The 45,694-nt window shown below is 48.2% G+C and carries 38 protein-coding genes and 1 pseudogene; 22 read left to right on the plus strand and 17 right to left on the minus strand.

The window, feature by feature from the left end; genetic code table 11:
- The 4 genes and pseudogenes from B3Z75_RS11870 to B3Z75_RS11885 all read right to left on the minus strand — a co-directional run.
- Positions 1 to 362: pseudogene (locus B3Z75_RS11870) on the minus strand (TonB-dependent receptor); the annotation flags it as partial.
- A 162-nt stretch (positions 363 to 524) separates the two neighbouring features.
- On the minus strand, positions 525 to 1,058 hold the full coding sequence (locus B3Z75_RS11875) for an RsmD family RNA methyltransferase (protein ID WP_294071863.1): 534 nt from the start codon (positions 1,056 to 1,058) through the stop codon (positions 525 to 527).
- Entirely contained in the window at positions 1,049 to 1,864 is an 816-nt protein-coding gene (locus B3Z75_RS11880; protein ID WP_294071866.1) for a DUF3822 family protein, read from the minus strand. Before B3Z75_RS11880 ends, B3Z75_RS11875 begins: the two co-directional genes overlap by 10 nt.
- Positions 1,865 to 1,886: 22 nt before the next feature.
- A complete protein-coding gene (locus tag B3Z75_RS11885) occupies positions 1,887 to 2,591 on the minus strand; it encodes a hypothetical protein (protein WP_294071869.1) in 705 nt (234 codons plus the stop codon).
- A 113-nt stretch (positions 2,592 to 2,704) separates the two neighbouring features.
- Here B3Z75_RS11885 and B3Z75_RS11890 point away from each other — a divergent pair, with 113 nt between their 5' ends.
- The 5 genes from B3Z75_RS11890 to B3Z75_RS11910 all read left to right on the plus strand — a co-directional run bounded on the left by B3Z75_RS11890 (position 2,705) and on the right by B3Z75_RS11910 (position 7,382).
- The gene (locus B3Z75_RS11890) at positions 2,705 to 4,132 is read left to right on the plus strand and encodes an ATP-dependent DNA helicase (RefSeq protein ID WP_294071872.1); all 1,428 of its coding nucleotides are present in this window, start codon (positions 2,705 to 2,707) and stop codon (positions 4,130 to 4,132) included.
- Positions 4,133 to 4,210: 78 nt separating this feature from the next.
- Complete coding sequence (locus B3Z75_RS11895; protein ID WP_294071875.1) at positions 4,211 to 4,927, plus strand: hypothetical protein; 717 nt, start codon at positions 4,211 to 4,213, stop codon at positions 4,925 to 4,927.
- Between the two features lie 14 nt (positions 4,928 to 4,941).
- Complete coding sequence (gene rsmI, locus B3Z75_RS11900; protein ID WP_294071976.1) at positions 4,942 to 5,616, plus strand: 16S rRNA (cytidine(1402)-2'-O)-methyltransferase; 675 nt, start codon at positions 4,942 to 4,944, stop codon at positions 5,614 to 5,616.
- A 148-nt stretch (positions 5,617 to 5,764) separates the two neighbouring features.
- Positions 5,765 to 6,619: a hypothetical protein gene (locus tag B3Z75_RS11905; RefSeq protein WP_294071878.1), complete on the plus strand. Its 855-nt coding sequence runs from the start codon at positions 5,765 to 5,767 to the stop codon at positions 6,617 to 6,619.
- A 70-nt stretch (positions 6,620 to 6,689) separates the two neighbouring features.
- A complete protein-coding gene (locus tag B3Z75_RS11910; RefSeq protein ID WP_294071881.1) occupies positions 6,690 to 7,382 on the plus strand; it encodes a YjjG family noncanonical pyrimidine nucleotidase in 693 nt (230 codons plus the stop codon).
- A 3-nt stretch (positions 7,383 to 7,385) separates the two neighbouring features.
- On the opposite strand, the gene B3Z75_RS11915 is transcribed toward B3Z75_RS11910, so the two are convergent.
- Positions 7,386 to 8,645: an arginine deiminase family protein gene (locus tag B3Z75_RS11915; RefSeq protein ID WP_294071884.1), complete on the minus strand. Its 1,260-nt coding sequence runs from the start codon at positions 8,643 to 8,645 to the stop codon at positions 7,386 to 7,388.
- Positions 8,646 to 8,849: 204 nt separating this feature from the next.
- Between B3Z75_RS11915 and B3Z75_RS11920 the strand changes: the two genes are divergently transcribed.
- From B3Z75_RS11920 to B3Z75_RS11930, 3 genes are all read left to right on the plus strand, one after another.
- Positions 8,850 to 9,857, plus strand: coding sequence for a LacI family DNA-binding transcriptional regulator (locus B3Z75_RS11920; RefSeq protein ID WP_294071887.1), 1,008 nt, complete (start codon positions 8,850 to 8,852; stop codon positions 9,855 to 9,857).
- A gap of 206 nt (positions 9,858 to 10,063) precedes the next feature.
- Positions 10,064 to 11,590 (plus strand): MFS transporter, encoded by a 1,527-nt coding sequence (locus tag B3Z75_RS11925; protein WP_294071890.1) that lies wholly within the window; start codon positions 10,064 to 10,066, stop codon positions 11,588 to 11,590.
- Positions 11,591 to 11,603: 13 nt separating this feature from the next.
- Positions 11,604 to 12,953 carry an alpha-amylase family glycosyl hydrolase gene (locus tag B3Z75_RS11930; protein ID WP_294071893.1) on the plus strand — a complete coding sequence of 450 codons (1,350 nt, stop codon included), beginning with the start codon at positions 11,604 to 11,606 and terminating at the stop codon, positions 12,951 to 12,953.
- Here the strand turns inward: B3Z75_RS11930 and B3Z75_RS11935 are convergent.
- The 10 genes from B3Z75_RS11935 to B3Z75_RS11980 form a co-directional block, all read right to left on the minus strand.
- On the minus strand, positions 12,944 to 13,447 hold the full coding sequence (locus B3Z75_RS11935) for a flavodoxin (protein ID WP_294071896.1): 504 nt from the start codon (positions 13,445 to 13,447) through the stop codon (positions 12,944 to 12,946). The two genes, B3Z75_RS11930 and B3Z75_RS11935, sit on opposite strands and share 10 nt — an antisense overlap.
- Before the next feature lie 153 nt (positions 13,448 to 13,600).
- The gene (locus B3Z75_RS11940; protein ID WP_294071899.1) at positions 13,601 to 15,946 is read right to left on the minus strand and encodes an alpha-amylase family glycosyl hydrolase; all 2,346 of its coding nucleotides are present in this window, start codon (positions 15,944 to 15,946) and stop codon (positions 13,601 to 13,603) included.
- 54 nt (positions 15,947 to 16,000) lie between these two features.
- On the minus strand, positions 16,001 to 17,833 hold the full coding sequence (locus B3Z75_RS11945) for a glycoside hydrolase family 13 protein (RefSeq protein ID WP_294071902.1): 1,833 nt from the start codon (positions 17,831 to 17,833) through the stop codon (positions 16,001 to 16,003).
- A gap of 75 nt (positions 17,834 to 17,908) precedes the next feature.
- Positions 17,909 to 18,145 carry a hypothetical protein gene (locus B3Z75_RS11950; protein ID WP_294071905.1) on the minus strand — a complete coding sequence of 79 codons (237 nt, stop codon included), beginning with the start codon at positions 18,143 to 18,145 and terminating at the stop codon, positions 17,909 to 17,911.
- Positions 18,146 to 18,213: 68 nt separating this feature from the next.
- Positions 18,214 to 19,650, minus strand: coding sequence for a SusF/SusE family outer membrane protein (locus B3Z75_RS11955; protein WP_294071908.1), 1,437 nt, complete (start codon positions 19,648 to 19,650; stop codon positions 18,214 to 18,216).
- 62 nt (positions 19,651 to 19,712) lie between these two features.
- Positions 19,713 to 20,855 (minus strand): SusF/SusE family outer membrane protein, encoded by a 1,143-nt coding sequence (locus B3Z75_RS11960; RefSeq protein ID WP_294071911.1) that lies wholly within the window; start codon positions 20,853 to 20,855, stop codon positions 19,713 to 19,715.
- Between the two features lie 14 nt (positions 20,856 to 20,869).
- A complete protein-coding gene (locus B3Z75_RS11965; RefSeq protein WP_294071914.1) occupies positions 20,870 to 22,516 on the minus strand; it encodes a RagB/SusD family nutrient uptake outer membrane protein in 1,647 nt (548 codons plus the stop codon).
- 12 nt (positions 22,517 to 22,528) lie between these two features.
- A complete protein-coding gene (locus B3Z75_RS11970) occupies positions 22,529 to 25,549 on the minus strand; it encodes a SusC/RagA family TonB-linked outer membrane protein (RefSeq protein WP_294071917.1) in 3,021 nt (1,006 codons plus the stop codon).
- Positions 25,550 to 25,928: 379 nt separating this feature from the next.
- A complete protein-coding gene (locus B3Z75_RS11975; protein ID WP_294071921.1) occupies positions 25,929 to 26,954 on the minus strand; it encodes a GNAT family N-acetyltransferase in 1,026 nt (341 codons plus the stop codon).
- A 24-nt stretch (positions 26,955 to 26,978) separates the two neighbouring features.
- A complete protein-coding gene (locus B3Z75_RS11980) occupies positions 26,979 to 27,803 on the minus strand; it encodes a 1-acyl-sn-glycerol-3-phosphate acyltransferase (protein WP_294071924.1) in 825 nt (274 codons plus the stop codon).
- Positions 27,804 to 28,076: 273 nt separating this feature from the next.
- On the opposite strand from B3Z75_RS11980, the gene B3Z75_RS11985 reads away from it, so the two are divergent.
- The 14 genes from B3Z75_RS11985 to B3Z75_RS12050 all read left to right on the plus strand — a co-directional run bounded on the left by B3Z75_RS11985 (position 28,077) and on the right by B3Z75_RS12050 (position 44,144).
- Positions 28,077 to 28,529 (plus strand): division/cell wall cluster transcriptional repressor MraZ, encoded by a 453-nt coding sequence (locus B3Z75_RS11985; RefSeq protein WP_294071927.1) that lies wholly within the window; start codon positions 28,077 to 28,079, stop codon positions 28,527 to 28,529.
- 11 nt (positions 28,530 to 28,540) lie between these two features.
- Complete coding sequence (gene rsmH, locus B3Z75_RS11990) at positions 28,541 to 29,461, plus strand: 16S rRNA (cytosine(1402)-N(4))-methyltransferase RsmH (protein ID WP_294071930.1); 921 nt, start codon at positions 28,541 to 28,543, stop codon at positions 29,459 to 29,461.
- Between the two features lie 60 nt (positions 29,462 to 29,521).
- Positions 29,522 to 29,866, plus strand: coding sequence for an FtsL-like putative cell division protein (locus tag B3Z75_RS11995; protein ID WP_294071933.1), 345 nt, complete (start codon positions 29,522 to 29,524; stop codon positions 29,864 to 29,866).
- Positions 29,867 to 29,914: 48 nt separating this feature from the next.
- The gene (locus B3Z75_RS12000) at positions 29,915 to 32,116 is read left to right on the plus strand and encodes a penicillin-binding protein (protein ID WP_294071936.1); all 2,202 of its coding nucleotides are present in this window, start codon (positions 29,915 to 29,917) and stop codon (positions 32,114 to 32,116) included.
- A gap of 3 nt (positions 32,117 to 32,119) precedes the next feature.
- Complete coding sequence (locus B3Z75_RS12005; protein ID WP_294071938.1) at positions 32,120 to 33,586, plus strand: UDP-N-acetylmuramoyl-L-alanyl-D-glutamate--2,6-diaminopimelate ligase; 1,467 nt, start codon at positions 32,120 to 32,122, stop codon at positions 33,584 to 33,586.
- A 24-nt stretch (positions 33,587 to 33,610) separates the two neighbouring features.
- The gene (gene mraY / locus B3Z75_RS12010; RefSeq protein ID WP_294071941.1) at positions 33,611 to 34,870 is read left to right on the plus strand and encodes a phospho-N-acetylmuramoyl-pentapeptide-transferase; all 1,260 of its coding nucleotides are present in this window, start codon (positions 33,611 to 33,613) and stop codon (positions 34,868 to 34,870) included.
- Between the two features lie 26 nt (positions 34,871 to 34,896).
- Positions 34,897 to 36,237 carry a UDP-N-acetylmuramoyl-L-alanine--D-glutamate ligase gene (gene murD, locus B3Z75_RS12015; protein ID WP_294071944.1) on the plus strand — a complete coding sequence of 447 codons (1,341 nt, stop codon included), beginning with the start codon at positions 34,897 to 34,899 and terminating at the stop codon, positions 36,235 to 36,237.
- A gap of 10 nt (positions 36,238 to 36,247) precedes the next feature.
- Positions 36,248 to 37,612, plus strand: coding sequence for an FtsW/RodA/SpoVE family cell cycle protein (locus B3Z75_RS12020; protein WP_294071947.1), 1,365 nt, complete (start codon positions 36,248 to 36,250; stop codon positions 37,610 to 37,612).
- Positions 37,609 to 38,709, plus strand: a complete 1,101-nt coding sequence (gene murG, locus B3Z75_RS12025; protein WP_294071950.1) for an undecaprenyldiphospho-muramoylpentapeptide beta-N-acetylglucosaminyltransferase — start codon at positions 37,609 to 37,611, stop codon at positions 38,707 to 38,709. The genes B3Z75_RS12020 and murG overlap by 4 nt, the downstream gene beginning before the upstream one ends.
- Complete coding sequence (gene murC, locus B3Z75_RS12030) at positions 38,706 to 40,085, plus strand: UDP-N-acetylmuramate--L-alanine ligase (RefSeq protein WP_294071953.1); 1,380 nt, start codon at positions 38,706 to 38,708, stop codon at positions 40,083 to 40,085. The genes murG and murC overlap by 4 nt, the downstream gene beginning before the upstream one ends.
- Before the next feature lie 71 nt (positions 40,086 to 40,156).
- Positions 40,157 to 40,888 carry a cell division protein FtsQ/DivIB gene (locus B3Z75_RS12035; protein WP_294071956.1) on the plus strand — a complete coding sequence of 244 codons (732 nt, stop codon included), beginning with the start codon at positions 40,157 to 40,159 and terminating at the stop codon, positions 40,886 to 40,888.
- A 105-nt stretch (positions 40,889 to 40,993) separates the two neighbouring features.
- Entirely contained in the window at positions 40,994 to 42,322 is a 1,329-nt protein-coding gene (ftsA, locus tag B3Z75_RS12040) for a cell division protein FtsA (protein ID WP_294071959.1), read from the plus strand.
- Positions 42,323 to 42,342: 20 nt separating this feature from the next.
- Complete coding sequence (gene ftsZ / locus B3Z75_RS12045) at positions 42,343 to 43,635, plus strand: cell division protein FtsZ (protein ID WP_294071962.1); 1,293 nt, start codon at positions 42,343 to 42,345, stop codon at positions 43,633 to 43,635.
- A gap of 59 nt (positions 43,636 to 43,694) precedes the next feature.
- The gene (locus B3Z75_RS12050; RefSeq protein WP_294071965.1) at positions 43,695 to 44,144 is read left to right on the plus strand and encodes a GatB/YqeY domain-containing protein; all 450 of its coding nucleotides are present in this window, start codon (positions 43,695 to 43,697) and stop codon (positions 44,142 to 44,144) included.
- Positions 44,145 to 44,154: 10 nt separating this feature from the next.
- On the opposite strand, the gene B3Z75_RS12055 is transcribed toward B3Z75_RS12050, so the two are convergent.
- Complete coding sequence (locus tag B3Z75_RS12055; protein ID WP_294071968.1) at positions 44,155 to 44,862, minus strand: hypothetical protein; 708 nt, start codon at positions 44,860 to 44,862, stop codon at positions 44,155 to 44,157.
- Between the two features lie 210 nt (positions 44,863 to 45,072).
- Positions 45,073 to 45,694 (minus strand): hypothetical protein (locus B3Z75_RS12060; RefSeq protein ID WP_294071970.1); only part of this gene is annotated, 622 nt, incomplete at its 5' end.

A 45,694-nucleotide genomic window follows, 5' to 3' on the forward strand; every position in this document is an offset into this window, starting at 1 on the left:
TGCAGGATGTCCACGCCTGCTACATAGTTCAAAAGATCTTCAATACTACGGACGGGAGCCCGCTCAATCTCCTGTTTGGAAATAACCGCTACCTGCTTGGCCACCAGGCTTAATGGCAGATTCACCTTTGAGGCAGTAACCACTACTTCGTCCAGCTCTGTTGGAGGAATGGTGTCAAGCGATGATTCGGCGGCTATTCGTTCAGCCGGTTCTGCAGAAGCCGCATGGGCGCTCATCAACGTGCAGCCCGACAGTACACCGATGGTGACGGCCTTGTGGATGCTGTTGAAGACGCTGTACGACTTTCGGGCGAATCGTTTGAAACGAAATGCCTTCGTCGTGTTTAATTGTTTTTTAATCATATTTTGTTAGTTGTTTAAAAATGCGCAGCAAAAATAAGATAAATTTTTGCAGAAAGAAAATCGAGGATTGGTGACTCGGGCTGCCTTTTTCTGCCAGTTGGCAAATATAACTTAGCCGCAACGTTGAACATTGTTCCACATAGCGGCTTTGGCAGCAGTAGATTACACTGTGAAAAATGAAAAATGAACGCTTCCGTATGCGCGTTCTTCCTCGAAATAAGGAAGCTGTGAAAAGTTGAATTTTCTGGAATGTTCCAGCACAAACAGACCGTCTGGCTTCAGTAGTTTTCTTTCAAAGATAACTGCCGGCAATAAATCGATACCCGTAAGGTCGTAGGGAGGGTCGGCAAAAATAAAACCAAAAGGTTGTTTCAGTGATTGTAGATATTTGAAGGCATCAGCCCTGACCGGAAAAAGCTCCTTTGCGCCCAGCTTTTCCTGCGCATGGCAGATAAAGTTAAAATGATTTTGATTCTGCTCCACACTTACCACGTAGGGGCATCCTCTGGAGACCAGCTCCAGTGCAATGCTTCCGGTACCGGAAAAAAGATCGAGCGCTGTGGTTTCTTCCCAGTCTATCCTGTTGTTCAGGATATTGAAAAGGTTCTCCTTCGCAAAGTCGGTTGTTGGTCTCGCTTTTAGATTGGGTGGGACCTGAATTCTTCTTGACTTATATTTTCCGCTGACTATACGCATAGGGTAGCAAGGATATCGGTGGGGAGTGTTTTTTTCTGAACTTCTGTCAACAAGACTTTTGGCTGCAAGGGCATGTACTCCACTCGGCGGATCAGTTTTTTTAAGATGTCTGTCACTGCTTTTTGTGCGTCAACCTCTCCCGACAGGCAGAGTCTGTCTGTTGTCTGACTGAACTCCAGCTTCTCCCATATACTCGCAATATAGTAGGTGGTGTCGTGTGGGTCCAGGCAAGCGAATGTGTTGGCCGATAAAAGCTTGTCGCCAGTGAAGCAGATGATGCTGGCGTGGTTATCGTGAAAATCGGCAAAGCACGTCTTCTCATTCCCGGCTTTCTGATCCGTTTCAAACAACTGCAGAAGTGGCGTAATATGGTGATGAAAAGAGGGATTCCATAAATTACGCAGCAAAAATGCATGTACCTCTGCCTGCATAGCAAACAGAACATGATAGGATCCCTTTGAAGAGGCCTCACTTAGTACGATACCCAGAGGATCATGAAAGTTGAAATGAAACAGTTCCTCCCTTTTTTTCTGGTCGTAATAAGGATCCGGCACGAGGGTGTAATGGGATGAAACGGTTGTTACAGTGGTTTTGTGAAACACATGACTGAAAAAACCGAGATCAAAGATCACCTTTTTAATATTATCGGCATACGATAGCTTATTTCCCAGAGATGTTTCCTGAAAGTGGAAGACGGAGGGGTCAGCCGGAGAAAAGATGTAAAAAGAAAATCCATCCGGCGTTAGCCGAATGGATAAATTATATTCGTCGGAATGCGCTAAGTCAATATTTTCCGGTAAAAACATACTGCGTTGGCTCGTGAGCTGGTTACTCCCAGTTTCCGGCGTTGTTATTGGCTACTTCGAGTGAACCCACCTGCATACCGGGATATTTTTTCCCGGGACGGTCGAGCACTTCCTGGATCTTCTGATTCAGCAGCTTCTGGTCGAGGTCCCCCAAATAAACGGAGTATGGGGCTTTTGCTTCAAACACCTGGATAGGATATCCGGAGGCTGTAATCAAAGAGTCCGTACCCATCTCAAATTCCGCCCCTTGTCCAAACGGTACATACTTCAGCGAATCCACGCTGAAACGTGTGCGGTTGGGATACAACACTTCAACGGCAGGGGAATATATGGAGTCTCTCACAAGCTGGGGCGCATTTTTTGCACTATCCCACAGGCCGGCAGCCTTGATGGCCGCTTCGTTGCCGGCGTGAATAATCTGCATGGCTTTTTCTTCTGTCATTCCTGCTTCAAGTTGAGCCTCAGTGAGGTCGCCCGATTTTACAAGTGTGGCAATCTTGCCATCTTTCACAAAATTGATGAGTGTGTCGAAACTGGCTGTGTATGCACCAGTCTGGGCACGCAAAGCAACCTGGGCAGTGCGGATGTCAACCAGTCGCTGAATAACGGCCTTATCGCGTTTTGCAACTTCCGTGTTGAAATCAATAGGCCCCTGGATACTTCTCCAGCTGATGTACGCTAAAAGAACAATGGCTAGTGCTAAAAGCACCCTCATTACAACTTTCATGGACTTTTCTTTTTAATTTATACTGTTTTGATTTTGATTTCCTGATTTTAGAGTACAAATTTAGAAAAAGAATGATAATTGTGCTACTTTTACGGCAAAATTTACCAAAAAAAATGATAAATCGGTTCTTTATAGAGAAAATCAGCGGATATTTCCCCCATAGTTTTACAAACGATCAACAGAAAGCTCTGGAAAAGATTGCCGATTTTCTTTTTTCAGAAACCGGCGATCAGATCTTCCTGCTGACAGGGTATGCCGGAACGGGTAAGTCATCGTTAATTGGCAGCCTGGTCAGGACCATGGCCGAATTCAGGCAAAAAACTGTCCTGCTGGCACCCACGGGACGTGCCGCAAAGGTTTTTTCAGCCTATGCAGCACAACAAGCGTTTACGATCCATAAGAAGATATACCGACAGCAAAAGTTTGCGGAAGGGACGCCTCACTTCTCGCTGAGTGAAAACCTGCATAAGCATACCCTCTTTATTGTCGATGAAGCCTCGATGATAAACAACGAGTCGGCAGACTACTCCTTGTTTGGTACAGGGCGGTTGCTTGACGATCTGATTGAATATGTTTATTCCGGTGAAGGATGCAGAATGTTGCTGATTGGTGATAACGCACAGTTGCCGCCGGTAAAGCAGGAGAACAGCCCGGCACTCGACAAGGATGTACTGCTCTCCTATTCCCTTCAGGTGAGCGATGCTACCCTCACGGAGATTGTGAGGCAGACGGAGGAGTCGGGTATTTTGCACAATGCCACCGTCTTAAGAAATGCACTTCGATTTAATAACACAGAAGATTATCCCAAGCTGATTGTAAGCGGTTTTGCCGACGTAAAGCGGATCACCGGCTTGGAGCTGATCGACGAAATTGGGGATGCCTACCGCAAGGACGGAATAGAGGAGACCATCGTTATTTCCCGCTCCAACAAACGGGTGAACGCCTACAATAACGGAATCCGCAACAGGGTGCTTTACCGGGAAGAGGAACTCTCCACGGGCGACATTCTGATGATTACCAAAAACAACTATTTTTGGGTGGAGAATTTCGAGCATCTCGATTTTTTAGCAAACGGGGAGTTTGTGGAGGTGGTGCGTGTGAAAGGAGAGGAGGAGATGTATGGCTTCCGTTTTTGCAACGTGGTGTTGCATCACCGTGATTATGACATTGAATTTGAGGCTAAAATCAATATGGACGTATTGCATACCGAGGTGCCAGGCCTTACCCGTTCGCAGAACGATCTTTTGTTTACCAGCATAATGGAAGATTATGGCGAGATTTCTCAAAAGCGGTTACGATATAAAAAAGTAAAAGAAAATCCCTATTTTAACGCATTGCAGGTTAAATACGGGTATGCCGTCACCTGTCACAAGGCACAGGGGGGGGAGTGGAAAAATGTATTCCTCGATCTGGGTTATGTGCAGCAATCGTATATGGGCGAAAACTTCTACCGCTGGCTCTACACATCCATTACCCGCAGTTCGGGCCGACTCTGGCTTGTAAATTTACCCGACGATTTTGTGGAGCTTCCCAAAATATGATTACTTTTGCAATGATGAAGCATGTGCATGCCTTCTTAAGGCAGTGTCAGTTTATAACTTCTCGATAAAGCATATAGGATGTCGGAAAAAAGAAATGATTACCTCAGACGGTTGCTGCACGAACTTCGTTCGTTGGAGGAGCGACTGGTGTCTGTTCAGAACAACGATGAATTGCCTTTCTCCTTTTTTAGTGAGTCCTTCAATAAAACTCAGGAAATCTCGCGCTTGCTACACGAGCTCGAATTGCTGCAGATAGAGGAGATGAAGCAACAGATGAAGCGTTTGATCCAGTTCCTGTCAGAGTCGGAACAGAGGAACAACCCTGTGCAGGAAAGTGAAATATCCAATGAGCAGCCGATTTCTGAAAGCGCCTTGTCCCCATCCAAAGAAACAGCTTTCCAGACTGCGGGAAACCGCTATGCAGAGGGTGTGGTGCTGCCTGAATATAAAAATCCCCGTTCACACGAAACAATGTTGCCTCCCAAACAAACAGCTACAGTTTCGCCGCAATCGGACAAGGATTCGAAGCCGGTCATCCCTTCCTTGAACGACAAAATCAGGGTGTCGCCAACGGTGCTTGACCTGAGGCGGAGCATCAGCCTGAACGATCGTTTTTTGTTCCAAAGAGAACTGTTTCATAATAACAGAGAGGAGATGAATCAAATGATGATTCGTTTAAATGCTTTTGATGACTTTGACCAGGTTGAAACCTATTTGAGAGAGCATAGCGGTTGGGATTTTGATGATCCGGTCGTGGAGGACTTTCTGAAGGTTATTCAAAAAGGGTTTGCATAACCATGCAAAAGCAAATGGAAACAGGAAAACTATATGTGGTCCCCACGCCGGTGGGCAATCTGGAGGATATTACGTTGAGGGCGATCAACCTGTTGAAGGAGTGCGACCTGGTGTTGGCGGAAGATACCCGTACGAGCGGGTTTCTGTTAAAACACTTCGGAATAGAGACACGTATGCAGTCGCACCATAAATTTAACGAACACCATACCACCGCTGAAATGGTTGAGCGCATGAAAGCAGGGAATAAGATCGCACTTATTTCCGATGCCGGTACGCCCGCCATTTCCGATCCGGGCTTTTTACTTGTGAGAGCCTGTATCCAGGAGGGTGTGGCTGTGGAGTGTCTTCCCGGGGCGACAGCCTTTGTCCCCGCCCTGGTTGAGTCAGGATTGCCCAATGACCGTTTTTGCTTTGAGGGGTTTCTGCCCCAGAAAAAGGGCAGACAGACAAGACTGAAACAACTTGCTGAGGAAAACCGTACCATGATCTTCTACGAATCTCCCTATCGCGTGCTGAAAACATTGACACAACTTGCGGAACATTTGGGAGGCAGCCGGGAGGCATCGGTGTCGAGAGAGATTTCAAAAATTTACGCGGAAACCGTGAGGGGAACGCTGCAAGAGCTGATCGACCATTTTACCCAACAAGCACCCCGGGGGGAATTTGTGATTGTCGTGTCCGGGAAATGAAAGATCAACATCAAACTATTTTACAGATATAATTGTTTAATAAAAAGGTAAAAAGAAATTTTGAAACAACACGGTCATCTTTGCACATAAACGGTTGATCAGGGGTTGTTCTTTACACAATTGACGTAAATGACTAATATATTATCGTATGAAAAAATTATGGGTATTTATGCTTATCATGGGACTGATTGTTTCATGTACAAACGTAAAGGAATCGAAAGAATATAAGGAGCTTCAGGCCCAGCGCGATTCCCTGCTTATGCAGTCTGCCGGAACCCAGCAGGAGGCAGCTGATATGATGGCGGTGATTAGTGAAGTGGAAGCGAACTTTGCAAAGATCAGAGAGGCGGAAAATTATATTTCCACCCAGTCTGCAAAAAGCGGTGAAATGAGTCAGGATACCAAAGATCGCGTAACCGAAAATTTCAGAATGATCCAGGAGATTCTGCAACGCAACAAGGAGCAATTGGCCGAGCTGAATAAGAAGCAGAGCAGCAGCAACAAAGAAATTGCCTCGCTCAAGAACACCATCTCAAGGCTCAACAACGAGATGAATGAGAGTGCTACCCGTCTGGCCGAGTTGCAAAACCAACTCTCCCTGAAAGATGAGCAGATTGCGCAGCTTTCGCAAGATGTAACTTCTTTGGCAATGGAGGCTGAACAACAATCTGCAACCATCCGGGAACAGGATAAGACACTGCACACTGCCTACTATGTTTTTGGTACCGGCAATGAGTTGAAAGATCAGAAGATTCTTTCCGGTGGTTTCCTGCAACAGACACGGGTATTGAAGAATACTTTCAACAAGGATTATTTTCTCCAGATTGATATTCGTGAGGTAACACAGATACCGTTGTATGCTCCTAAAGCGAAGTTGTGGTCGACCCATCCCGAAGGGACCTATGAATTTGTAAAAGGAAGTGATGGTAATCTTGTGTTTACGATCACCGATACACAGCGTTTCTGGAGCCTGACCAAGTATCTCATCATCGAAGTAAATTAACCAATCCGGTAAACTTGAATTATTGATCGCGGAGTGAACTAAACAATCACTCCGTGATTGTTTATAGAAAATGGGCTATAAGAATCTTTTTATTGATTTGGATGATACCCTCTGGGACATCCACCTCAACGGCAAAGAGTGTTTGGAAGAGATTTACCGCGACTATGGCTACGCGGCATATTACCCCCGCTTTTTGGATTACTACAATGTGTATGTGCCCGTAAATCAGCGTCTGTGGGCAATGTACCGACATGGAGAGATCCGGAAGGAGGAGCTGATTGTGGAGCGGTTCCTGGCACCGGTGCGGGCTTTCGGGATAAACGACCCGGACTACGCAAAAAAACTAAGTGACGACTTCCTGGACCGTACAACCCGCAAGACGCGGCTCATTGACGGGACTATTGAACTTCTCGAATACCTGAAGCCCCGTTACCGCATGCACATACTTTCCAACGGATTTCGGGAGGTACAGTATAAAAAGATTGAAAATTCAGGCCTGAAACCTTATTTCGACAAGATCATCCTTTCCGAGGATGCCGGGATTAACAAGCCCCATCCCGACATGTTTACCTATGCACTCAAGAACACCAATTCACGACGAAGCCAAACGGTCATGATTGGCGATAGCTGGGATGCCGACATGGTGGGGGCATACCAGAGCCGCATTGCACAAATTTGGTTTAATCCCGCAGACGAAGCACCCGATGGCTTTGAACCAACCCATACGGTGCGAACATTGGCGGAAATAAAAGATATCTTGTAGTGTTTATTCTCTGCGTAAAGGCATCGTCATACATCGCGGACCGCCACCACCACGGGGCAATTCAGACCCCTCAATGGTGATCACACACTTTCTGGCAGAGTGGATGTCGAATTGATTACGGATTACTTCGTTTGCCGTTACTACTTCAAAACCGTTTTTGCTGAGTTCTTCTAATGTGTGGATATTGCGGGCATACGAGAGTATTTTTCCCGGAGCCAGGGCCAAAAAGTTGGCGCCGCTGTGCCATTGTTCCCGCTCCTGATCCCAATCGTCGGACTTCCCTCCGCAGATTATCGGCTCCAGATCGATGCCCAGTTTTCGCAGCAGACTCAGAATGCCGCTTGCGGCTGAGATTTTGGTCACCTTCCCGTCATCAATCTGCATGTGTACCGTCTGATAGGGTGAGCTGCTCATTATGAGTGGCTTGTAGACCATGGCTTTGTTTGTGTCGAGCATCGTGAAAACCATATCGAGGTGGATGAATGATTCGGGCGACTCAGGCAGCTGCTGCACAACAACGTGTTTCCTTCCCGAACCTGTTTTGCAGAACTCCTGCACGATCAGATCAATGCCTTGTGTACTTGTTCTTGTCCCGTTTCCAATGAGCAGGACGTCGTCCCGTATCACCAGTATATCCCCTCCCTCCACTTTCACAAGCGGATTGTCCGGTGAAAGGTGGTATGCGTTTATCGGGTGTGTCTGGAAAAAAAGATCGCTCCGAAAAATGGCATCCATGATCAGCGATTCCCGCAGGCGCACGCTATTGGCCATTTTACATACCAGCGCATTCTTTCCGATAATAGCCGAGGAGTCGCGCGTGAAATAAAAGTTGTAAAGTGGTTTTAACGCATAGTATTCCTCGCGCAGAAAATCGGTCAGCGTACTCACCCGGAGGGGCAGTCCCTCAATTAGAATTTTTGTGAGGACGGGAGCGGGCTGTTCCATCAGAAAATCAATATACCCTGTAACCTGTTCGGTCTCACAGATATTCCTGACAAGACTTTCCTTCAACTCGTCCACTTCCAGTAAACGGGCGAGCAGATCCGATACCTCGTATACCTGTGATGTCTTTTGTAGCACACCCCGTAGCTGGTCGTACTCTTTACGGGCAATGGACAAGTTTAGAATATCATTATACAATGCCCGTTGCGCATTGCGTGGAGTCATGTTTTCCACTTCGGGGCCGGGATAATGAATCAGCACCGCTTCCAGTTTCCCCGTTTCGGACTGAATATTTAAGGTGCATTTCTGATTTTGTGTCATTTTTAATATTGTTTTGCAACAAAATTAGAATATTTAAGATGATTTGCCAACATCGGGGGTGGAAACATCCTTTTTTTTACTATTTTTGAGAAACCGATGTTTTATAATGAACTCATCGAGCAACATTATTTTGGTAATGTGACATAATACAGGTAACAACTGATACATCTAACACACAAATGAAATTGGAGGGCATTGAATAGAATGGGGCAAATTACCTTAAAAGATATCGCAAAGGCACTCAACTTATCACCATCTACCGTGTCGCGTGCAATGAAAAATCATCCGGCTATCAGTTCTGATACCAGAAAGTTGGTGCAGGATTATGCAGAAGCACACAAATATAAACCCAATACCCTTGCCATGCAGTTGCGTACCAACCGCAACAACACGATCGGAGTAATCGTACCGGAAATAGTACACTATTTTTTTTCAACCGTGCTGGCCGGTATCCAGCAGGAGGCCGAGAGCGAAGGATATAACTTGTTGTTTTGTCATTCAAACGAAGATTACGGGCGTGAAGTGAGGAGTGTGGAAACGCTGCTCGACGCACGTGTATGTGGTATTTTGGCATCCCAGTCAAAAACGACCGAAAGGTTCGAGCATTTTCAGGAAATCATTGACAGCAAAGTACATCTGGTGTTCTTTGACCGTATATGCACCGGCATCAATACCGACAAGGTTGTGGTGGATGATTATGCCGGTGCATTCAATGCCGTGGAACATCTCATTCAAACAGAATGCAAACGGATTGCCTTTCTGGGATCAACACCCACCATGCCCATCGCCAACAATCGGCGCATGGGCTACGAAGATGCATTGCGAAAGTACAAACTGCCTCTTGATAAAAATTTAAGCAGGATTTGCGATACGATTGATTTGGCAAGAGAGATTGTGCCGGAATTGTTGCAACTCGATTTGCCTCCCGATGCTTTCTTTTGCATCAACGATGAGGTTGCGGCATACTGCATGCAGATGGTAAAGTCGGCCGGGTACAGGATCCCGGACGATATCTCTGTCTGTGGTTTTACCAACAGCTATATCACGGAGGTGACCGATCCAACACTAACCACAGTGGATCAGCATGGTTTCGAGATGGGGAAGGTTGCAGCGAGGCTGCTCATTAACCGTATTGAAGGGAAGGAAACAAAGCAGGGCGTAGTGAGCCGGTTAATCAAAACCGAGCTTGTGCTGAAGGGATCTAGCCGGTAGACATCGTACCCGGCAAAGCCCTGCTATGCGATTAGCGTGAGAGACAAATGCATACGTTTGCATAAAAAATGCGTACTTTGTGGCGCATGGCGGCGATGACGATTCAAGAAGGATTGTATATTTGCCTGACAGATATGAACCGGTACCCATTTATCGCATATCCTTGCAAATTATTTCAGACTTAGATCATAGATAATCTTTTCGACATGAAAAAGAGACGACTTTCTTTTTGGGAGATCTGGAACATGAGTTTCGGATTTTTGGGTATTCAGTTTGGCTTTGCCTTGCAGAACGCCAATGTGAGCCGCATATTTGAGACACTTGGCGCGCGTGTGGAAGACATTCCTGTGCTGTGGATCGCCGCTCCCATTACCGGTTTGATCGTGCAGCCCATTATTGGCCATCTGAGTGATAAGACCTGGAGCCGTTTTGGACGGCGAAGACCCTATTTCATGATCGGAGCTCTCTTTACCACGCTGGCACTATTCTTTATGCCAAATTCTCCCTCGTTATGGATTGCAGCCGGGATGCTGTGGATCATGGATGCCTCCATCAATATCTCCATGGAACCTTTCAGGGCTTTTGTGGGAGATAACCTTCCCTCGGAGCAGCGGACGATGGGCTTTGCGATGCAAAGCTTCTTCATCGGAACGGGCGCCGTAGTGGCATCGGCTCTTCCTTATATTCTTACAAATTGGTTTGGCGTGTCCAATACGGCACCCGAGGGAATGATTCCGCTTTCGGTAAAGTTGTCGTTTTACATAGGGGCTGTCGTTCTTTTTCTTTCGGTGCTGTATACTGTGTTGACAACCAGGGAATATGCTCCGGAAGAACTGGCCGCATTTGAGGCAGAGAGAGAAAAAACAACCGGCATAAAGACGGTGCCCAAAGCGCCTGTAACCGCTTCGCAGTTTTTGAAGAAGGGGTTGATCTGGACCTTCATCGGAATGGTTGTCAATCTGTTGATTATGGCTACTCCGCTGGGCAGGCAAAACGGACAGCTCTATATCGTTGGAGGTCTATTACTGGCTTTTGGATTGATTCTGCTTCTTTCGTCGGCTATTACAAAGAAATCGTCCGGGTCAAACGGAATGGTAGGCATCATGAACGACTTGCTGCATATGCCAAAAACAATGGGACAGCTTGCCGTTGTGCAGTTTTTCTCCTGGCTCTCTTTTTATGCGATGTGGATTTATACAACCCCGGCCATTACACAACATGTGTATGGCACCACCGACTCTGCTTCGGCCCTCTATAATCAGGGAGCCAACTGGGTAGGGGTGTTGTTTGCCGTGTATAACGGGGTGTCCGCGTTGAGTGCTTTTTTGTTGCCGGTACTTGCAAGACAGATTGGCCGCAAGGCAACCCATGCCATTGCTTTGACCCTGGGAGGGGTCTCCTTTATCTCTCTCTTTTTTATCCAGGATCCCAATATCCTGCTCATCCCGATGATCGGTGTGGGATTTGCCTGGGGGAGTATCCTGTCCATGCCTTACGCCATCCTTACCGGTTCGCTGCCTGCCGAAAAGATGGGGACCTACATGGGAATTTTTAATTTCTTTATCGTTATTCCGCAAATCCTGGCAGCCAGCATCCTCGGCTTTATCACCAGCGAGATTTTCCACGGCCGGGTAATCCTCACGTTGGTGTTGGCAGGTTGTTCCCTGATTCTGGGTGCACTGAGCGTCTTCTGGGTAGAGGATCACGATGATGTATACCGTTTAAAAAAATAATAAATTCAGTCGTATGAAATACTTTTTATTTCCCGCATTGGCCTTGTTGATATCCTGTGGCCATCAGTCTGCCCGGCAAAAGGATGAAGGCGCCGTGAAAAGCATGCATCCTCAATGGGCTTACAATGCCGTGATCTACGAAGTGAATACCCGACAGTATACACCGGAAGGTACTTTTAATGCTTTCTCGGAACATTTGCCCCGTTTAAAGGAGTTGGGTGTGGATATTCTTTGGTTTATGCCGATACAGCCCATTGGTGAAAAAGATCGGAAAGGCACCCTGGGAAGCTACTATTCCATCAAAGACTATACCGGGGTGAATGATGAATTTGGCACAATGGAAGATTTCAAATCGGTGGTGAAGCGGGCGCAGGACCTGGATATGAAAGTGATTCTCGACTGGGTAGCCAACCATACCTCACGCGATGCGGTATGGGTGGAGGCTCATCCCGAATGGTATGTCCGGGACAGCCTGGGCGAGTTGAATGTGATGTACGACTGGACTGATATTGCCCAGCTGGATTACAAACAGCCGGAGATGCGTGAGGCAATGATAAAGTCAATGATGTTCTGGATTCGCGAAGCCGGAATCGACGGGTTTCGATGTGATGTGGCCGGTGAGATACCAACTGATTTCTGGGTGGCAGCCAGAGATTCCCTCACTGCCCTGATGCCGGATATCTTTCTTCTTGCAGAGGCGGAGAAGCCGGAGCTGAACGAGTCGGCCTTCGATGCTTACTATGCCTGGGACTTTCATCACAAGATGAATATGGTGGCGCAGGGGAAAGAGAATGTAGATTCACTGCGGGCATCTCTGCAACGAATGAGCAAACGCTTTTCTTCACACGCCATACCCATGTTTTTTACCTCGAATCACGACGAAAACTCCTGGAACGGAACTGAATTCGAGCGAATGGGCGATGCTGCCCGCGCGTTTGCCGTACTCACATACATGTTGCCGGGAATGCCGCTGATATACAGCGGCCAGGAGGTGGGCCTGAACCGGCGGCTGGCTTTTTTTGAAAAAGATCTGATTGATTGGAGTGATCCGCAAGGATTCGGCAACTTCTACAGGGAGCTGAACTCATTCAAAAAGAAACAAACGGCATTGCAGGCCCCGGAAAGAGATGACCAAATGACGGAAATAGTGAATGATCATTCCGGTAGTGTCTGGTCGTTTAAACGAAAGAACCAGGAAAGTGAAGTCGTCTGTCTCTTCAATTTCAGCAAAGAAGCAGTCAGGGTGACTTTCGACGAGATTATCCCCGGGGAATCAACTCATGCTTTTCCCGACTCATCGGAAGTAACCAGATCAAAAGTGTGGGAAATGAATCCCTGGGAGTACAGGATTTTTTATAAATGAGGCTTTAGTATCTCCACCCATGCGGCGATGCGTTCATCGGTCAGTTCCGGTTCCGTATCGTCGTCGAGTGGAAGGCCCACAAACCGGCCGTCCACCAGCGCCCTGGAATATTCGAAGTCGTACCCATCGGGAGAAACCTGTCCGATAATGGTAGCCCCTTTCCTGGAGACGATCTCATAGAGGATACCCATGGCATCGACAAATGAGCTGGGGTAAATGGAAGCGTCGCCCATGCCGAAGAGAGCGACTGTTTTGCCCGAGAGATCCAGTTTTTCCAGCTTCGGGAAGAAATCATTCCAGTCGTCCTGAAGATCCTGGACCCCCCAGGTGGAGACGCCCAGGATAAGCACTTCGTTTGAAAGGAAAGGCTCTTCGTCCCCATTGTAAATATCGGATAACGAGGGGTTATAATCTGTCAGCCGGGCAGCAATCTTCTCGGCTGCATTTTTGGTATGCTCGGTACTCGACCCGTAAATGATTGCGATTGATTTCATTTTGTTGTTTGTCGTTACTGTGATTAAAACTCTAAACACCGGAAAGATGGAATATGTTTATGCTGTATGCTTTTTCTCATAAAAAATAAGAGGAAATGGCCGACAGGACACATCCTCTTATACCTTTACAAAAAGAGTAACCGGCAGAGATTTTCAGGGTGCAAAAGATGAAAAGATCCGGAAGCTGTTGGCCGGTACGCTGATGGGCATGGTCAGTGTGTGAACCGTGGTCTTCTCCGCGGGATTGAGATAGTTGTACCAGTCGCCCAGTTTCGGGAAGGTAGTTGTTGCATCGATGAGTGTATTGGTGAAGTTGCCCACTACAACAATTTGCTTGCTGTTTCCAAAAGATGAGAGTGTAAGGAATCTACCCTGCTCCCAGAAAGTAGGTGTTACCTTCCAGTTGAGCGTGGCGGTGGGTGTAAACAGTTCAGGATGATCACGCCGCAGATTGATGAGTGCTGTGTAGGTGGCGTGAAGTTCTTTGCGCTCTGGCACCTCAAGATAGTTCCACCTCACCGGTTTGCGCCCTGTACGGCCGTTTTCATCGATGGAGACATCGTACCCCAGCTCGCCAAACTGCCATACCATCTTAGGTCCCGGTACGGTGAAAAAGAAGGAGGCGTTGACACCCAGCTGCGACATCCGCGCATCGAGGCTTGTCTTCAGAATGCCGTTTCCGTACTGAATCTGTTTATAGGCAGCCCGTTCTTCGTCGTGGCTCTCCATATAGCTGACCAGGCTGTTTGCGGGTCGTGACGAGGTGGAGTAGTATACCCAACGGAAATCAGTTTTTTCCTTCCATCCCATGGCAGCTTCCATATAAGTTTCATTGTTGTTGCGCCATACCATCATTCCTTCGTTGGAGAGCTCGGTCTCCTCCCTGTCGTCGCAAAAGTGTTCCAGAATTACGTATGCATCCGACTCTGCTGATTTGATGGTATTGTTGTACTCTTTCAGAATGGCAATTCGCGCTGCGTCGTAATTGGAGGCAGTGGTTTCGGTTGATTGTTTTTGGGTGAACCCCTTGGTGAGGTCGAACCGGAAGCCGTCGATCCTGTACTCCTGCAGCAGGAACTGCAGGTTGCGCTTCACGAAGCTGCGTACAAGATCCGACTCATGGTTGAAGTCGTGAAAAACACTGTAGGGGTGTGGTGCGGTGACATTAAAATAAGGATTATTCGCCGCAGTGCGGTTGTTCGCTGCATCCCACCACATTCTGGCAAAGGGGTTGGCTCCGGTGGCGTGGTTATAGACCACGTCGAGGATCACCGCGATGCCTTGTTTGTGGCACTCGTCGATAAATTCCTTGTACATCCGGTCGGTGCCGTAGGCTTTGTCCATCGCAAAGAAGAAGGCAGGATTGTAGCCCCAACTGTCGTTCCCGTCGAACTCCTGCACCGGCATCAGCTCAATGGCATTCACGCCGAGCGACTGAAGGTAGTCCAGCTTCTCCATCGCCCCGTTGAGGTCACCGCTCTGTGTGAAGTCGCGCAGCAGCAGCTCATAGATCACCAAATTGTCGCGCGACGGTTTCGTGAAGTCGGTTACCTGCCAGTTGTATTGTTCCTCCGCTATTTTAAACACCGATATAATTCCAATGGCACCGGCCGGGTAAGTTTTCAGATTGGGATAGGTTGCAGCCGGGATATAGTGATCATTATCCGGATCCAGAATTTTGCGGGAATAGGGATCCGCTACGCGGATGGGGTCTTTCCCACTGTTTCCCACGTAATACTGAAATCCGTATTCTTTTGCCGGATCCAGTCCGCTGAGGGTAATCCACCAGCAGCCGGCAGCATCGTCGCGGAACATTTGCGACTTGTCGTCGTTGCTCAGCGTCCAGTTGTTGAAGTCCCCCACCACATGGGCAAAGTCCCTCCTTGCACCATACTTGTCCTTGTCGTACAGTACCAGCGTCACGGTACTGTTGTTTACGATATTGATGCCCTGTTGAAGCCCTGCAGGCATGGCTCCAGCCTTGATGGCACCCGGCTGGAAGGGCTTGTACTTGCTGTCGGTGATGCCGCTAATGAAGGTGTCGTTCTCGACCCCTTTTTTTTGGCCATCGGCACTCCGGATCACGATGCCGATCTTGTTGACCGGTGTCTCGCCCGAGCCGAACCATTGGCGGATAGAGGGAGAGAGCTTGATGCTCCAGGTTGAAGGCTCATCGGCTACCTTTGTCATCCTGCATTTGGCAATGTTTTCATCCCACCCTGCCGGCACATACTTCCAGGTACCTTCGCTCACCACGCCGATATGGATATAGACTTCGCCGGTGTAATTATAGAGGGGTGATCCGGAAGAGGCTTTGAACCAGATGGTCAGTTCCCTGTCTGCATCCGGCAACTCGGGGCTCCAGGTGATACCATTCATGATGGTAGCGGGAGGTTCCGGTTTGGGCTCTGGTTCCGGTGTCACCACCGGATCATTCCCGCAGGAGAGGATGAAGAGGAGCAGCAGTAGATAGAGAAAGGTGTTGACGGGATATTTCATTGCAGATGACATTGTAACGGTTAGTTGAATTTGATTTTATAGGATAAATGTAAGCTATTCCAATAGAAGTACCTCTTTGGGTAAGAGGGTCATCGTTTCACCCAGGGTGACAACTTTTCCGGAAAGAAAATCCGTTGCACTATTCTTTCCCTGTATAGACTCGGCATAGCGGTCAAGGTTTACTGTCACCTTGTTTGAGGTGCCGTTCATTACGATCAGGACCTTCTCGTTGCCCAGAAATCGCTCGTAAACGTAGACTCCTTTCTGCAGAACATAGTGCTTCATACCTCCGCGGGCAATGATTTGGTTGTCTCTGCGCCAGTGCAGCAGCTTGCTGAGATAATCGAATGCTTCATTCTGGGTTGCATCGCGTCCTTCAGCCGTGAACTGGTTCGTTTTGTCATCGGGCCAGCCACCCGGCACATCGCGACGGATATCGCCGTCGCTGCGCCTCTTGTTGCCGTGCATCAGCAGCTCCGTGCCGTAGTAGATCTGTGGTGTGCCGGGCATGGTGAGCAGGAAGGTGACTGCCTGTTTCCAGCCGGATAAATCCTTCGGGTACTCTTTCAGGAAACGGTCGGTATCATGGTTGTCAAGGAACCTCAACACGTTATAAATATCAGGATAGATGAAGTCGTAGGTCATGTGGTCATAGATGCCGTGCAGTCCTCCGTTCCACTCGGTGGTCTCCTCAAAGAAAGCACTGTGGGAAAGACCCATGAATCGGAAGTCCATCACCGATTTGAGGTGCGTGTTGTGTTTGTTCAGCGGGCTGTTTCTCTGCCAGAAGGCTGTTCCAATTGTATTGTTGAGCCATGCTTCGCCCACAATGTTGTAGTTGGGGTACTCCTTTTCCACGGCTTCAATCCAGTTCACCATCATATCATAATCGGCATAGGGGTAGGTGTCCTGGCGAATGCCGTCCACACCGGAGTATTCGATCCACCAGATGCTGTTCTGAATCAGGTATTTTGCCACATGGCGGTTGCGCTGGTTCAGGTCGGGCATGGTGGGCACAAACCAGCCGTCCACCATCCTGTGCTTGTCATACTCCGAGACATAGGGGTCAAAGTACATTTCCTTCATGTGGGAGGTCTGAACATATTCCTCCAGGTTGTTGAACCAGTCGGGCGAGGGCACTTCGTTCATCCAGGGATGGTCGCTGCCGCAGTGGTTGAAGATCATGTCCATCACCACCTTCATTCCTTTCTTGTGTGCATCCTCGATCAGCTGGACGTATTCCTCGTTACTGCCGAAGCGGGGATCCACACGGTAGTAATCGGTGGTGGCGTAGCCGTGGTACGATCCTCCCTCCATGTCGTTCTCGAGCACCGGGTTGAGCCAGATGGCGGTCACCCCCAGGTCGGAGAGATAGTCCAGCCGGTCGGAAATCCCTTTCAAGTCACCCCCATGGCGGGCATTGGGGTCGCTGCGGTCTACCTTGTAACTGGTGCGCATCGGTATCTGGTCGTTCGAGGGGTTCCCGTTGGCAAACCGGTCGGGCATGATCAGGTAGAGCACATCCGACGGGCCAAAGCTTTCAATGTTCATGCGTTGTGGGTTACGTTCCTTCAGCTCATAGGAAATGGAGATCTTCTTTCTTCCGCTGGTGAAGACCAGGTCGAACGTTTCCGGAACTGCTCCGGTGAGATCAAGGTAGATCAGCAGGTAGTTGCGGTTTTGCAGGGTCACCACCTCTTTAATCGAAATGTTTTCTGACGTGACGGAAGGGGTGTAGTCGGCAATTTTTTCGCCGCTCACCATCAGTTGCAGTTCGGTTTCTGCCATGCCACTCCACCAGAAGGAGGGTTCCACGCGGGGTGTTTCACCGCATACCATATGGATGGCTGCGATGAGCAAAAAAGAGATGAGAAGATATTTTTTCATTTCAGGATTGTTTTTTTAAGTTGATGGATGATACAGTTTGTTCATTGTAGGACATCATCCGGTACGTTTTGACTCTTAGTCGAGGAAGGTATCCACTGCTTTGGCAGGGCGTCCATCATCACCGTGCAAAGTGGCTCCAGGAAAGGGTTCCTTGTTACTCCCAGTAAAAGACGCCCAGCCCCTTTTCTGAGGGTGCTTCTTTAACTTTTCCGAACGAGCGAAGGAGGAGCCGGGTTGTACCTCACCCGGATTGCTGCCGCAGGATAGTAACAGAAAAAGGATAAAGAGAATGATCGAATAAACGCTTTTCATTTTTTCGGTTTGATCGGAGAAAGATAGAAAAAAAGCGCGGTGAAGCAACCGCGCTTTTTAGCAGATGATTATCCCGGTAAAGCACTTGCAATGGTCGCTTTAAAGGCCATTGGATCGGAGAGGTCGAGCGTAATGGTATAGGTTCCAGCTGTTGCAGGGATGTTGTCTCCATTATAGCCGAGGTTGTTCAGGGGTCCTCCCAGGTTGATGTCCCATCCATTGTTGGCACGAAACTTGAATTCACCGTCGACCAGTGTAGTAGTGACACTCCAGCGACCGGTTACAGGATTGTATGTCATTGGGGTGGAGTTGTCCCATCCGCCGGCGGTTGCACTGCCGATCAGTCCCCATTCGGTTCTGGTCATAGTATAGAGTGGATTGCCGGAGAGGTCGACATCAATCTTATATATACCGGCTTCGTCAACAGACAGATTGCCGGCACCTCCGTCGGTGGATAGTGTGCCATTTCCTCCATTCCCGTAGTTGGTACCGCCCCAGCCGGGTTCTGATGTGAATTTGAATTCAGTGCCTGCTGTTCCGAAGTAGACGTATCCGCTGTACTTGAAGTCGAAATTGCGGCTGTATAGGGTGGGGGCTTCTGCCGGATTCCATCCCTGGTGTCCACCGGGCACATAAAGGGTCAGGTTCATCTCGCCGATGATCTCGATGGTGTAGGTGTACTCCATCATGTTGAGGGTGATCTTCACCCATCCTGGCTCGGTGACACGCATCGCCTGTGCACCTGCGAGGGTGATATCCCCTTCAAGGTCTGTGTTCCCGTTGACAGGATTGCCCAGCACTCCGACCCAGGAGGCTGCCTCCTTGCTCGATTTGGGTACGATCTTGAAGTAACCGGTTACATTGTTCACCAGGATGGTGAAGACGGGATCTTCGTATACATCCTTGCCGCTGTGACTAAACTGATAAGCTTCAAGGTCGTTGATATTCCACCCGTTGATGTCGCCAATCAGGTAATATTCGGTTTCGATTACCGGGCCGACCGGGGTGACTGTCACCGGTCCCAGCACCACCTGCCCGGGGATACGGACCGAAGAACTGCCTTCTTTGATGTAAGGAGATACGCGCAGGTAGAGCTTCCTCGCTTCCGGTGCTTTCCCGTATAGGCTTTTTGCTGCTTCGTTGAGGGTTGCACTCGTCACAAAGGCACTGTTCTGATTGCTTACCGAAGGTAGATCTGTCACCTTGGCGAAATCCTGTGTGTCAGATGCTTCCAGAAGGAAGGTCATCGTTGCCCCTTCTGCCATTTGAGGAGTGGCGGTTGTCTTGATGGTTTCCAGCAATGTTGGGTCGGCCAGCATCCCTTCGGACAAAATCAGCGGAGTGGTAACACCTGCTCCCAGGGTAAAGGTGAAGCCGCTGACGCTCTGTTCGGCTTCCTGTTCATTAGCCTGTGGCGGTGCTGCCACATGGTCGTACACATCTTCACATGCATTCATCAGAAGGATGGCAAGCAGTGTGGCAAATAGGGTTATTTTTTTGTTCATACTGTGTAATGTTTTAATGAAAAACCTCCCTCTGGCGAAAGAGGTTTTTCGGTTCTGCTTGTTTATTCAATTTTACCCGTATAGCTGGTAAAGTTAATGTGAAGTCGCTGGCCTGCATTGCCGGTAATGCGATCTTGGTCATTACCCGCGCCACGGGGCACGAAGACGCCATCGAAGACGAGAAATTCGGTGTGCCACCATTCGTGACCGGGCAGCTGGATGCTGGCTCTTACCTCGCCGGTGTTGGTGAAAGGAGGCGAAATAAACGCGGCATCGGCTCCCAGTGATAGGTCGGGTACGGCAAATCGGTATGCTACGTCAGTGGTGCCCCAGTTGCCACCGGCTACATTGCCCTGGAGGTGTACGTGCGGCGGATAGAAGTCCACGGCAAACTCATACTCGCGGCCATTGATGGTGGTGGTCACTACGACGATATACCAGCCCGGGTTGCCGATGCCTATGTTGCCTCCGGAGTCTGATGCTCCCGGATCGGCAGTGCCGCTACCATTGACTGTTGCCTGTCCAAAGCCTATCTCGTTGCCGTCCCATGCCTTGGCGTAGTTGAACTTGATCTCGGCGTTGGCGCCATCACCGGCTTTGCCCAGGTACTGCATCGCCCAGAACTTGCCGGGGGAACCCCATACGGGAACCATTACAGTAGCGCCGTCCCAGCTCCAGTTGCCGGCCACATTGCCGATGATATACATTTCTTCCGGCATCACCATCGGGTCGAGGGCGAAGTAACCCTTTACCTGCGGAAGGGTGATTATGTTGGAGAGAACCTCTCCGGCGCCTTTCTCGTTCAGCTTGGATGAGAGACGTACATAGAGGGGATGGGGGGCAGTGGGATATTCGCTTTCGTCGGTTACACCATGCATGCCGACCAGTGCCAATGCCAGGTCGGCTGCGTTGATCGCAAACCTGGCGGTGGTGTAACTGCCGGGTAATGTTACCGGGTTTGAAAAGTTGGAATTGAGAGATACCTGTACGCTGTAGATGGCGGCAGCGGTGAAGCCGTAATCGGGCTGTGAGGTGGTGAACTCAATCGATTCTGTATTCTTCAGATCATAGATGGCGGAAGCATATTTTGGCAGGTTGAGTACGAAGCTCTCCGGCTGCTGCAACACCACCTTCTCTTCTTCCAGGCAGGACCAGAACAGAGAGAGGCCGGCCAGTAATACGATTATATGAATGATATTTTTCATTGTCTGTGTGATATTTAGTTGGCGTTACTAGTTGATTCATATCCGGTGTTTTGCACCAGGTTTTCGTTTGCTCCCATGTCGTCAGCCGGAATGGGGTAAACCTTAAAGTGGTCGGCAACCGATCGTCCTTGGGGTACATTCCCTTTCCATGGCCAGAGGTAGGCTGAACCGGTGAGCTTGCCAAAGCGAACCAGGTCGGTGCGTCGCTGTCCCTCGTAGAAGAACTCCCGTCCCCGTTCGTCCAGAACATAATCCAGTGTCAGCTCGCCGCTGGTGATGATGGCGGCATTGTCGTTGCTGTAAGCTCTTTTTCTCAGGTTGTTTACCAGCTGGAGGGCAGTGGCGGCATCGCCGCCAGCACCGCCTCTGAGTACCGCTTCGGCATAGTTGAGGTAGATCTCGCCCAGGCGGAAGAGCGGGAAGTCGGTATAGGCGATGTTGCTCGGGGGCAGTGTACCGTCGCTGTTTCGGTTGTAATACTTCACCACGGGGATGCCATTGTTGGTGAAGAGGGAGGGATCCACAATTTCCACGTTTTCCGTATAGTCGAGGCGGATCATGGAAAAGCGGTTGTCCTTCTCATGCTGATATTCACGCTCAAAGGTGTGAAGCAGTGCTTTGGTGGCACGGTTCCCCTGCCATGCACCAACGGCATTCACCTCTGCCTGCAGGTCGGAGGGCTCCATCGCGCTCAGCAGAAAGGTCATTCCACCCCAGGTCTGTGTGTCGGATCCTTCGTAGCGGATCGGGAAGATCATTTCCGGGGAGTAGTGGTTGTCTGCTTTGAACACATTTGCATAGACCTGATCAAGCAGGTAGTTCACACTCATCACCTTCTTGCTGTAGGTTATGCTCTCGGTATACTTCTTCACCCCGATGTAGGTCTCGGCATTGAGGTAGAGACGGGAGAGCAGCGCCCAGTTGGCTGCCTTGTGGGCACGGCCGTAGAGGGTTGTATTGTAACCCACGAAGGGGTCGAGCATGTCGGTCTCGCATTCCTGCAGTTCTTTTTCAATGTAGTCGAACAGGTCCGCTGCCATGATTTGGGGAGGGAGGGTGCTTCCCACCGGGCTTTCTTCATTCACGAAGGGGACATTGCGAAACATGTCGAGCAGGTAGTAGTAGGCGAGCGCCCTGTGAAACCGTGCTTCGGCTCGAAATGTCCGAATCTTTTCCTGGTCAGCCTGGCTCACTCCCCGTGACGAGAGTTTCTCTTCCGATGTCTCCCTCAGAAGGGCATTGGCCAGATTGATCTGGTAGTAGAGGCGATAGTAGAACCCTTTGATGAACACATTGCTGGAAGTCCAGGTAATGTAGTTCAGGTCGGGGATGCCCACGTCGTTCCAGGCACAATGTGCCTCGTCGGTGGGGAGCTGCTGCAGGTTCCAGAGACCCCGGAGGAAGGATGCCTGGCTCCCTCCGTCGACGCCTGCCACATCGGGATCGCCGTCTCCGCCGCTATTTCCGCTGATGGCCAGTCCAGCATAAATCTTGGCCAGCAGTTCCTGGTAAGACCCCAGATCACTGCCAAAAACCACTTCCGATACCAGTTCCTCCTTATCCAGGGGAATGGTGTTCAGGTCATCAATGCAGGAGGTTACCCCCCCGGTTGTCATGATGATCGCGATGAATATCAGAATTTTATATGTTGCAGTCTTCATAGTTGTGTGATGTTAAAAATTAAGATTGAGTCCCAGGATAAACACGCGTGGGTGAGGATAGATATTGTTGTCGATACCGTTGTTGGTGAATTCCGGATCGAGGCCGCTGTAATTTGTCAGTACGAACGGATTCTGAACGGTGAAATGGATTCTTCCCGACTGCTGACGGTTCAGCATGTGTGTAAAGTTGTATCCCAGAGAGACATTGTCTACCTTCATGAAGGAGGCATTCTGGATGTAGTAGCTGGACTGATAGTGCACCGCATCGAAGTTGGTGTATGTAGCGCTGTTGACCCTGTTCTTGAGCCATCCCGAGGGGTCAAAGGTGGTGTTTTTCGACTCGCGGTTGGACTGAATGTTGTTGTAGGCGTAGTTGCCGATGTTGCCGCGAACGGAGAAATTGAAGTCCCAGTTCTTGTAGGCGAGCTGAGAAGATAAGCCCATATACACATCGGGTGAAGCATTCTTATAGGGAATCATATCCTGTTCGTTGATGGAGCCGTCGGCATTCTGATCTACAAAAACCCCTTCCAGCGGTTTTCCGGCCTTGTCATACACCTGTTCATAGACGTAGAAGGAGCTGGCCGGGTAGTTTACGGCATGGATGGCGATGTTGTTTCCGGTACCGCCGTCGATACCGCCGAAGCGAACACCCACATAGTTCGGGTCATCGTTGATGGTCAGCTTGGTGATCCTGTTCTGGTTGAAGGTTACGTTGTAGCTCAAGTTCCAGCTCCAGTCGCGGGTGACCAGGGGGCGTCCGGTGATGGTGAACTCGATACCCTTGTTTTCCAGTTCGCCCACGTTGGTGAGCAGCTGGTTGCTGAAGTTGGTGCCAGCAGCAATGCCCACAGTATTGAGCAGGTCGGTTGTCTTACGGTAGTAGACATCCACGGCACCGGAGATACGGTTATTCAGGAAGCCATAGTCCAGGCCAGCGTTGTAGGTAGTGGTTTCCTCCCATTTCAGGTTCTCGTCGTATGCCAGCGGGCGAATGAGTGAGATCATCTGATCGCCAAAGAAGTAATTGGCTCCCGCCTGGCTGTAGCTGTAACGGCCCATCCAGGGATAGTCGCCACTGCCCAGGTTCTGTTGTCCGGTGACACCGTACCCGAGGCGTAACTTCAGGTCAGACATCGCTTTTCCTGCACCTTCCATGAATGGTTCGTTGATCACCTTCCAGGCGAAGGCAGCAGAGGGGAAGAGGCCCCACTTATTGTCGGGACTGAAGCGCGACGAACCGTCGTTACGCAGGGTGAGGGTGAGCAGGTATCGATCCAGCAACGAGTAGTTCAGACGTCCGAAGAAAGAGATCACGAAACTCTCCGTAGAATAGTCGTAGCTCTCACGGTAAAACTTTTCACCCTTTTCTGCCGCCATAGCAGCAGAATAGGGATAGGTATCCTCGGTTTCGTTAAAGAAGCGTTGCCAGGAATACCCTCCCATCGCATCAAAACGGTGTACCCCAACTTCCTTCACGTAGTTCAGGTAGAAGTCAAGCAGCGTATTCAGCTTATATTGAGTGTATGTCCTGTTATCACCCCATCCTGCCTTGTAGCTGCCCCATGTGTAGCTCATGGGAGAGTTGTCTTCCACGATCACGTCTCCCTTGCTGTCCGAGATGTCGTATCCCAGATTAAGGTTGGCTCTCAGTCCATCCAGGAATGGCATGTTGTAGTCTACCTGCATGTTTCCGATGCTGCGCATTACCGTGGAGTTGTCGTGCTTTTGCATTAGGATGGCGAGTGGGTTGGCCAGTGCGATGTCGATGGGAGTGCCATTGGTTTTGAGTGTCATATGGTAGCCGTTGCCGTAAGGCGATCCCGTGGTATCGTATACTGGCATGGTTGGGTCGAACTGAGTGGCCGAGTTGATGGCTCCCTGATCTGCAAAACGGTTGGTGATGTACATCCCTTTTGCATTCATTTGTACTCTCAGCTGATTGTCAAAAAAGGAAGGGCTAAGATTCACACTGCCTGTGAATCTTTCCAGATTGGACGTTCTCAGGATACCGTTTTCGTTGGTGTATCCCACAGAAACGCGATAAGGAAGCACTTCGGCTGCTGTGCCCGACGCACTCAGATTGTGATCAGTACTGGCTGCTACCCGGAAGATCTTGTCCTGCCAGTTCGTTTCGGTGCTGCCAAGGGCGGCAGCTTGCTGGCTATCCTCCCCAAAAGAATTGATGACGTATTTTCTAAAGGTGGGAGCGTCCATCACATCTACAGCTCCGGTGCGTGTGCTCACGGAGAAATTTCCGTTATAAGCCAGCTTCATCTTTCCCGATTGCCCTTTCTTGGTTGTGATGATAATGACCCCGTTTGACGCACGTGATCCATAAATGGCAGTGGCTGAGGCGTCTTTTAAAACGGTAAATGATTCAATGTCGTTCGAGTTTATGGTGCTCAGTGGATTCGACATTCCGTTCACATTGGTGGCGTTGTCTACCGGTACACCGTCGATCACGATCAACGGATCGTTGCTGGCCGACATGGAGGATCCTCCGCGTATGCGAATATTTGCAGAAGAACCGGGTGCCCCTCCTGCGGAAGTAACACTCAGACCGGCCACCTGACCTGCTAAAAGATCTGACGGAGATGTGGCCAGACCCCTGTTTAGCTTGGTGGCATCTACTGCAACCACTGAGCCGGTAGCATCATTTTTTCTTACGGTTCCATAACCGATTACTACCACCTCTTCGAGTAACTCAGTATCCTCATCCATTACAATTTGGATAACAGCTCTTCTGTTGATGGAGATGGTTTGCGGTTTGTAACCGATGTATCTCACTTCCAGTACTCCGTCCTCCGGAACCTGAAGCACAAAGTTGCCATCATAATCGGTAACTGTTCCGGTAGAGGTCCCTTGTAATAGAATATTGACGCCGACAAGCGGTTCGCCGGCAATATCCGTTACGGTTCCCCTTACATTTATCGGCGTGCCGGTTTGGGCACTTGCCGATAAAATCATGAGCATCCCGGACAACAATGTCATCAGAAACACTCTACTGTTTTTTTTAAAATTTACATGCATGTTGTTAACGTTATAAGATTAACTGATTAATACTCTCTCCGTTCTCACAATGGTACAAATGGAATGAGTAAATAAACGAAACGTTAATTTTTTCATTTATTTTATTTGTTTCACTCCACATACAAAGTTAGAATAACCTAAATGGTATGGTATTGAAAAAGGTTTAAATAACTTCGAATCCCCGTGCAAACGATTGCATTTTCCGAGAGTAATAGTTGTATTATCAATTAGTTGCCGATGCTGGCAATAAAGTCAATAAAAGTGTTTATTTAAAAAGGAAAAGCTGAAAACCGATAGGTATGGCCTTTTATTTCTTGCTTTTTGTTTCTGAATGAGTCGAATTTAGTTCACCGGTTATTTTTAAGCAGGAATTGGCGATTTAATTTTCTGTTTTGTCCTTCGGGGCAGCTTCGGTTCTTATTTTTCTTTTTGTGGAAATTAGCCCTCTGAGTCTCATCAGGAAACGCTTGCTGGGCTTGCTTTTTAAATAGGTCTCGATATGGCGTGCGCGCTTTTCCTCCAGAATCTGATCAATTTCAATCAGGATTCCCGACTCCTCGACCTGTCCAAATTCATCGTTTATGGCGGTGCCGAAGAATCGCATGGTCGGCGAAAGACTCATGTATGCGTTGATGAGAGGCGGGATGTTGTATCCCAGCGCGCGCACCTCTCTGTTTAATATTTTATAATCCTCCTTAAAGTTGCGGCCATGGAAAAGCTGTTTCATTTTTTCCGTGTCGGTACCGGTTACAAGAGGATCAATGGGGGTCACCATCTGCTGATTATCGGGAAAGTGTTTGTTGAGGAAGTAGAGAATCATGTTTCGGGCTTGCTTGTTGTAGGTGCCGTACATGGTCACCTTCCCGAAGAAATATTTGATTTCCGGGTCGATGACAGTGAGTGCTCCCAGCCCGTCCCATAGGTTGTCGAGTGCGAAAATTCCTTTTCTCCCCAATAAGGTGGATTGATATTCCAGGGAGACAAACGATCTTCCCAGCTCTACCGTATACGGCAGGTAATCATCAATAAATTCCTGTGAAAAATTCAGAAGGTGGGCTGTAGCTAACATCGGTTTCCCGCTCTCATCAAACTCCACGTCGGAGCCATAAATAAAACGATACCCACCCAGTATCTCCTCATTTTCGGGATCCCATACAATCAGCTGGCGGTAGGGGATCTCCATGGTGTCGTATTTGTCAATGTCGGCCTCCAGTCCCGTGCCGCCACCGTAATGACGGAATGCTATTTCGCGCAGACGGCCCACTTCGCGCATCAGGTTAGGAGAATCGTGGGCGGTAAATACATAAATTTCATTGTTGGCCTTGTTGGTGCTCCTTATTCTTTTCTGTACGGTCAGTTCGCTTTTTATCAGCTCCTTGGAGACCGGTTCTATGATCTTTTCCATTCTTTGTTGCGTTAAAAATAATCGTCATTTCATGGCATAAGCCATGTCTTTTACATATTGTGCCCATTCTTGCGGTGTTTTCGACTTGTCGAATGTCTGCCAGGGAATGGATTGGCCAAATGTGATGGTGAATTGGCGATGGCTGTTTTTGAACATTTCATCCGGCAGATAAATCAGCTCAATGTTGAATTTTAGGCCGGAAGCTTTACGGAGATTGGAGAAATTGTAAAAGAAGGCGGAGTTCTTGCCCTCGAAATGGACGGGGATAACGTCTCTTTGGTATTCCACCGACTTGATGATAAAATTCTTCATCCAATCCAGATCGATGATCTTTCCTTTTATTTTCCGGGAGCATAAGCCCGCAGGGAATGTGATGATCTGATTGGTAGAAGCATAGGCTTCGTTGATGGCTTTTGCCGATTCTTTCCCTTGAGCGCCATATTTGTTGATGGGCACAAAAATCGGTTTCAGCGGATCAATGAAATACAATACATCGTTTACGAGGTACTTGATTTTTCCGTCATACTTCGTACCAAGATATGCAGAAAGGCATATACCATCCAAACCACCTAATGGATGGTTGGAAGCGAAAGTAAATTTTCCCGATTCCGGAATATTTTCTTCTCCGCGGATCTCTAAGCTCAGGCAAAATTCTTTTTCCACCAGAGCGCGCATAAACTCCACTCCTTTCGCCTCGCTATTCCGGGAGAGAATTCCGTTGATATCGTCCTGGTGAAGTGTTCGCTTGAGATAATTAATCAGAAACCGGGGGATCCTGTGATAATATTTTGGCGCCTTAGCCTTTAAAATATTGTCCACGTTAATCCTGAATCCATTCTCTTGGCTCATTGTATTTTCCTCTACTTCTAATACGCCGCAAATGTACAAAAATTAGTGAACGCATGGAGCAGGATTGGTCAAATTTCTTCGTTTACAACGATGAACCTAAAAGTACAACTTTGTTATCTGATGATTAATGGTTTGTAATTCAGGTATATGGGGTTTTTTCTGCGCCTGTTGATAACTTTTTTATAAAATATTGTGTGGAAATGTGGGGGAAAGTGGTTTATTTTGTACTTTTACAGTATTAAAGGTTCTGTCCGGTTGAATTTTGATAGGGAAATGTTACAGTTTCTGGGAAATATGGAAGCCAGGGCCGATGCAAAGGGAAGGATTTTTGTGCCGGCAATTTTTCGCAAACGCTTACAGTGTGAGGGAGAAGAATTTCTGGTACTTCGGAAAGATATTTTTCAGGATTGTTTGGTGTTATACCCCGGAAGTGTTTGGGAGAAAGAAATTGAAATGCTTCGTGGTCGGCTAAGCAGATGGGACCGCGAGCAGCAGCAGATTTTCCGCCAGTTTGTGTTGGATGCAGAAAGGATTGAAATGGACACGAGCGGACGGATACTTATACCGAAACGTTATATGCAAATGGTTTCTATCGGTTCGGATGTCCGCTTTCTCGGAGTGGATGAAACCATTGAGATTTGGGCTAAAGAGAAGCTGGAACAGCCATTGATTGATCCGGATGAGTTTTCTTCTGCCCTGCAGCAGTTGATGGCGCGCTTTCCTTAATTTTCAGGATCATGGTAGATAACGGCAGACAGATGGTGTATCATACTCCGGCTTTGCTTGATGAAAGCATCGAGGGGTTGAGTATCTGTCCCTCCGGGGTGTACGTGGATGTCACTTTTGGTGGGGGCGGGCATTCGCGTGAAATTTTGCGCAGATTAAATGACGATGGGCGACTGATTGCTTTTGATCAGGATGAGGATGCGGCGCTGAATGCTATCGACGACCCCCGTTTCACTTTTGTAAGAAGCAACTTCCGGTTTCTGAAAAATTTTCTTCGTTACCTCGAGGTGGACGAGGTGGATGGGGTGCTGGCCGACCTGGGTGTTTCGTCGCATCACTTCGACGATGCGGAGCGCGGTTTTTCCTTTCGTTTTGAAGGAGATCTCGACATGCGCATGAACCGCGGCACCCAAAAAAGTGCAGCAGATATTCTCAATGAATACACTGTGGAAAGACTGCGGGATATTTTTTCAAAATATGGCGAGCTAAAAAACGCACACAAGATTGCTTCTTCGGTTGTGGCATACCGGCAAACAAAGAAAATAGCGCTGACAAACGACTTGCTTGCCATTCTGGAGCCATTTGCGTTCAAAGACCGGGAGAAGAAAATATTGGCACAGGCTTTTCAGGCGCTTCGTATTGAAGTGAACGGTGAAATGGATGCGCTGACGGAAATGCTTACGCAGGCATTGCACGTGTTGAAGCCGGGAGGGCGATTGAGTGTAATTTCCTATCATTCGCTGGAAGACCGGCTGGTAAAGAACTTTTTCAGAACAGGCAACTTTGAGGGGGTGTTGATCAAGGATTTCTATGGGAACGTGGAAACACCTTTCGAACAGGTCAGCCGGAAAGTGATTGTGCCCGCAGAGGAGGAGCAGCAGCAAAACCCGAGATCGCGAAGTGCAAGGCTGCGCATAGCGGAGAAGAAATAGTTTACAGTAGTCGGGGCGCAAGCTGGCAACTGACTGCTGAGAGCTGATAACTATCAACAAATGAAATTGAAGTTCGGTAACATACGCAAATCGTTTGTCCATGTTTTTGGAGGAAGTGTTCTCACCGAGAACTACTTCCTCAAGAACATGCGGTTCATTATCGCGATTGTGCTGATAATGTTTTTGTTTATCGGGCACCGATATAAGGTGTTACAAACGATGTCGGAGATTGAACGTCTTGAGCAGGTGCTGAAAGATGCAAAATATGAGTCGCTTACCATCTCTTCCAAGCTTACCGAAGCAGGCAGGCAGGGAGAGATAGAACGTAGGGTTGCAGAGGCGGGACTGGAGTTAAAGGTGACCAGTGAGCCGATATACTACCTTAATAAAAAAGAGAAGAAATAGCATTTAATTACCCATACAGCGGGCTCAAATGCAAAACCTGAGTAAACAATGCAGGAACAAAACAAAAAAGATAAAAAAGGTGTTTTGGGAAGATATGGGCTGATAGTAACCATATTGATGCTATTTGCCGTAATGATTGTTTTTTCGGCTACCAAAATCGTGTTTACTTCCGAAGGAAAGAAATGGCGGGAAGTGGGCAAAAAAGAAACGGTCATCAGGGACCGCATAATCCTTCCCAAGCGGGGCAATATATATACATACGACGGAAAGCTGCTGGCTACCACTGAGCCGCTATACAGTATTTACATGGACTTTTGGGCAGACGGTATGGAGAAAGATACCCTGATGAAGTATGTAGGCGATCTTTCGGCGGCTCTTGCCAGAAAGTTTCCCGACCGTTCGGCTGCCCAGTACAGGAACGTGATCATGAACGGCTGGAATATGCGGGAAAAAGAAGAACGACAGATTCATGAAAACAGAGCAAAAGGGTCCGATAAAAAAGTACCCATTCGTTCCCGTTACGTAAAGATTCTGAGGCGAGATATCTCGTATGTTGATCTCAAGGAGATACGTACTTATCCTTTCTGGAACCAGCGATCCAACCGCAGTGGACTGATCGCCGAAGAACGGAATGCGCGTAAAAAACCTTTCGGAAACCTCGCAAACCGGACTGTGGGAAGTGTCTATAAGGACCTGGAAAAGGGAGGTGCCAGCGGGTTGGAGTTAAAATATGATTCCTTGCTGAGCGGCGTCCCGGGTGTGAAATTCCGTCAAAAGATACAGGGAAAGTGGATGGATGTGGTGGAGAAACCGGCCGAAGAGGGTTTGGATATTGTCACCACCATCGATACGGATATCCAGGATATCGCAGAACGTTCCCTTCGGGATAAGCTGGTGGAGACAGAGGCAGAGTCGGGTACCGCCATCATCATGGAAGTACAAAGCGGCGAGATCAAGGGGATTGTGAACCTGGATAGAATGAGCAACGGCGATTATGCCGAAGGGAATCCCAATGCATTCTCTTATATGAACGAGCCGGGTTCCACCTTTAAAACGGTGACGGCGATGGTAGCACTCGATGACGGTGTGGTGACGCCCGCTGATTCTTTTTACGTTGGTAGCGGCCTTTTTCAATACAACAAAAGATGGGTAAGAGACCATTACTGGCGGCGAGGTCAGGATAGAGGCTATCTCACGGTCGCAGAGGGGATGGCGGTCTCGTCCAACATCGTGATGAGTAAAATCGTATTGAAAGGATACGAAAGTAATCCAGCCCGGTATGTGGAAGGCATCGACCGGATCGGATTGAGAAAACAGCTGAAGTGGGACGTTCCCCTCAATGGAATAGAAGGAACATCTTCTATCCGTTTTCCGGATGATAAAGCAAATTACTGGTCCAAAACCACGCTTCCCTGGATGTCGTTCGGCTACGAAACAAAAATCCCGCCAATCTATATGCTCATGTTTTACAATGGGATAGCCAACGGTGGAAATATGATCAAGCCTTTTATTGCCAAGCAGTTCGTTAAGAACGGCAAGGTGATCAAAGAAATGGAGGCAGAAGTAGTGAATCCGAAGATGTGCAAGGAGTCTACTTTGCAGCAGATACACGATATGCTCGTGGGGGTAATTGAGGAGGGAACTGCGAAAGTTGTGGCTTCGGACTACTTTACCGTAGCCGGTAAGACCGGAACTGCACAGATTGCTTCCGGTGGCGGATATGAGGGGGGTTATTACGTTTCATTCTGCGGATATTTTCCTGCCGATAAACCGATGTACACTATTTTTGTGGGACTGAGAAAACCGAAAGGAGTGCCATCCGGCGGTGGCATGGCTGGTATGGTGTTCAAGAATATTGCCGAAAAGACCTTTGTGAGAAAAGTACAACTCACCGTAAATGATTGCAAAATTGACTCTACATTGCAAAAAAAACCTGCGATAAAGCATGGTAACTGGGGACTGAACAAGGTTGTACTGGCTTCATTAAATTTGCCTGCGGGTGAACTGGATGAAACTGCCAATTGGGTGAAGATGACACGGGATAGCTTGGCGTATCGGCCCAAGGCCATGGCATTGCACAACTCGATGATCCCGGATGTGCGCGGAATGGGTGCGCGTGATGCCGTGTACCTGCTCGAAAAAATGGGCCTCAGGATAAACCTCACAGGTGCCGGAAAAGTCGTATCTCAGTCATTTCCTCCGGGGCAGAAATTGGTTAAAGGGACCACAATCACCATCACATTACAATAGCTTATGAAACTTCGAGATATTATAAGAAAATGCCGTGTCGTTGCCATTTGTGGCAATGAAGAGGCGGAGGTTACCGCCATTACTTCCGACTCACGTACTGTGACACAGGGCTCCTTGTTTGTTGCGGTAGAAGGAATATTTACCGATGGCCATGCATATATTGGCAAAGCGATAGAACAAGAGGCTGCTGTGGTGGTGTACGATAAACCAATGATCGAAGAGTATTTCTCCAGAGTTACCTACGTGCAAGTAGAGGATAGTGCCGAGGCGCTGGCAATCATCGCCTCGACGTGGTATGGAGATCCTTCGCAACAACTTAAACTGGTGGGAGTAACCGGGACGAATGGGAAAACGACTGTTGCCAGCCTTCTTTATAAGATGTTCCGCCAGCTGGAATATTCTGCCGGACTGCTGTCCACTGTTGCAAACTATGTGAACGATGAGCGGTATGCAACGACCCATACCACACTCGATCCAATCACGTTAAACGGTTATCTCCGGAAGATGGTCGATGCCGGTTGTTCGCATGCTTTCATGGAGGTAAGTTCTCACGCTATCCATCAGAAGCGGATTTATGGCCTCCGTTTTGCGGGTGGGATCTTTACGAATCTTACGCAGGATCATCTCGACTACCATAAGAATATGCTGGAGTACCGGAACGTGAAGAAATCGTTTTTCGATAATCTTTCCAAGGATGCTTTTGCCCTCACCAATGCCGACGATAAGAATGGCGGAGTGATGATGCAAAACAGCAAAGCTCGAAAATTCACATACTCCGTGAAGGGCATGGCCGATTTTAAAGCCCGTATTTTCGAAAAACATTTCGACGGGACCGATATTGAAATTAATGGGAAAGAGCTTACGGTTCAGTTTGTGGGTGTGTTTAATGTGTATAACCTGTTGGCTGTGTATGGTGCGGGCATCCTGCTCGGACTCGATGGAGAGGAGGTACTTCGTCATCTCTCCCTGATGACTCCCGTGGCTGGTCGTTTCCAGACCATCCGATCACCCCGCTCCTATACGGCAATTGTGGATTATGCCCATACTCCCGATGCTCTTACGAATGTGTTGAACGCGATCCACGAAGTACTCAATAATAAAGGACATATCATCACAGTTGTGGGCTGTGGCGGTAACCGCGATAAAACAAAGCGTCCACTTATGGCGCGCGAAGCAGTGAACCTGAGCGACCGGGTGGTGCTTACCTCCGATAATCCCCGATTTGAAGAGCCCGGTGACATCCTGCAGGATATGATTGACGGTTTAACGCAAGAGCAGCGGGATGCCTCGCTTACCATTGTGGACCGGCGTGAAGCCATCAAGACAGCCTGTGCCCTGGCTCGACCGGGAGACGTTGTCCTTATCGCCGGAAAAGGGCACGAAGATTATCAGGAAATAAAAGGAGTGAGGCATCACTTCGATGACAGGGAAGAGGTGGAAAAGATATTTGCCACTCAACACAACGCCTGATGTGAAACAGAAAATACAGTATATATGTTATATTATCTTTTTGATTATTTAGACAAACTCGATGTACCTGGAGCGGGTATGTTTCAATATGTGATGTTTCGCTCAGCCATGGCAGTTGTTTTCTCGCTGCTGATCGGCATCTTTGTGGGTAAGAAGATCATTGGAAAACTGCAACAGAAGCAAATCGGAGAAACAATCCGCAATCTCGATCTTGAGGGGCAATACAGCAAACGAGGCACACCCACCATGGGAGGGATCATCATTATTCTCTCTATATTGGTGTCGACGCTGCTTTTTGGAAAGCTGGAAAATATTTATATTATCCTGATGCTGATCAGTACCGTTTGGCTGGGCCTGCTCGGTTTTGCGGATGATTACATTAAGGTATTCAAAAAAGATAAAGAGGGCCTGAAAGGAAAATCAAAGATCGTAGCCCAAATCGGACTCGGGCTCATTGTGGGACTGACTATCTACCTGAGTCCCGATATCGTGGTGCGCGAAAATAGGGAGATACGGGTGAACAACATCATCGAAGATGTCACTTTCCAAAGCGAGGATGTAAAAACTACCAGTACCACCATTCCTTTTATGAAAAACAACAACTTCGACTACAAGTGGCTGGTTAACTGGATGGGTGACTATGCTGATGAGGCTGTGTGGGTTGTTTTTATCCTGGTTGTGATCCTTATTGTGACGGCTGTGTCGAACAGTGCCAACCTGACGGATGGACTGGATGGTCTGACATCTGGTTCCTCTGCCATCATCGGTGTGGCACTGGGAATCCTGGCTTATGTGTCGGGGCGTGTTGACTTTGCCTCCTACCTGAATATTATGTACATCCCCGGCGGAGATGAACTGATGGTGTTTGCTTCGGCGTTTGTAGGAGCCTGTGTGGGATTTCTCTGGTACAACGCTTACCCCGCACAGGTATTTATGGGCGACACGGGAAGCCTTACACTTGGAGGAATCATAGGCGTGTTTGCTGTGCTCATCCACAAGGAGTTGTTGCTGCCTATCCTGTGCGGTGTCTTTTTTGTGGAGGCTTTGTCGGTAATTGCACAGGTGACCTGGTTTAAATATACGAAGAAGAAATATGGTGCCGGAAGACGTATTTTTAAGATGACTCCGCTCCACCATCACTATCAAAAGCCGGGTGACGGAACTATCGATGCATTGATCCAGAAGCCTTTCGCACCGCTTGCCGAACCCAAGATCGTGAGTCGCTTCTGGCTTGTAGGAATGATCCTGGCAGTGTTGACGCTGGCAACGCTCAAAATGAGATAGGATATTGATATCCAAAAGAGATAAGTATGAATGGGAAATTAATTGTTGTGCTCGGTGGTGGGGAAAGCGGCGTAGGTTCTGCCATACTCGCGAAAAAAAAAGGATTTGACGTGTTCCTTTCCGATAACGGTCCGCTTCAAAACTCGCATCGTGATACGTTGAATGCTTATAGCATAGAATTTGAGGAGAACGGTCATACCGAAGAGCGCGTACTCCGGGCTGATGAGATTGTAAAGAGTCCGGGTATACCCGATACATCCCCGTTGATGCGGAAAGTGCTGGCCACCGGAATTCATGTTATCTCTGAGATTGAATTTGCCGGCCGATTCACCGATGCGAGGTTGATCTGCATCACAGGAAGTAATGGCAAGACAACCACGGCCAGCCTTATCTATCATATTCTGAAATCGGCAGGACTGAGCGTGGGGCTTGCGGGAAACATCGGGAAGAGCTTCGCTCGACAGGTGGCCGAGGAGCATTTTGATTATTATGTATTGGAGTTGAGTAGCTTCCAGCTGGAGGGCGTGTGCGACTTCAAGGCCGATATTGCGGTACTGCTGAATATTACCCCCGATCATCTCGACCGGTATGATCATGACCTGCAACACTATGTAGATGCCAAAATGCGCATCATCCGCAATCAAAGGGTGGAAGATGCTTTTATTTACTGGATCGATGACCCCATTGTTACAAAGGAGATTGACAAGCTAAAGCCGTTGGCAACCCTCTACCCTTTTGGAAAACAACAAAAGAAAGAGGCGGCTGCTTATACCGAAAACGGAAAGATAGTTATTCACGCTAAAGAACAGGAGTTCACTATGGAATTGGAATTATTGGCCCTGGAGGGTTTGCATAATGTATATAACTCATTGGCGTCGGGGATTGTAGCAAAGCTGATGGACATCAGCGACGAACAGTTGCGCACATCGTTGTCCGATTTTAAAGGCGTTCCGCACCGGCTCGAAAAGGTGGCTACAGTGCGCGGCGTACTGTATGTCAACGATTCAAAAGCAACCAACGTAAACTCATGCTGGTACGCACTGCAGAGCATGCGCACCAAAACAGTGCTGATTCTTGGCGGAACTGATAAGGGAAACGATTACAGTGAGATTGAGGAGTTGGTGCAATCAAAAGCAAGGGCATTGATTTTTCTTGGAAAAGACAACAGTAAACTACATGCTTTCTTCGACGGGAAGGTGCCCGTGATTCGTGATGCATGTTCCATGAAGGAGGCCGTGGATATAGCTTATCAATTAGCCGAAAAGGGAGACACGGTTTTGCTGTCACCCTGCTGCGCCAGCTTTGATCTGTTCAGAAACTACGAAGATCGCGGTGACCAGTTCAGGGAATGTGTGAGAACTCTTTAAAAAGGTAGCTATGTTAAACAATTCCAATCATTCAACAGATCCTTCATCTCCAGTGGATACCGTTCCCGAAACAGGGTTCACGTTAGGAGATTTAGTGAAAAAGGTCTTTAAAGGAGATAAGGTGATCTGGACGGTGTTTATCATCCTCTGCGTGATCTCACTGGTGGAGATATTCAGCGCAACCAGTACCATTGTTTACCGGCAACAAAACATGTGGGGGCCAATTCTCAGGCATGCCATGTTCCTAATTGGAGGTGTGGGAGTAATTCTGCTGATTCATAATATTCCCTATCGCTATTTTTCACTTCTGATTTTTGTACTGCTGGGAGCCATCGTCTTGCTTGTGCTAACCCCGTTTATCGGGACCAGCGTTAACGGTGCCGACCGATGGATATCCTTCCTGGGATTCACCATTCAGCCTTCCGAAATAGCCAAAATATCGCTGATGGGGACAGTGGCTTTTCTGTTAAGCAAGCAGAATGGAACGAACGACGGCCTGTTGTTCAAATGGATGATAGGCCTGATGGTTGTTGTGTGTGGCATCATTGCCATGGATAACCTGTCGACCGCAGTACTGCTGTTCGGAGTGTGTTATCTGTTGATGTTCATTGGAAACGTGAAACTCATACGTTTGCTGAAGGTGGCAGGAGCAGGGATTGCTTTGGTGCTTTTATTTGTCTTGTTACTGAATATCATTCCCGAAAATTGGACCAGCTCGGGTCCCTTAAGTCGTCTGGGTACATGGCAAAACCGTATCACCAACTTTGGTGCACACAAAGAACTTTCTGAAGAAGAATATTTCACTATCACCGATGAAAATTACCAAGTGGCACATGCCAAGATTGCTATCGCCAACGGCGGTATCCTGGGTGTGTTCCCGGGAAATAGTACCGAACGGGATTTCCTTCCGCAGGCCTATTCCGACTTCATCTATGCCATCATCATCGAAGAGATGGGGATGCTGGGAGGTCTTTTTGTTCTGTTGCTCTATGTGATCCTGCTTATTCGTTCCGGGATGATTGCCCGGAAAACGGAAAAAATGTTTCCCAAATTTCTGGTGCTGGGATCGGCGCTGATGCTTTCCATCCAGGCATTTATCAACATGGCGGTGGCCGTAAACCTGATCCCAGTCACCGGCCAGCCATTGCCACTGGTCAGCAGGGGGGGGACATCCACGCTGATTACTTGTGCCTACTTCGGACTGATTTTGAGTGCCGACCGCTTTGGTATTGGGAAGAAGAGAGAGGAAAACGAGACTGCCGGTCGGAATGAAGATGACCATACCCGCCAATGCGAGGAATCGGCCGACTCCCTATTGAAGGAGCCGATTGAAAATCTGGAAGACAAAGTGGAATTTGAAATTTATCATGTATGAAGATAATTATCAGCGGAGGAGGCACGGGGGGACATATATTCCCGGCTATTTCGATTGCAAACGCAACGAGGAAACGGTGGCCGGAGTGTGAAATCCTTTTCGTGGGAGCCGAAGATCGCATGGAGATGGAGCGGGTGCCCGCCGCCGGATACAATATCGTGGGACTGCCTGTGGCAGGGTTCGACAGGAAGAACTTGCTGAAGAATGTCTCTGTCGGCATCAAGTTGCTCAGGAGCATGCAAAAAGCGCGAAAAATTGTGAATGACTTCAAACCCGATATTGCTGTGGGAGTAGGTGGTTATGCCAGCGGCCCCATATTGAAGGCAGCATCTGCAAAGGGAGTACCCACCTTACTACAGGAACAGAACTCCTATGCGGGGGTGACCAACAAGCTGCTGGCACAAAAGGCTGCGACCATCTGTGTGGCCTATGATGGGATGGAAAAGTTTTTCCCAAAAGAAAAAATAGTGCTCACAGGCAATCCCTGCCGCCAGGAGCTGTTGATATCGGAGGAGAATAGGCAGGATGGATATAATTACTTTCAGCTGGATCCCCTCAAGCGAACAATCCTGATGCTGGGAGGAAGCCTGGGGGCACGCACGCTTAATAAAAGTATTACAGGTGCTTTCTCCAAGCTGGCCGTGCAGGACAATGTGCAGGTGATCTGGCAGTGCGGTAAGTACTACTACAAAGAAATGCAGCAGCTGCAAGAGGCCGGGATGATTCCACCCAATGTGCATCTGTGCGATTTTGTGCATCGGATGGAGTATGCCTATTCTGTGGCCGACCTGGTAATTTCCCGTGCGGGCGCTGGTTCCATATCAGAGTTTAGTTTGCTCGGAAAGGCGGTTGTCCTGGTTCCCTCACCCAATGTGGCGGAAGATCACCAGACGAAGAATGCGCAGGCATTGGTGAATAAGGAGGCGGCTGTCATGGTCTCCGACGCATTGGCTCCTGCTCTGCTGTTCGATGTGGCACTTTCGCTTGTGAAGAACGAAGAACAGCTTAAAAGTCTGAGCCGGAATATTGTAAAGCTGGCGCAACATGATTCGGCAGAACGAATCGTGGATGAGATTGAAAAATTGATCATGGTATGAATTACGAAAATATATATTTTATAGGCATTGGCGGGATTGGCATGAGCAATCTTGCCCGCTATTTTCTTTCGAAGAGAAAAAGGGTAGGAGGGTATGACCGTGCAGAAACGCCGCTCACACAAACGCTTGTAGAGGAGGGCGCTTTTGTGCATTATGAGGATGACATACAGAAAATTCCCCCCTTTTTTGTGGACAAAGAAAAAACGCTCGTGGTTTATACACCTGCCATACCTGCATCGCACGGGGAATTGGTTTTTTTCAGTGAACGGGGATTCACTATCATGAAACGGGCACAGCTGCTTGGTGAGATCACCAAAACGAGCGATGCTGTCTGTGTGGCGGGAACGCACGGCAAGACCACTGTCTCAAGCATGACGGCCCATCTGCTGCGCCAGTCACATGTGGACTGCAATGCCTTCCTGGGGGGGATATTAAAAAATTATGACAACAACCTGCTGCTCTCCGACAAAAGCAATATTACCGTTGCCGAAGCTGACGAATATGACCGTTCTTTTCATTGGCTGAAACCCTGGATCGCCATCATCACTTCTGCCGATCCCGATCATCTCGATATCTATGGAACAGAAGAAGCTTACAGGGAAAGTTTTGAAAAATTCACCTCGCTCATTCGTCCTCATGGTTGTCTTATCCTGAAAAAGGGAGCACCGGTCACCCCACGCACCGACGAAACAGTGACTGTGCTGAGTTATGGAGAAGCGGAGGGCGATTATCGTGCAGAGAATATCCGCATTGGAAACGGGGAGATCCTGTTCGATTTCGTGTCTCCTGAAATGAAGATTGCCGATATTTTTCTGGGAGTGCCGGTGAAGGTGAATATTGAAAATGCCGTAGCAGCCATTGCTGTAGCCATACGTTGTGGTGTCACACCGGAAGAGATCCGCTGTGCCATGCGTAGCTTTGGCGGTGCGAAAAGGCGCTTCGATTTTCAGATCAAATCGAAAAAAATTGTATTTATTGATGATTACGCTCATCATCCGCGGGAGCTGTCAGCAGCCATCCACTCCATCAAAGCACTCTATCCTGGCAAAAAGGTGACGGGTGTATTCCAGCCACACCTCTATACACGGACCCGCGACTTTGCAGATCAGTTTGCAGAGAGCCTCTCTCTCCTCGATGATGTGATTCTGCTGGATATCTATCCTGCAAGGGAAGAACCCATACAGGGCGTTTCGTCGCAGATTATCTTCGATAAAATCACTTCGCCAGAGAAGGTGTTATGCCGGAAAGAGGAGCTGTTGGGGTTGCTTGAGCATAAGCCGCTGGAGGTGCTTGTTACTTTTGGTGCCGGTGATATCGACAGGTTGCTTCCCGCTATCGAAAGCCTGCTGAGAAAGAAGTACACAGTGAATGATTAATGTTTTTTAATTCGATCTGCTATTGCACATCTTAATGTATCTTTGTGTAATCAAACCAAACAGATAACAGCATGAAGAAAGTCTTTATCATATTGGTTGCTGTTGTTGTAATAGGGTATTTGATCTTTTCGGCATCCTATTTCAGAGATTCTTCACGCGATAACGTATGCGAGCGATTTGAGGTGATTATCAAAGACAGCAGCCGAACCCGCTTTGTAGAGGCACAGGATGTTGTGAATCTGGTGAAGAGATATGATTTGTATCCAGTGGGCAAGACTTTCGGACAGATCAACACGTTGGCCATTCGCGACACCATTCTTACCAATCGCCTGGTGGAGTCGGCAGAGGTATATACCACGGCAGGTGGTTCCATTGTGGCATCCATTCGCCAGCGGGAGCCGGTGTTAAGGATTATCTCCGATGTAAAAGGCAGTTTTTATGTTGATAAAGATCGCCGTATCATGCCCCTGTCGTCTAACTTTGCTGTCTATGTGCCTATTGCCACGGGTGTTATTGACGAAGAGTTTGCACAAAATGACCTGTATGATTTTGCAATGTTCCTACGGGATAATCCCGACTGGGATGCCTGGATAGAACAGATTGTGGTGCAGAAAAATAAGGACGTGGAACTGATACCGCGTGCCGGCGATTTCAGGATCGTTGTGGGAAGTCTCGACGACTACCCGGCCAAACTGGCGAAATTTGTCCTTTTTGTGGAAGAGGGATTGAACGTGGTAGGATGGAATCGATATAGCGAGATCAACCTGAAATATGAGAATCAGGTCGTGGGCACAAGAAAGTAAAAAGAGATTATTTCTACTTTGAAAATGATGTTAACAAGCAAACAAAAATGTTCCAGGAGCGTTTGTTAAACAATAATGTAACCAAAAAGTTCATCAACCAAATATATGATGCATTCAGGATTTATAGCTGTGATTGATCTGGGTACTTCCCGGATAAAAGGCGTTGTCGGGCGAAAGAATGAGCACAATGTGATATCCATTCTCGCCAGTGGTTCCATTGATGCCGGTAATTCCGTGCGCAGAGGTATGGTGTACAATATTGAACAGGTAGGGGCCAATGTGCATAAGCTGGTGATGATGCTCGAAAACAGCTTGGGGCGGAAGATCGCTAAAGTGTATGTTTCCCTGGCAGGCCAATCACTGCATACCCTGGAATTTCATGAGATGAAGCAACTCTCTACCGGAATGGTCACTGAAGAGGTGGTAAGCCAGTTGCGCAAAGCGGCCGAAAAGTTTCAGCCCGAGATGGTGCGTAATTATCGGGTTGCAGACGTGGAATATTATATCGACGACAAACCGGAGCGCAGTCCGGTTGGGGTGACCGGTTCGCAGATTGAGGCCGGTTATGAGCTGATCGTGGGACGCCCAAACCTGTTGTCGAATATCGAAAAAAGTATCGCTGCCAAAACGGACCTGGAGATCGTCGATTTTATTGTAGGGCCGACCGCATCGGCGGAGATATCGCTCAGCGAGGAAGAAAAAGAGCTGGGTTGCGTTTTCGTTGACTTCGGCTCCGGGACCACTTCCCTCTCCGTCTACAAGGGTGGTATACTGCGACGCATGGTGGTCATCCCATTCGGAGGCAAAAACCTGACGAAGGATATCAGCGCGCTCAACTTTACCGAAAACGATGCGGAACAGCTGAAGATAAAATTCGGTCGAGCCATGGAAAATCAGGATGCTCCCCTTTTTACGTCTCCTTTTGCTTCGAAACCAGATATAGACCTGACGGAATTAAATAAAGTCATCGGCATGCGTCTCGATGAGATCACCGCAAATATCAGGGAGCAGATCATTCTCTCTGGTTACGAAGGACAGCTGGGGGCGGGAATGATCATTACGGGCGGAGCATCACAACTGAAGAACCTGGATCTCTATCTTACCCAAAAGATGAAGATGCCTGTAAGAAAGGCGTTGGCGAAAAAAACATTTATCAACAATGCGCCTGAACTGATCAGCGATCCTTCATTTACACAGGCATTGGGCATGTTGATCTTTGCGGAAGAGGATTGCGAACTTGTACTTGCCGATACTTCAGAAGAACAGGATGAGGATCGCAGATCTCCCTCTTCCGGCTGGTTTTCCACGAAAAAGAAAAAGCCGAAAAATGACAAAAAGGAGAAGAAACCGAAAGCAGAAAAACAGGAAGGGGGAATATTCTCAAAGATAGAGGATGTCTTTGGCGAATTCTTTTCAGAAGAGGATGATGAATAACAGAGAAAAGATAAGGAGCAATGAACGACGATATATTGGATTTTCAGATCGAGAGCCATACCGATGCCATCATAAAGGTGATTGGTGTGGGAGGTGGTGGCGGTAATGCCGTGAACCATATGTTTCAGGAGGGTATACACGACGTCTCCTTTGCATTGTGCAATACCGACCATCAGGCGCTGATGGAATCACCTGTACCCATGAAAATACAATTGGGCGAAAGCACTACCGGAGGATTGGGAGCAGGAAACAAACCGGAAGTGGCCCGAAGAGCTGCCGAGGAGAGTGTTGAGATGATTGAGGATCTACTGAACGACGGCACCCGAATGGCTTTTATCACCGCTGGTATGGGCGGTGGAACCGGGACAGGAGCAGCACCCGTGGTGGCTCGTGTGGCAAAGGACATGGGTATCCTCACCGTAGGCATCGTTACCATTCCTTTTATGTTTGAAGGTCCCCGAAAGATTGTTCAGGCAGTGAAGGGCGTGGAAGAGATTGCCAAAAATGTGGATGCACTCCTGGTCATCAATAATGAGCGTTTGCGGGATATTTACAGTGATCTGACCATGCTGAATGCCTTTGCCAGAGCCGATGATACACTGGCAACCGCAGCCAGGAGCATTGCCGAGATCATCACCGTGCACGGACATGTAAATCTCGATTTTGCTGATGTAAACACCACGCTCAAAGATGGTGGTGTGGCCATCATGAGTAGCGGCCTGGGGAAAGGGGATGATCGGGTCAATGATGCCATAAAGAACGCATTGCATTCACCATTGCTTAACAACAACGATGTGTTCAGCGCCAAGAAAATTCTGATCAACCTCTCTTTTGGCGAAGAGAGTCCGCTGATGATGGAAGAGATGAATGCTTTGCACGATTTCATGTCGAAGTTTAGCAGGGAGATTGAAGTGATCTGGGGAGCGGCTGTGGAAGAGTCGCTGGGTGAAGAGGTGAAAGTGACGCTGCTTGCTACCGGCTTTTCTATCACCAGTGTTCCGGGAATCAAGGAGCATCAGGAAGAAAAGACGAGGGCAGAAGAGATACAAGAACAGATTGAACGCGATGCGAAGCTGGAGCAGGAGAAACGCGACAAGGAACTGATAGAAAAGTATTACGGAAAAACAGGGTTAAAAACCCTTACCACCGTCAACTATCGGCAGGAACCGTTTGTGCTGACTATTGATGAACTGGATGACGATAAGGTGCTCGAGGCACTCGAAAAGACTCCCGTCTTCAAACGGGAAGCAGATTTCAATCCCCGAGCCTTTCAATCGGAAACACATCCTCAGTCGACGTCTCTGTTCGATTGATGGGACCTGTTTAGAATGGCTTTGGATATAACAGGAATAGATCAAAGAAAAGAAACAACATGGAACTACTGGAAAAGATTACCGGAGAGATAAAAAAAGCAATGCTTGCCAAGGACAAAGTGCGTCTGGAAGCGTTGAGAGGAATAAAGAAAGAGTTGCTGGAAGCAAAAACAGCGAAGGGTGCTGCCGGAGATCTATCTGATGAGACAGCCACATCCATTTTGCAAAAAATGGTGAAACAGCGTAAAGACAGTGCCACGATCTATTCGGAACAAAACCGGCCTGACCTTGCCGAAGCTGAGATCGAGCAAATGAAAGTGATCCAGGAGTATCTCCCGGCACAACTGACCCCGGAGCAGTTGGAAGGTGCTCTGAAGGCGCTCATTGCCGAAGTGGGCGCTACCTCCATGAAAGAGATGGGCAAGGTAATGGGATTGGCCACGAAACAACTTGCCGGTAAGGCGGAAGGACGGGCTGTTTCAGAAATGGTGAAGAAGCTGCTTTCTTGATCGCGGGCGATTACATTTTCCGCACATAGGGTACATATACCTTTTTTAGCCGTTTTTCGAGCAGATTACGTTTGCGTATTTTCTTCTCCAGCTTTTGCAGATCGGAGAGTCGGTTTTTACTCTCCTTGAAATCGTCTGTGAGCAGCAACAGAGAGATTGTTTCGTCGTCCACTGTGCGTATACTAAATACTACAGTGCTGTTTTCAATGATATTATTTTCGGTCATCGTGACCAGGTAGTGTTTTCCCAGTGTATGATCTATCGTGATAGCATCGTATCCCATGGCAGAGACTGTAATTTTCTCCAGCTTATCGTTATCTTTAAACCAGGCCTTGCCATCGTCGCCGGACACTTTTCCCTCGAGCACCTTGTCCGATTTTGTACGCGCCTCTACCAGGATATTCTGTAGAGGATAGTTGTCTGATCCTACGACCTTTACCAGGCAGCTGTCATTCGTTGAGCCTTTTATTGGCTGATATGCCGACTTGGGACCGGAATAGTCCGATGTCTTAATCAACAGAAAATGATCGACCTGTTCATAACTGCCTTCCCCTACCTGTGCTGTGGATAAACCCGCAAAACCTGTAAGACAAAACACAGCCTTGCCATTTATGAAAGCAAGTGAATCCAAACCGTTCTTAAAGGTTGCGCCCGTTTGTTGCGCAAAGAGCATGAGAGGCAAGAGAAGCGTGCAGGTGAATAAAAGATTTTTTTTCATGAACGGTGTGTGAGTATGTTGAGACACAAATGTACTATTAATTTTCATGATAGGAAAAGAAGGAATGTTAAAACAATCCATGCTTTAGGGCAACTCCAAATGGTTTTAAATGAAGGGAAACGGTAATCGTTTTTTTCCAACCATAGGTTCATCTGTCCCTGCTGTGATTGTGATGGAGAGGGTTACAGGAAAGGGAGACAGATCCAGGGCTTATTGTGCGATGACGTATTGATAAAGTTGAAACACCTGTTCAACAGAATCAAAATCTGTTTGATGTTCTTTAATGAAAGACTCAATTCTAGTTCTTTTGTCCTTTGGAAAGATTTTCAAGAAACTCCTTTCGTTGTAAAAACTTTTGTTTCGTTTTCCCACTTGTACTTCGTAGGTTCTGCTGATGCCGGCTACAACCCGATTATTCTCCCGAACCCCGCTAATGATCCCTTTTCCTGTCAATCCGGTATAGCTGTCCACCGATGCTGTCTCCGTTGTTCCACCATATGTGACTTTGGCGGGCGCTTTTTTCTTCAGGGGGGTATAAGATACATGAAATTTAGGGTCTGCCTGAATAACTTCGGTTGCTTTGCCCTCTGACATAAGAAATATTCTTTTGCCTACATGCATGGCTACAACCATGCTCGGATCGGAAAATTCTTTTTCCCGCTGGTCGGTTTTATCTATAAAAACATATCGGCCGTTTGCCAGATTGAAGTTTAAAGGAACTGCGAACTGCCTTCCATCTTTATAAAAGATGATAGCATCCTGAAAATCCTCAAATAGATACGAAGAATTGGACTTATCTGTTTGAGCTGTTATATAAGTAGAAAGACAAAAT

Source organism: Proteiniphilum sp. UBA1028 (assembly GCF_002316955.1).
In the GTDB taxonomy this organism is placed as follows: domain Bacteria; phylum Bacteroidota; class Bacteroidia; order Bacteroidales; family Dysgonomonadaceae; genus Proteiniphilum.

What these genes read in the sequence shown, in the direction of transcription:
- B3Z75_RS11875 (WP_294071863.1), bottom strand. Translation starts at nt 1,058, where the DNA reads ATGCGTATAGTCAGCGGAAAATATAAGTCAAGAAGAATTCAGGTCCCA.
- B3Z75_RS11880 (WP_294071866.1), bottom strand. Translation starts at nt 1,864, where the DNA reads ATGTTTTTACCGGAAAATATTGACTTAGCGCATTCCGACGAATATAAT.
- B3Z75_RS11885 (WP_294071869.1), bottom strand. Translation starts at nt 2,591, where the DNA reads ATGAAAGTTGTAATGAGGGTGCTTTTAGCACTAGCCATTGTTCTTTTA.
- B3Z75_RS11890 (WP_294071872.1), top strand. Translation starts at nt 2,705, where the DNA reads ATGATAAATCGGTTCTTTATAGAGAAAATCAGCGGATATTTCCCCCAT.
- B3Z75_RS11895 (WP_294071875.1), top strand. Translation starts at nt 4,211, where the DNA reads ATGTCGGAAAAAAGAAATGATTACCTCAGACGGTTGCTGCACGAACTT.
- rsmI (WP_294071976.1), top strand. Translation starts at nt 4,942, where the DNA reads ATGGAAACAGGAAAACTATATGTGGTCCCCACGCCGGTGGGCAATCTG.
- B3Z75_RS11905 (WP_294071878.1), top strand. Translation starts at nt 5,765, where the DNA reads ATGAAAAAATTATGGGTATTTATGCTTATCATGGGACTGATTGTTTCA.
- B3Z75_RS11910 (WP_294071881.1), top strand. Translation starts at nt 6,690, where the DNA reads ATGGGCTATAAGAATCTTTTTATTGATTTGGATGATACCCTCTGGGAC.
- B3Z75_RS11915 (WP_294071884.1), bottom strand. Translation starts at nt 8,645, where the DNA reads ATGACACAAAATCAGAAATGCACCTTAAATATTCAGTCCGAAACGGGG.
- B3Z75_RS11920 (WP_294071887.1), top strand. Translation starts at nt 8,850, where the DNA reads ATGGGGCAAATTACCTTAAAAGATATCGCAAAGGCACTCAACTTATCA.
- B3Z75_RS11925 (WP_294071890.1), top strand. Translation starts at nt 10,064, where the DNA reads ATGAAAAAGAGACGACTTTCTTTTTGGGAGATCTGGAACATGAGTTTC.
- B3Z75_RS11930 (WP_294071893.1), top strand. Translation starts at nt 11,604, where the DNA reads ATGAAATACTTTTTATTTCCCGCATTGGCCTTGTTGATATCCTGTGGC.
- B3Z75_RS11935 (WP_294071896.1), bottom strand. Translation starts at nt 13,447, where the DNA reads ATGAAATCAATCGCAATCATTTACGGGTCGAGTACCGAGCATACCAAA.
- B3Z75_RS11940 (WP_294071899.1), bottom strand. Translation starts at nt 15,946, where the DNA reads ATGAAATATCCCGTCAACACCTTTCTCTATCTACTGCTGCTCCTCTTC.
- B3Z75_RS11945 (WP_294071902.1), bottom strand. Translation starts at nt 17,833, where the DNA reads ATGAAAAAATATCTTCTCATCTCTTTTTTGCTCATCGCAGCCATCCAT.
- B3Z75_RS11950 (WP_294071905.1), bottom strand. Translation starts at nt 18,145, where the DNA reads ATGAAAAGCGTTTATTCGATCATTCTCTTTATCCTTTTTCTGTTACTA.
- B3Z75_RS11955 (WP_294071908.1), bottom strand. Translation starts at nt 19,650, where the DNA reads ATGAACAAAAAAATAACCCTATTTGCCACACTGCTTGCCATCCTTCTG.
- B3Z75_RS11960 (WP_294071911.1), bottom strand. Translation starts at nt 20,855, where the DNA reads ATGAAAAATATCATTCATATAATCGTATTACTGGCCGGCCTCTCTCTG.
- B3Z75_RS11965 (WP_294071914.1), bottom strand. Translation starts at nt 22,516, where the DNA reads ATGAAGACTGCAACATATAAAATTCTGATATTCATCGCGATCATCATG.
- B3Z75_RS11970 (WP_294071917.1), bottom strand. Translation starts at nt 25,549, where the DNA reads ATGCATGTAAATTTTAAAAAAAACAGTAGAGTGTTTCTGATGACATTG.
- B3Z75_RS11975 (WP_294071921.1), bottom strand. Translation starts at nt 26,954, where the DNA reads ATGGAAAAGATCATAGAACCGGTCTCCAAGGAGCTGATAAAAAGCGAA.
- B3Z75_RS11980 (WP_294071924.1), bottom strand. Translation starts at nt 27,803, where the DNA reads ATGAGCCAAGAGAATGGATTCAGGATTAACGTGGACAATATTTTAAAG.
- B3Z75_RS11985 (WP_294071927.1), top strand. Translation starts at nt 28,077, where the DNA reads ATGTTACAGTTTCTGGGAAATATGGAAGCCAGGGCCGATGCAAAGGGA.
- rsmH (WP_294071930.1), top strand. Translation starts at nt 28,541, where the DNA reads ATGGTAGATAACGGCAGACAGATGGTGTATCATACTCCGGCTTTGCTT.
- B3Z75_RS11995 (WP_294071933.1), top strand. Translation starts at nt 29,522, where the DNA reads ATGAAATTGAAGTTCGGTAACATACGCAAATCGTTTGTCCATGTTTTT.
- B3Z75_RS12000 (WP_294071936.1), top strand. Translation starts at nt 29,915, where the DNA reads ATGCAGGAACAAAACAAAAAAGATAAAAAAGGTGTTTTGGGAAGATAT.
- B3Z75_RS12005 (WP_294071938.1), top strand. Translation starts at nt 32,120, where the DNA reads ATGAAACTTCGAGATATTATAAGAAAATGCCGTGTCGTTGCCATTTGT.
- mraY (WP_294071941.1), top strand. Translation starts at nt 33,611, where the DNA reads ATGTTATATTATCTTTTTGATTATTTAGACAAACTCGATGTACCTGGA.
- murD (WP_294071944.1), top strand. Translation starts at nt 34,897, where the DNA reads ATGAATGGGAAATTAATTGTTGTGCTCGGTGGTGGGGAAAGCGGCGTA.
- B3Z75_RS12020 (WP_294071947.1), top strand. Translation starts at nt 36,248, where the DNA reads ATGTTAAACAATTCCAATCATTCAACAGATCCTTCATCTCCAGTGGAT.
- murG (WP_294071950.1), top strand. Translation starts at nt 37,609, where the DNA reads ATGAAGATAATTATCAGCGGAGGAGGCACGGGGGGACATATATTCCCG.
- murC (WP_294071953.1), top strand. Translation starts at nt 38,706, where the DNA reads ATGAATTACGAAAATATATATTTTATAGGCATTGGCGGGATTGGCATG.
- B3Z75_RS12035 (WP_294071956.1), top strand. Translation starts at nt 40,157, where the DNA reads ATGAAGAAAGTCTTTATCATATTGGTTGCTGTTGTTGTAATAGGGTAT.
- ftsA (WP_294071959.1), top strand. Translation starts at nt 40,994, where the DNA reads ATGATGCATTCAGGATTTATAGCTGTGATTGATCTGGGTACTTCCCGG.
- ftsZ (WP_294071962.1), top strand. Translation starts at nt 42,343, where the DNA reads ATGAACGACGATATATTGGATTTTCAGATCGAGAGCCATACCGATGCC.
- B3Z75_RS12050 (WP_294071965.1), top strand. Translation starts at nt 43,695, where the DNA reads ATGGAACTACTGGAAAAGATTACCGGAGAGATAAAAAAAGCAATGCTT.
- B3Z75_RS12055 (WP_294071968.1), bottom strand. Translation starts at nt 44,862, where the DNA reads ATGAAAAAAAATCTTTTATTCACCTGCACGCTTCTCTTGCCTCTCATG.